The sequence below is a fragment of the Terriglobales bacterium genome, assembly GCA_035487355.1.
Classification (GTDB): Bacteria; Acidobacteriota; Terriglobia; order Terriglobales; family Acidobacteriaceae; genus QIAW01.
Map to the genome: position 1 here is coordinate 1 of DATHMF010000003.1, position 56,157 is coordinate 56,157.

51 protein-coding genes and 1 pseudogene are annotated in these 56,157 nt (G+C 54.4%); 23 read left to right on the forward strand and 29 right to left on the reverse strand.

What is annotated here, in order from left to right; all coding sequences use genetic code 11:
* The first annotated feature begins 37 nt into the window (after positions 1 to 37).
* The 3 genes from VK738_00220 (at position 38) to VK738_00230 (ending at position 2,782) form a co-directional block, all read left to right on the forward strand.
* On the forward strand, positions 38 to 949 hold the full coding sequence (locus VK738_00220; GenBank protein HTD21057.1) for a BadF/BadG/BcrA/BcrD ATPase family protein: 912 nt from the start codon (positions 38 to 40) through the stop codon (positions 947 to 949).
* A gap of 189 nt (positions 950 to 1,138) precedes the next feature.
* Positions 1,139 to 1,900 (forward strand): hypothetical protein, encoded by a 762-nt coding sequence (locus VK738_00225; GenBank protein ID HTD21058.1) that lies wholly within the window; start codon positions 1,139 to 1,141, stop codon positions 1,898 to 1,900.
* 21 nt (positions 1,901 to 1,921) lie between these two features.
* On the forward strand, positions 1,922 to 2,782 hold the full coding sequence (locus VK738_00230; GenBank protein HTD21059.1) for a hypothetical protein: 861 nt from the start codon (positions 1,922 to 1,924) through the stop codon (positions 2,780 to 2,782).
* Between the two features lie 17 nt (positions 2,783 to 2,799).
* Here the strand turns inward: VK738_00230 and VK738_00235 are convergent, their stop codons facing one another.
* Both VK738_00235 and uvrC read right to left on the reverse strand, forming a co-directional pair.
* On the reverse strand, positions 2,800 to 3,384 hold the full coding sequence (locus VK738_00235; protein ID HTD21060.1) for a GNAT family N-acetyltransferase: 585 nt from the start codon (positions 3,382 to 3,384) through the stop codon (positions 2,800 to 2,802).
* A gap of 381 nt (positions 3,385 to 3,765) precedes the next feature.
* Positions 3,766 to 5,625: an excinuclease ABC subunit UvrC gene (uvrC, locus tag VK738_00240; GenBank protein ID HTD21061.1), complete on the reverse strand. Its 1,860-nt coding sequence runs from the start codon at positions 5,623 to 5,625 to the stop codon at positions 3,766 to 3,768.
* 230 nt (positions 5,626 to 5,855) lie between these two features.
* Here uvrC and VK738_00245 point away from each other — a divergent pair, with 230 nt between their 5' ends.
* The gene (locus VK738_00245; GenBank protein ID HTD21062.1) at positions 5,856 to 6,605 is read left to right on the forward strand and encodes an OmpA family protein; all 750 of its coding nucleotides are present in this window, start codon (positions 5,856 to 5,858) and stop codon (positions 6,603 to 6,605) included.
* 300 nt (positions 6,606 to 6,905) lie between these two features.
* On the opposite strand, the gene VK738_00250 is transcribed toward VK738_00245, so the two are convergent.
* The 5 genes from VK738_00250 to metG all read right to left on the reverse strand — a co-directional run bounded on the left by VK738_00250 (position 6,906) and on the right by metG (position 12,244).
* Positions 6,906 to 7,895 carry a polyprenyl synthetase family protein gene (locus VK738_00250; protein HTD21063.1) on the reverse strand — a complete coding sequence of 330 codons (990 nt, stop codon included), beginning with the start codon at positions 7,893 to 7,895 and terminating at the stop codon, positions 6,906 to 6,908.
* Positions 7,896 to 7,907: 12 nt separating this feature from the next.
* Positions 7,908 to 8,405 carry a YajQ family cyclic di-GMP-binding protein gene (locus tag VK738_00255; protein HTD21064.1) on the reverse strand — a complete coding sequence of 166 codons (498 nt, stop codon included), beginning with the start codon at positions 8,403 to 8,405 and terminating at the stop codon, positions 7,908 to 7,910.
* A 65-nt stretch (positions 8,406 to 8,470) separates the two neighbouring features.
* Positions 8,471 to 8,887, reverse strand: coding sequence for a hypothetical protein (locus VK738_00260; protein ID HTD21065.1), 417 nt, complete (start codon positions 8,885 to 8,887; stop codon positions 8,471 to 8,473).
* A gap of 357 nt (positions 8,888 to 9,244) precedes the next feature.
* Entirely contained in the window at positions 9,245 to 10,036 is a 792-nt protein-coding gene (locus tag VK738_00265) for a TatD family hydrolase (protein ID HTD21066.1), read from the reverse strand.
* Positions 10,037 to 10,180: 144 nt separating this feature from the next.
* Positions 10,181 to 12,244 carry a methionine--tRNA ligase gene (gene metG / locus VK738_00270; protein HTD21067.1) on the reverse strand — a complete coding sequence of 688 codons (2,064 nt, stop codon included), beginning with the start codon at positions 12,242 to 12,244 and terminating at the stop codon, positions 10,181 to 10,183.
* A gap of 424 nt (positions 12,245 to 12,668) precedes the next feature.
* Between metG and VK738_00275 the strand changes: the two genes are divergently transcribed.
* The 3 genes from VK738_00275 (at position 12,669) to VK738_00285 (ending at position 16,461) form a co-directional block, all read left to right on the forward strand.
* Entirely contained in the window at positions 12,669 to 14,609 is a 1,941-nt protein-coding gene (locus VK738_00275) for an arginine--tRNA ligase (GenBank protein ID HTD21068.1), read from the forward strand.
* A gap of 89 nt (positions 14,610 to 14,698) precedes the next feature.
* Positions 14,699 to 15,559, forward strand: coding sequence for a hypothetical protein (locus VK738_00280; GenBank protein ID HTD21069.1), 861 nt, complete (start codon positions 14,699 to 14,701; stop codon positions 15,557 to 15,559).
* A gap of 71 nt (positions 15,560 to 15,630) precedes the next feature.
* Positions 15,631 to 16,461 (forward strand): CocE/NonD family hydrolase, encoded by an 831-nt coding sequence (locus VK738_00285; GenBank protein ID HTD21070.1) that lies wholly within the window; start codon positions 15,631 to 15,633, stop codon positions 16,459 to 16,461.
* A 447-nt stretch (positions 16,462 to 16,908) separates the two neighbouring features.
* Here VK738_00285 and proC read toward each other — a convergent pair whose 3' ends face one another.
* Together proC and ribA are read right to left on the reverse strand one after the other, a co-directional pair.
* Entirely contained in the window at positions 16,909 to 17,745 is an 837-nt protein-coding gene (gene proC / locus VK738_00290; GenBank protein ID HTD21071.1) for a pyrroline-5-carboxylate reductase, read from the reverse strand.
* A 303-nt stretch (positions 17,746 to 18,048) separates the two neighbouring features.
* A complete protein-coding gene (gene ribA, locus VK738_00295) occupies positions 18,049 to 18,663 on the reverse strand; it encodes a GTP cyclohydrolase II (protein HTD21072.1) in 615 nt (204 codons plus the stop codon).
* 74 nt (positions 18,664 to 18,737) lie between these two features.
* Between ribA and VK738_00300 the strand changes: the two genes are divergently transcribed.
* Positions 18,738 to 20,132: a histidine kinase gene (locus VK738_00300; protein HTD21073.1), complete on the forward strand. Its 1,395-nt coding sequence runs from the start codon at positions 18,738 to 18,740 to the stop codon at positions 20,130 to 20,132.
* Here VK738_00300 and bshA read toward each other — a convergent pair.
* The 4 genes from bshA to VK738_00320 all read right to left on the reverse strand — a co-directional run bounded on the left by bshA (position 20,102) and on the right by VK738_00320 (position 23,096).
* Positions 20,102 to 21,250 (reverse strand): N-acetyl-alpha-D-glucosaminyl L-malate synthase BshA, encoded by a 1,149-nt coding sequence (gene bshA / locus VK738_00305; protein HTD21074.1) that lies wholly within the window; start codon positions 21,248 to 21,250, stop codon positions 20,102 to 20,104. The two genes, VK738_00300 and bshA, sit on opposite strands and share 31 nt — an antisense overlap.
* A 191-nt stretch (positions 21,251 to 21,441) precedes the next feature.
* The gene (locus VK738_00310; GenBank protein ID HTD21075.1) at positions 21,442 to 21,711 is read right to left on the reverse strand and encodes a hypothetical protein; all 270 of its coding nucleotides are present in this window, start codon (positions 21,709 to 21,711) and stop codon (positions 21,442 to 21,444) included.
* 2 nt (positions 21,712 to 21,713) lie between these two features.
* Positions 21,714 to 22,592, reverse strand: a complete 879-nt coding sequence (locus tag VK738_00315) for a ChbG/HpnK family deacetylase (GenBank protein HTD21076.1) — start codon at positions 22,590 to 22,592, stop codon at positions 21,714 to 21,716.
* Positions 22,593 to 22,643: 51 nt separating this feature from the next.
* On the reverse strand, positions 22,644 to 23,096 hold the full coding sequence (locus VK738_00320) for an SET domain-containing protein-lysine N-methyltransferase (GenBank protein HTD21077.1): 453 nt from the start codon (positions 23,094 to 23,096) through the stop codon (positions 22,644 to 22,646).
* Positions 23,097 to 23,497: 401 nt separating this feature from the next.
* Here VK738_00320 and VK738_00325 point away from each other — a divergent pair, with 401 nt between their 5' ends.
* Positions 23,498 to 24,061: a superoxide dismutase family protein gene (locus VK738_00325; protein ID HTD21078.1), complete on the forward strand. Its 564-nt coding sequence runs from the start codon at positions 23,498 to 23,500 to the stop codon at positions 24,059 to 24,061.
* A 10-nt stretch (positions 24,062 to 24,071) separates the two neighbouring features.
* Here the strand turns inward: VK738_00325 and VK738_00330 are convergent, their stop codons facing one another.
* Positions 24,072 to 25,100, reverse strand: a complete 1,029-nt coding sequence (locus tag VK738_00330) for a ThiF family adenylyltransferase (GenBank protein HTD21079.1) — start codon at positions 25,098 to 25,100, stop codon at positions 24,072 to 24,074.
* A 167-nt stretch (positions 25,101 to 25,267) separates the two neighbouring features.
* Here VK738_00330 and VK738_00335 point away from each other — a divergent pair.
* The 4 genes and pseudogenes from VK738_00335 (at position 25,268) to VK738_00350 (ending at position 28,118) form a co-directional block, all read left to right on the forward strand.
* A pseudogene (locus tag VK738_00335) lies at positions 25,268 to 25,570 on the forward strand (translocation/assembly module TamB domain-containing protein).
* 26 nt (positions 25,571 to 25,596) lie between these two features.
* A complete protein-coding gene (locus tag VK738_00340) occupies positions 25,597 to 26,259 on the forward strand; it encodes a protein-L-isoaspartate(D-aspartate) O-methyltransferase (protein ID HTD21080.1) in 663 nt (220 codons plus the stop codon).
* A gap of 65 nt (positions 26,260 to 26,324) precedes the next feature.
* On the forward strand, positions 26,325 to 27,122 hold the full coding sequence (locus VK738_00345; GenBank protein ID HTD21081.1) for a BON domain-containing protein: 798 nt from the start codon (positions 26,325 to 26,327) through the stop codon (positions 27,120 to 27,122).
* Between the two features lie 120 nt (positions 27,123 to 27,242).
* On the forward strand, positions 27,243 to 28,118 hold the full coding sequence (locus tag VK738_00350; protein ID HTD21082.1) for a UbiA-like polyprenyltransferase: 876 nt from the start codon (positions 27,243 to 27,245) through the stop codon (positions 28,116 to 28,118).
* A 43-nt stretch (positions 28,119 to 28,161) separates the two neighbouring features.
* Here the strand turns inward: VK738_00350 and VK738_00355 are convergent, their stop codons facing one another.
* Positions 28,162 to 28,800, reverse strand: coding sequence for a hypothetical protein (locus VK738_00355; protein HTD21083.1), 639 nt, complete (start codon positions 28,798 to 28,800; stop codon positions 28,162 to 28,164).
* Positions 28,801 to 29,201: 401 nt separating this feature from the next.
* Here VK738_00355 and mqnE point away from each other — a divergent pair, with 401 nt between their 5' ends.
* The 3 genes from mqnE (at position 29,202) to VK738_00370 (ending at position 32,985) form a co-directional block, all read left to right on the forward strand.
* On the forward strand, positions 29,202 to 30,341 hold the full coding sequence (gene mqnE / locus VK738_00360) for an aminofutalosine synthase MqnE (GenBank protein HTD21084.1): 1,140 nt from the start codon (positions 29,202 to 29,204) through the stop codon (positions 30,339 to 30,341).
* Between the two features lie 264 nt (positions 30,342 to 30,605).
* Positions 30,606 to 31,649 (forward strand): hypothetical protein, encoded by a 1,044-nt coding sequence (locus VK738_00365; GenBank protein ID HTD21085.1) that lies wholly within the window; start codon positions 30,606 to 30,608, stop codon positions 31,647 to 31,649.
* A gap of 82 nt (positions 31,650 to 31,731) precedes the next feature.
* Positions 31,732 to 32,985 carry a N(4)-(beta-N-acetylglucosaminyl)-L-asparaginase gene (locus VK738_00370; protein ID HTD21086.1) on the forward strand — a complete coding sequence of 418 codons (1,254 nt, stop codon included), beginning with the start codon at positions 31,732 to 31,734 and terminating at the stop codon, positions 32,983 to 32,985.
* Between the two features lie 20 nt (positions 32,986 to 33,005).
* Here the strand turns inward: VK738_00370 and VK738_00375 are convergent, their stop codons facing one another.
* The 3 genes from VK738_00375 to VK738_00385 all read right to left on the reverse strand — a co-directional run bounded on the left by VK738_00375 (position 33,006) and on the right by VK738_00385 (position 35,512).
* On the reverse strand, positions 33,006 to 33,977 hold the full coding sequence (locus tag VK738_00375) for a deoxyhypusine synthase family protein (GenBank protein ID HTD21087.1): 972 nt from the start codon (positions 33,975 to 33,977) through the stop codon (positions 33,006 to 33,008).
* 140 nt (positions 33,978 to 34,117) lie between these two features.
* Entirely contained in the window at positions 34,118 to 35,296 is a 1,179-nt protein-coding gene (locus VK738_00380; protein HTD21088.1) for an acyl-CoA dehydrogenase family protein, read from the reverse strand.
* 36 nt (positions 35,297 to 35,332) lie between these two features.
* Complete coding sequence (locus tag VK738_00385; GenBank protein HTD21089.1) at positions 35,333 to 35,512, reverse strand: hypothetical protein; 180 nt, start codon at positions 35,510 to 35,512, stop codon at positions 35,333 to 35,335.
* A 271-nt stretch (positions 35,513 to 35,783) separates the two neighbouring features.
* Here VK738_00385 and VK738_00390 point away from each other — a divergent pair, with 271 nt between their 5' ends.
* Entirely contained in the window at positions 35,784 to 36,161 is a 378-nt protein-coding gene (locus VK738_00390) for a hypothetical protein (protein ID HTD21090.1), read from the forward strand.
* Positions 36,162 to 36,199: 38 nt separating this feature from the next.
* On the opposite strand, the gene pyrF is transcribed toward VK738_00390, so the two are convergent.
* Both pyrF and VK738_00400 read right to left on the reverse strand, forming a co-directional pair.
* On the reverse strand, positions 36,200 to 36,940 hold the full coding sequence (gene pyrF, locus VK738_00395) for an orotidine-5'-phosphate decarboxylase (GenBank protein HTD21091.1): 741 nt from the start codon (positions 36,938 to 36,940) through the stop codon (positions 36,200 to 36,202).
* 53 nt (positions 36,941 to 36,993) lie between these two features.
* Positions 36,994 to 37,503, reverse strand: coding sequence for a septal ring lytic transglycosylase RlpA family protein (locus VK738_00400; GenBank protein HTD21092.1), 510 nt, complete (start codon positions 37,501 to 37,503; stop codon positions 36,994 to 36,996).
* 538 nt (positions 37,504 to 38,041) lie between these two features.
* Between VK738_00400 and thiD the strand changes: the two genes are divergently transcribed.
* On the forward strand, positions 38,042 to 38,911 hold the full coding sequence (gene thiD / locus VK738_00405; GenBank protein ID HTD21093.1) for a bifunctional hydroxymethylpyrimidine kinase/phosphomethylpyrimidine kinase: 870 nt from the start codon (positions 38,042 to 38,044) through the stop codon (positions 38,909 to 38,911).
* A gap of 141 nt (positions 38,912 to 39,052) precedes the next feature.
* Positions 39,053 to 41,539, forward strand: a complete 2,487-nt coding sequence (locus tag VK738_00410; GenBank protein HTD21094.1) for a TonB-dependent receptor — start codon at positions 39,053 to 39,055, stop codon at positions 41,537 to 41,539.
* 125 nt (positions 41,540 to 41,664) lie between these two features.
* Here VK738_00410 and VK738_00415 read toward each other — a convergent pair whose 3' ends face one another.
* Positions 41,665 to 42,135, reverse strand: coding sequence for a hypothetical protein (locus VK738_00415; protein HTD21095.1), 471 nt, complete (start codon positions 42,133 to 42,135; stop codon positions 41,665 to 41,667).
* 127 nt (positions 42,136 to 42,262) lie between these two features.
* Entirely contained in the window at positions 42,263 to 42,610 is a 348-nt protein-coding gene (locus VK738_00420) for a hypothetical protein (GenBank protein ID HTD21096.1), read from the reverse strand.
* Between VK738_00420 and VK738_00425 the strand changes: the two genes are divergently transcribed.
* The 4 genes from VK738_00425 to aroA all read left to right on the forward strand — a co-directional run bounded on the left by VK738_00425 (position 42,604) and on the right by aroA (position 46,577).
* Positions 42,604 to 43,851 carry a hypothetical protein gene (locus VK738_00425; protein HTD21097.1) on the forward strand — a complete coding sequence of 416 codons (1,248 nt, stop codon included), beginning with the start codon at positions 42,604 to 42,606 and terminating at the stop codon, positions 43,849 to 43,851. The genes VK738_00420 and VK738_00425 overlap by 7 nt on opposite strands.
* A gap of 121 nt (positions 43,852 to 43,972) precedes the next feature.
* A complete protein-coding gene (locus tag VK738_00430) occupies positions 43,973 to 44,266 on the forward strand; it encodes a PspC domain-containing protein (protein ID HTD21098.1) in 294 nt (97 codons plus the stop codon).
* A 39-nt stretch (positions 44,267 to 44,305) separates the two neighbouring features.
* Entirely contained in the window at positions 44,306 to 45,112 is an 807-nt protein-coding gene (locus VK738_00435; protein HTD21099.1) for an alpha/beta fold hydrolase, read from the forward strand.
* Positions 45,113 to 45,278: 166 nt separating this feature from the next.
* Positions 45,279 to 46,577 carry a 3-phosphoshikimate 1-carboxyvinyltransferase gene (gene aroA / locus VK738_00440; GenBank protein HTD21100.1) on the forward strand — a complete coding sequence of 433 codons (1,299 nt, stop codon included), beginning with the start codon at positions 45,279 to 45,281 and terminating at the stop codon, positions 46,575 to 46,577.
* Positions 46,578 to 46,674: 97 nt separating this feature from the next.
* Here the strand turns inward: aroA and VK738_00445 are convergent, their stop codons facing one another.
* From VK738_00445 to VK738_00475, 7 genes are all read right to left on the reverse strand, one after another.
* The gene (locus VK738_00445; GenBank protein ID HTD21101.1) at positions 46,675 to 47,733 is read right to left on the reverse strand and encodes a hypothetical protein; all 1,059 of its coding nucleotides are present in this window, start codon (positions 47,731 to 47,733) and stop codon (positions 46,675 to 46,677) included.
* Positions 47,734 to 47,796: 63 nt separating this feature from the next.
* On the reverse strand, positions 47,797 to 50,697 hold the full coding sequence (locus VK738_00450) for a discoidin domain-containing protein (GenBank protein HTD21102.1): 2,901 nt from the start codon (positions 50,695 to 50,697) through the stop codon (positions 47,797 to 47,799).
* Between the two features lie 672 nt (positions 50,698 to 51,369).
* Positions 51,370 to 51,939 (reverse strand): hypothetical protein, encoded by a 570-nt coding sequence (locus VK738_00455; GenBank protein ID HTD21103.1) that lies wholly within the window; start codon positions 51,937 to 51,939, stop codon positions 51,370 to 51,372.
* Positions 51,940 to 52,013: 74 nt separating this feature from the next.
* Positions 52,014 to 52,352: a P-II family nitrogen regulator gene (locus VK738_00460; protein ID HTD21104.1), complete on the reverse strand. Its 339-nt coding sequence runs from the start codon at positions 52,350 to 52,352 to the stop codon at positions 52,014 to 52,016.
* Between the two features lie 78 nt (positions 52,353 to 52,430).
* The gene (locus tag VK738_00465) at positions 52,431 to 54,059 is read right to left on the reverse strand and encodes an ammonium transporter (GenBank protein ID HTD21105.1); all 1,629 of its coding nucleotides are present in this window, start codon (positions 54,057 to 54,059) and stop codon (positions 52,431 to 52,433) included.
* Between the two features lie 455 nt (positions 54,060 to 54,514).
* Positions 54,515 to 55,261: a GAF domain-containing protein gene (locus tag VK738_00470; GenBank protein ID HTD21106.1), complete on the reverse strand. Its 747-nt coding sequence runs from the start codon at positions 55,259 to 55,261 to the stop codon at positions 54,515 to 54,517.
* Between the two features lie 106 nt (positions 55,262 to 55,367).
* The gene (locus tag VK738_00475) at positions 55,368 to 55,994 is read right to left on the reverse strand and encodes a response regulator (protein ID HTD21107.1); all 627 of its coding nucleotides are present in this window, start codon (positions 55,992 to 55,994) and stop codon (positions 55,368 to 55,370) included.
* Positions 55,995 to 56,157: the final 163 nt, after the last annotated feature.

Consider the following 56,157-nt stretch of genomic DNA (forward strand, 5'->3'; position numbering starts at 1 on the left):
CGAGGTATGGCAGACTAGAGTTTGATTTTCCAACCCAATGGCATTCTTTCTTGGTATTGATGCAGGCGGCAGCAAGACCCGTTGCGCGTTAGGTGACGAGGAGCGTGTTCTCGCCACCGCATTGACTTCGAGCTGCAAGATCCAACGCGTGGGAGAAGACGAGGCCCGGCGCGCCTTGCATAACGTTATCCAGGAGGTGTGCAAGATTGCGGGTGTGCCTCACGGCGGCCTCGAGCACGTGTGCATTGGCATTTCGGGAGTTTCCGACTCGGGTGTCGTGGAGCGTGTGCGCAGCATTCTTGGCGAGGTGATCTCCGCTCCGGCGGACGTCGTGGGCGACATGATCATCGCATTGGAAGCCGGCCTCGGCAGCAGCTCAGGATGTATTGTGGTTGCCGGCACAGGCTCAATTGCCGTAGGCCGTGACGAGCACGGCCACTTTGCTCGTGCAGGGGGCTGGGGGCCAACGGTCTCTGACGAAGGTTCAGGATATTGGATTGGACGCGCTGCCGTCGGCGCCGTCTTGCGTGCGCACGACTCGGGCAAGAGCCCCGCACTGGCGCGCGCCATTACGCAAGTGTGGGGATTGAGTACCTATGAAGATTTCGTGCGCGCCGCCAGTGCTGTGCCTCCGCCAGATTTTGCCCAGCTCTTTCCCACGGTGTTGGAAGAGGCCGGGCAGGGCGATCCTATGGCCGGCGAAATTCTCAAACGAGCGGGAGTTGAGCTTGCCGAACTGGCGTTGACCGTGATTCGCGGGCTTTGGCCGGGGCAGCACCAGGTGCGAGTTGTGGTCTCAGGAGGAGTTTTTGAAAATTCACAGGTCACCCGAGAGGTTTTCGCAAACACAGTGCGCAATGCTTTTCTTCAGGCCGCTGTTAGTTTGGGGAACCTGGAACCGGTGATGGGAGCCTTGTCGCTGGCGCGCAAGGCGGGAAAAAGCAAATAAGAATCAATCGCACCGTGGAGACGCGAGAAAAAAGCGAACCACAAAGGGCACAAAGAAAAAACCGAAGGACACGAAGGAAAACAAAAAAGAATTTTTGAGAGAGAAATAATGACCGATCGTAATACTAGTAATCCTAGATTGAGTTAGGTACGACGGACAGAATTGTCATAAACTTTTTGTAACTCCAGCATGGCTGGTCGTTCGCCAAACTCGCAAATCCCGATCGTACAATCGGTTGACCTCGCTACATTGGTTCACGAGCAATCTCCTGACGTGCTCCGCACGGCCGCTGGCGACAAGCGCCTGACTGAAGACCTGGCCCTGACGCTGCTGCAACGGCGTGACTTGCCCGCTGCCGCCATTGAAGTCATGGCCAAAAATGGTGCGGTGATGAAGCACCGCAGAGTGATCAATGCGATTGTTGTGCATCCGCATGCGCCGCGTCACGTTTCGCTGCCCATTATCCGCCGGCTTTTTGCCTTTGAACTGATGAACATTGCTCTTACGCCCGCAGTTTTTGCCGATATCAAGAAATTTGCCGAGGATGTTCTGATCTCCCGTTTGGAGAACACCACTCCAGGCGAGCGCATGAGTTTGGCCAAGCGCAGCTCGCAAGCCATTGCGGCTGCCTTATTGCTTGATCCTGAGAAGCGGGTGATGGAAGCTGCATTGTTCAATCCACGGATGACGGAAGCTGCCATCGTGAAGGCCCTGATGAAAGACGACGCCCCGCAACACCTGATTGACACGGTTTGCCACGATCCTAAGTGGAGCCTGCGCCGCGAGATACGCGTCGCCCTGTTGCGCAACGAAAAGACACCACTGGCGCCCGCGCTGGCGTTTGCAGACACCATGTCTTCGGTTGCGCTGCGGCAGGTGCTGAACAACTCGCGCTTGCGGGCCAATGTGAAGAGTTATTTGAATAAGATGCTGGAAGAGAGAAAGAAATAGTTGAGATTCTCTTGAGGAAAAATGAAGACCCTTTCGCTCGTGCTTAGTCTTACTTTGATGGCAGTTCTCCCCGCTCCTGAGGCTTTCTCGCAAAAGTCTGATCGAGAAGCATTACCGAATGCTGTGTTTGCTTTTGCGAATGACGGCGGCACTGAATTATTGGCTGACCTCTCAGAGGAGCCTTCCGAGAAAATCGCAGTGATCAAAACCTTCAACAAAGCCATCTGCGCTGATAACAAAATTCTCGACATCACATTCGTTAAACATCAGCCCCGTAGTGAAAAGGACAACGGGCGCCAGGCCAGCAGGAATTTCAAAAATCTTGCCGGAGACGTGTTTCACGTTGTCCATGGAAAGTTGAACGCTGATGACAATTGTCTGCTCGTGAGCCGGAATTATTTGCAGAGTAAGCGCCTTGTTCCGGTGAAAACCGGAGGGCTGACGCCTGAGGGATTTTCAGCAAGGCCGGCAAAATGTGATGGCAAGACGAAGAGTGGTCTTCCACACCAACAGAACCGCGCTCCTGCAGGTTGCTGGCAGCTTGCACAGATAGGTGACAATGACCGCCTGCTGGCGGTTACTTACGAACCACGCAAGAAGAATTTGTTGGCTGCCCTGGTTTTGCGGATTGGAGACAAATACATGGTCCACGAAATGCCGGCCACGGCAAATTCGGTTTCTGCGTGGCGAGAGGGCGATGGGGGAGAGTTCGATCCAGCGGTGTTCGCTCCGCTCTTTGCTCTGCAAAATAAAAAAGACGGCTCGTGGGAGATCGGTATTGTGTGGAGTGGCGAGGAGGGCGGCAATCTTTCGGTTTATCGCAGCCAGGGTTCGACCCTCGAAGAAGTTGTGAAGGGATACCGCTACTGGATGGCGGAGTAGGAAATGTCTGAGGCTTTTTACAAGTACGTCAAAAGGTCTTTCTCGTCGTCTTCCGCGCGGCGCTGCACGGACTCGCGTTTCCTCCGAAAAGTCTCAAACCACTCCGCCCGCGAAATTGAGTAGATCAGATGATTGAAGCCGTGCCAGAAAACGAGCCTACCCATCGTCATGTTATTGCGTTCGGCCACTCGCCTTGAGGGCCGATTCTCGGGCCGAATCATACAGATCACCTGCCTGGCACGCAGCTTGTAGAAGCCGTGGCGAATGCAGGCGCGGGCAGCTTCGGTGGCGTATCCGTTGTGCCAATGGTCCCGGCGTAAGTGGTAGCCGACCTCGATCTCCTTGCGGTCTTCGACATCCTGAAGCGCAAGGCCGCAGTCGCCGATAACTTCGCCCGTACTTTTAAGGATCACAGCCCACAGGCCGTGTCCGGTTTCGGCATAGCGCGTGATCTGCTTATCAATGAAACTCTCAACTTCGTCGCGAGAGAACGGGTGGGGATAATAAATCATGGCCTCGGGATCGCCGAGAACAGGCAGTAAACCGTCGGTATCTTTCAGGGTGAGTTGACGGAGGACTAGGCGCTGGGTTTCGAGAACCATGCCGGACGGTGACCCCTGGTTCAAGAATAGCTCGGATTTTTCGTTAGGGTGAACAGCAGGCTCATTTAATCGCAACAATATCAAGCCGCTGCTCCCGCTACCATGCTCACGCGGCAGAAACGGCAGGCCTATTGGCCAATCACATTCCAATGCTGCAGCGATCAGGTCCAACCAATCCATAAGGAAATTGTACTCTTGGTTAGGTCTCGCTCAAGTTACTCAGTAAAACGTTGGTATTTTGCGGGACAGCAGAAAAGCTTGCTGAATGGGCGTCTTTGGACGCTTCGCTGCAATGCGCGTCGGCCTACGGTAGTGAGGAAATGTTATTTTTATGCGACTTATGGCCCGACTGAAGTCGGGCCCTGATACACGTCTTCACGCCTATCCCACCGCTTCTTTTTTGAAGTAACTCAAAATCGCCTCGGCCTGCGGCTTGGTCACTACTGCTGAGAGAGCGGCTGAGTCGGCCTGTTGTACGGCGCGGATGCTGCCGAAGTGTTCGACCAGGCGCTGGCGGGTGCGGGCTCCGATGCCGGGGATTTGCAGCAGCTCAGAGTCGCGGTCGCGCATCTGGCGGCGCTTGCGATGAAAGGTAACGGCAAAGCGATGGGCTTCATCGCGGACTGTCTGAATCAGATGCAGAACCGGCGAGTGATGGTCGAGCGCCAGAGGATCGTTTTCCTGGCCATGAATGTAGATGATTTCTTCGCGCTTGGCAATTGCCGCCAGAGGCTGGCTGGTGATTTGCAATTCGGTGAGGGCATCGGCTGCGGCATGGAGCTGTCCCAGGCCGCCGTCAATGAGGATGAGGCTGGGCATATCCTGTTTTTCTGATTGGATACGTTTGTAGCGCCGGGTGACGACTTCGCGCATGGAGGCGAAGTCATCCACGCCTTCCACGGTGCGGATGATGAACTTGCGGTAATCGGACTTCTTCATCTTGCCATCTTCCCAAACCACCATGGAAGCGACGGTTTCCGCGCCTTGAATATGCGAAATATCGAAGCATTCAATGCGCTTGGGCAGGGCCGGCAGGTCGAGTGCATCTTGTAAAGCTTGTTGAATCTGCTTTGCTGCGGGCTTCAGCACGCGGAAGCGCTGATCGAAAGATTGTTTGGCGTTCCGGCCCACCAGATCAACCAGCGAGCGTTTATCGCCACGCTGGGGAACAATGATTTCCACTTTGCCTTCGCGGCGCTCGGAAAGGACCTCCTGCAATAAATCGCGATCGGCGAAATCTACCGGGATATAAATGTTTCGGGGCACATATTGCTGGTCAACGTAAATCTGGGGCAGAAGGCTGCTGAAGAATGCGCCGGCATCAAAGCCGGGACTCTTGCCACCTGCCGGTGGTTCGTCTTCGAAGGCAGGAGAGATTTGCGGCAGGTCTTCCCAGAAGAAATCGCGGCGGTCAAGCACCTTGCCTCCACGCATGTGGAACAAATTGACTGCGAGCATTTCATTTTCGTAGTGATAACCGAAGACGTCGGCGTCATCACCCTCGACATTGGCCATGCGCTGTTTTTCGTGCAACTGCTCCACCGTGGAGATCAGGTCGCGGTACTTGCCGGCCAGCTCATACTGTTGCTGCTCAGCGGCGAATTCCATGCGAGAGCGCAGCGATTTGGAGAGATCTCCATGCTTGCCCTCAAGAAACAGCTTCACGTCCTGCACCGCTTCCGCGTAAATCTGAGGCGTAGTCAGCTCTTTTACGCACGGTCCAAGGCAGCGCTTGATGTAGTACTGCAGGCACGGACGCAGGTGGTAACGTGTCAGATCTATCTTGCACGAGGGAACGAGAAAATTGCGGTGGATCAGATCTACGATCCGGTAGGCCAGATTTGCAGGGAAGTAAGGACCGTAGTAGAGGCTGCCATCTTTGCGTAGACGGCGGGTCACGTAAACCCGGGGGAAACGCTCCGCGGCGGTGAGCTTTACATATGGATAAGTCTTATCATCGCGCAGCAAAATGTTATAGCGCGGCTTCTTCTGCTTGATGAGGTTGTTTTCGAGCGCCAGTGCCTCTTTTTCATTGTCAACGACTATGTATTCAACGTCTACGGCATCGCGCAGCAGGGAATCGGTCTTGGGTTGGGCGTCGGCACCCTCGCCAAAATACGAGCGTACGCGCGAGCGCAGGTTCTTGGCTTTGCCGACGTAGATCACCTCGCCATCGGCGTTTTTATACAGGTAAACGCCCGGAGAGGTGGGTAAAGTCCGGATTTTCTCCTGAAGATCCATGGGGAAGGGCCGTCTATTTCGATGTTACAAGAGTTCGCAGGCTTCGTAAAAATTCTACGCTCAACAGCTTAGAGGGCGAATTCTTGCTTGCCTGAGATTGAGTTAACCATCTTATTTTCAATAGGATAATAGAAGCATATACGGTTATGGAAATGGCCCTTCTCGTGCTCATCATACTCTGAGATGTTGAGGACGAATTACCGTCCCCAGGTAAGGTTAAGGAGCCCAGTATGAATCGCACTTTCGTCGCTACATTTGCCGCCTTGATCATGATGTTTTCGGCGGGCTGCGCCACCAAGAATTACGTCTCAAAAGAGACTACCCCTCTCATCAACAAATCCAACGAGCTTGATGAGATCACGGCCCGGAACACGCGCGACATTCGCGATGTAGATACCCGGGCACAAAAAGGGATTTCGGATGTAAACGCCAAGTCCGATGCTGCCAACCAGAAGGCCCTGAGCGCAGGCTCATTGGCCGATCAGGCCCAGCAGACGGCCACCCAGGCAGTCACCGGCGTGAATGCGCTGACCAATACAGTCGCTAATCTCGATAACTATCATCCGGTAACAGAAGCGACCGTTCACTTTGGTTTCAATAAAGCCGATTTGACCAAGAAGGCGAAGGAAGCGCTGGATGAGTTGGCCAACGAAGTTCCTAACACACCGCATTTCATTCTGGAAGTCAGCGGGAACACGGATTCGGTTGGCGGCGCCGACTACAACTATGAACTCAGCCAGCGTCGTGCCTTTGCCGTGATCCAGTATATGGCGCAGGAGCACAATATCCCGGCGCACAAGTTCTACATTGTTGGATTAGGCAAAGATAAACCGGCTGCTCCTAACAGCTCAGCTTCAGGACGGCAGGAAAACCGGCGCGTGGATGTCCGGCTGATGACGAACACAACCGATACGCCCGCTGCAGCGCAAAACAGCACTCCTGCTCCTGAGCAAACGACAGAAGCTACGCAGCCGAAATAAATATTTTGTTGAGTGTCCTCTTTGTCCCCCTTGGAGGACCTTGTTCAGCCGCCTCGACGGAAACCGAGGCGGCTTTTTTGTTAGCAATCAGGAGTCAGCGGTCAGCACTCAGTTAAACAGATATGAACCGCGGAGACGCAGAGGCGCGGAGGAGCTGAGGTAATGGTAAGTGAGAAGTTCGAAGTAAGAAGTATGAGGTTCTTACTTCCAATTTTCCACTTCCTACAATGGTCCAATGAATCAATTTCCTCTGCGTCTCCGCGCCTCCGCGGTTAAATTTCTTTGGCTGAGTACTGACAGCTACTTTTCGCGTTCCACGACAAAATCCGGGGCCCAGAGCAGGGCGCGCTTGATTTCCGAATCGGGAAAACTGCAGATGGATTTGCGGGCGGCTTCGGAATATTCCTGGGCGCGGGCCATGGCGACCTCGACCGAGCCATAGCGCTGCAGCATGGCAAGAATCTGCTCGTGGCGCACAGTGATGAAAGCCCGCTCACGCAATACGGTTTCCACGAGTTTGCGCTCTTCCGGGGTGCAGCGCTCCAGGGCATGCACTACTGCCATGGTTACTTTACCTTCGCGCAAATCGCTGGCCACGGGCTTGCCCAGGACTTCCTCAGAGGCGGTCAGGTCCAGTACATCATCCACAATCTGGAAGGCCATGCCGAGGCTGCGTCCGTATTCGCCGACGCGGCGTTCCTCATCTTCTGTGGCGCCTGCCAGGATCGCGCCCATGCGCATGCAAACTGCGAACAGGCACGCCGTCTTGCGATAGATCAGGTCGAAGTGCTCTTCCTGGGTGATGCATTTTCCCAGCTTCTCAATCTGGAGCAGCTCGCCTTCCACCATCTGCTGGGTCAAGTCAATCAGCACATCGAGGATGCGGAAGTTGCGCTCCTGTACTGCGATCTTAAAGGCCTGCATGTAGAGCCAGTCGCCGGCGAGCACGCACTTGGAGTTCCCCCATTGCGTGTTTGCCGCTGGACGTCCGCGCCGCGTCTGGGCTTCATCAATGATGTCGTCGTGGACCAACGTGGCGGTGTGGATGATCTCCACCACCGCGCCCAGGCGAACGGCGCCGCGCCCGTTGTATCCGAAGAGCTTGGCAGCAAGCAGCAGCAGAGCCGGACGGATTCGCTTGCCTCCGCCTTCGCGCAGGTACTCGCCGATCTCGGTGATGGCGCCGACGTTCGAGACCGTGTCGCGTCCGAACTCGCGCTCAATGGCGGAAAGGTCTTCCCGCAACAGGTCAAAAAATTCCTTCTGCGAAATGGTTGCGGGAGTGCTCAAATTTTTGTCGCCTCAGTTTGACCTGTAATTGGTGAACTGCATATCAATGCCAAAATCAGCGCCGCGCAGCAGGGCCATGACCTCTTGCAGCGTGTCGCGGTCTTTGCCGCTCACCCGGACCGTGTCTCCCTGGATGGAGGCCTGTACTTTCTTCTTTGAGTCTTTAATGGTTTTGACGATCTCTCGCGCCTTTTCCACCGGAATGCCCTGCTGCATGGTGATCTTCTGCCGCACCGTGGCTCCCGCGGCCGGCTCCACGGCTCCATAACTCAGCGCCTTGATGGGCACGCCGCGCTTCACCAGCTTGGTTTGCAGGATGTCGTTCACAGCCTTGAGTTTGTAGTCATCCACCGAGCTGAGAATGATGGCGTCTTTGCCCTCCAGCACGATATCGGACTTGGAGTCCTTCAGGTCAAAACGCGTATGGATCTCCTTCATCGCGTTCTGGATCGCGTTCGAGACCTCTTGCAGGTCAACCTTGCTGACAATGTCAAATGAATTTTCGGCCATAGAACATTCAATTCTAAATCACAGGCAGGAAAAACAGCGAAATCTTGGGAAATACGGAGAAGTGTTCAAATTTTGACGTGCGGATAGGTTTTGGGCAATTGTGGGCGCGGCTTCGGATCTTCGCCTGCCATGGCGTTGACCGCGATTTTTAACCCTATAGCAATCCAGAGCAGCGATCCGACGATCCAGGTCAGATCAATGATCCAGCCAAAATCTTGAAACGAGAGAATTGCCTTGATCGCCCCTGCAACAGCGGGTATGAGTAGAAATCCCAACAGCATAAACAAGCCAAAAAGAGCCGCAAAAATCCGGTGGCTTTTGAAGGCATGAACGTTCCTGCTGGCAAGGTTGCGGTAAAAAGCCCCCTCATTTCTCACCGTATCAGGGAAAACAATGTTCCGCTGGCACAGGCGAAGCTCCCACACCAGGTTGTTATGCCTGGCGCGGCGAAACTCATCGGAAAGAGCTTGCTGTCTGGACATGAATTAGATAATTCTTTGATACCACGGAAATGGTCGTTTTCAAAAAAAGATTTTAACTACTGTCATCCCGAGCGCAGCCGCGCTTCGCGGCGGAGTCGAGGGACCCCGAGAATATTTCTGCCGTCCATGCCGCATCAAGGCATTCTCTGAATGCTTCGTTTGTATCCTGTCGTCCTGAGCGCTGTTTGGGTGAGCGAAAAGTGAGCGCCGGGCTGCGATCGCTTTTCGCGAGGGCGCAGCAGCCATGTTTTGGCTGCGTAGCCTTTAGATTAATGGCGCGAAGGATCTTACGTTTTCTTGTCTGGACGATGCTGTTTACGTACGGACCTCATAAGAAGAAAACTGACACCGTTGAAATCACAGCTTAAAAAATTTCCGAAAATTCTTCGCCGTAACCTCTCCGATTTCCGCCGCCGCCAATCCCCGCAATTCCCCAATCTGCTGCGCCACTTCTTTTACAAATGCCGGTTCGTTGCGTTTGCCCCGGTGGGGAATGGGCGCAAGAAAAGGCGAATCCGTTTCAATGAACATGCGATCAAGCGGGACCTGTTTGGCGGCCTCGCGGATGTTCTGTGCCTTCGCAAAAGTTACGTTGCCGGCAAAGGAGATCATGAATCCAATTTCGAGCGCGGTCTGCATGTGAGCAAGTGAACCGGTGAAGCAGTGCAAGATGCCGCCCAGTCCGCTGCTGGTCCAGTGCTCGCGGAGCAGTCGCAGGCAGTCATCCCAGGCGTTCTCACTGTTGTCTGAAGGACGGCAGTGAATGATGATGGGCAGCTTGGCGGCGCGGGCCAACTCCATCTGCTTTATGAAAACCGTCTCCTGCACCTCGCGCGGAGAGTGGTCATAGTAATAGTCCAGCCCAATTTCGCCCCAGGCAATGACTTTGGGGTTCTTCGCAAGCTGCGCCAGCTCTGCGAAATCATTGTCAGTGGCAAGCTTGGCTTCATGCGGATGAATGCCGATGCTGGCATAAAGAAAATCATGTTGTTCGGCTAATTTAATGGCGCAATCGAGCGAACCTGGCCCGGTGCCACTGCCGATGGCAAGAATTGTTTCCACGCCGGCAGTCTGCGCCCGCACCAGCATGGCCTCGCGGTCAGCATCGAATTGCGGCATCTCGAGGTGGGCATGGCTGTCTATGAACATAAGAAATCAATTTACCGCGGAGGCGCGGAGACGCGGAGGTAATAAAGATTCAAGATTTAGTTTCAACAGGAATGAAGACTGAAACCAGCGAATCCTTTTAGAAATTGGTTTATTACAGATTTCTCCGCGCCTCCGCGGTAAAAACTATTTCAGCCGGGCCCCAATGGGTACATCTTCCAGAAAGCCCGCCAGCACGGGCTTGCCTTGTTCTCCGATAGAAGCCGCCACGAGCATGCCGTTGGATTCGATACCGCGCAATTTGCGCGGGGCTAGATTGGCGACGATTACGACTTTGCGTCCGATCAGGGTTTCAGGAGCGTAGGCTTCAGCGATGCCGGCTACGATCTGGCGGATTTCTGTGCCTATATCAACTTCAAGACGCAGCAGCTTGTCGGCGCCTTTGACTTTTTCGGCGGTCTTTACCTGGCCCACGCGTAGCTCGATCTTGGCGAAGTCTTCAATGCCAATCTTATTGTTACCAGTCACGGGTGTCGCTGGTGGTACAGGCGCTGTTGCTGCCGGTGTCTTCGCTGCCTGCGCTGCCGCACCGGCAGGTTCTGCTGCCGGAAGTTTGTCTTCGGAATGGGATTGGGATGAACCGGCGTTATTTTGCTCTTCCATGTTCTTCATCCTTTCGATGGCAGATTTGTCGGCACGGGGGAATACTGGCTCTATCGTTCCCAATTTGGTGCCTAGTTGGAGTTGCCCCCACTTGAGATCGTCGAGCTTCAGCTTGCTGATCTCTCCTAACCCGAGCTGTGACCATATCCGTGCTGTCGCCTGCGGCATGATAGGATGCGCCAGCGCCGTGACAATACGCAGCGCCTCCGCCGCCGTGTAGAGGATCGTTGCCAGCCGGGCACGGCTGGCCTCGCCTTCTTTTTCCGCTACCGTCCAGGGCTCAGCTTCCACCAGGTATTTGTTGACCGCGCTGATCAGGTTCCAGGCAGCTTCGATCGCCCGCGAGAATTGGTAGTCGTCAAAAAGCGTGTTGAAGTCAGCGATGGTTTTGGTGGCCAGTGTGGCGATGGAATCCTCCGCGGGTGTGCGGCCCTCGGTAGGCGAAGGATAGGGGACCTCGCCGCGAAAATACCTGCCAATCATGGTCAAGGTGCGGCTGGAGAGATTTCCCAGATCGTTGGCCAGGTCGGCGTTATAACGCTGCACCAGCGCATCAAAGGAAAAAGCCCCATCCTGTCCAAAGACAATTTCCCGCAGCAGGAAATAGCGCAGCGCGTCATTTCCCAGGACATCCAGAATAGTTTCAGCGCGCACGATATTGCCGCGCGACTTCGACATTTTGTCCTGTTCAAAGAGCAGCCAGCCGTGCGCGATCAGCGATTTCGGCAGCGGCAGCTCGGCAGCCATCAGGAACGCCGGCCAATAGACGCAATGGAAGCGCACGATCTCTTTGCCGATCATATGTACATCAGCCGGCCAGCAATGGGCGAAATGCTTCTTGTCTGCTTCCGCGTCCGATCCAAAACCCACGGCGGTGATGTAATTGCACAACGCATCGAACCAGACGTAGATCACATGCTTGGGGTCGTCGGGCACAGGGATGCCCCACTTAATCGAAGTGCGGCTGATGGATTGGTCATGCAATCCCGAGCGAATAAAGGCCATCACCTCGTTACGGCGCGTCTCGGGGCGGATCATCGCCGGATTTTCTGTATAGAGCTTCAGCAGCGGCTCCGCGAACGCGGAAAGCTTGAAGTAATAATTTTCTTCGCTCACGGTCTCTGTCGGACGGCCGCACACCGGGCAGGGCGCACCCGGGCCGACCGAATCCACGTAGAGTTCATCGGAGACGCAGTATTGGCCGGTGTAGCTTCCCTTGTAGATGAAGCCGTTTTTCTTCAGCAGGCGAAACATCTCCTGCACACCGCGCTGGTGGCGCTCGTCAGTGGTGCGGATGAAGTCGTCATTGCTGATCTCCATGCGCTTCCACAAGGCTTTGTACTCGGCGGAAACCTGGTCCACCAGCTTTTTAGGGGTCAAGCCCCTGTCTGCGGCCGAGCGCTCGATCTTCTGTCCATGCTCATCGGTGCCGGTGAGGAACCATGTATCAATTCCGAGCAGGCGCTTGCGGCGCGCAATGGCGTCGCACACGATAGTGGTGTAGGCGTGGCCCAGGTGTGGGCGCGCGTTTACGTAGTAAATCGGCGTCGTAATGTAAAACTTGCTGGCGTCGGCTGCGTCTGTCATCGGTTAGTTAGCTTCCAGAATGCGAAAGCCGCCTGTGTGCATTCCCGCGCGGAAAGTATGATGCTCACGAAACACACAGCGGCAGTCTGTAAACCTTTAATCATAGGTTCGCGCGCGGCATAGCGTCAAACGGGGCGAGAAAAAGCCCACTGCGGATTTCACGGATCACGCGGATCAATTCATCACGGAAGTGCAGAAAATTGAGTCATCGGATCATTGTGTCATTTTTCCAATTCGGTGAATGTAACCCTCGAAAATGTCATTCTGAGCGAAGCGAAGAATCTGAGAAGAATGCCTGTACTGCTATGTAGGTGGCTTCATTTCATACAGCCTGGACCGGTGTGCTCGCCTCATGACGCTCCGTTAGTAAAACTGCAACCGAGAACTGAGAACCGAGAACTGCCTTTGCTATGATGGATTCACTTTGTACCAGGAACTTCAAAATCAACTTATCGAGCACGTGCGCGCCTATTTGCGGCGGCAATATCAGCTTGATGCTGAAAACATTGTAATTGCCCAGCCTCCCAGCGTGGCCCTGGGAGAGTACGCCTTGCCGCTCGCCTTCGAGCTGGCCAAACAACTGCGTAAAGCACCGCGCAAGATCGCCGAAGAAATTGTTGCCGGAATCGGCGAGGTACCAGGCATCGAAAAATTCGAGGTTGCCGGCGCGGGCTATATCAACGTTCGCATCGGGCGCGGGGCTTTTGCTCAAGGGCTTGTCGCCGAGAAATCCCGGCAAAAGGGAAGCGGGCAGAAGGTCCTGGTCGAGCACACCAGCATCAATCCCAATAAAGCCGCCCATGTCGGCCATCTGCGCAACGCCATTCTGGGAGATACTTTCGTCCGCCTCTTGCGCTCTGCCGGCACTCACGTTGACGTGCAGAACTACATTGATAACACCGGCGTGCAGGTGGCCGATGTGGTGGTGGGATTCACCCGCCTGGAAAAGAAATCGAAGACCGAGATTGAGAAGCTTACGCAGCAACCGCGCTTTGATTACCACTGTTGGGATGTCTACACGCATGTCTCGCAATGGTACGAAGAAGACAAAGCTAATTTGCTAATCCGGCTCGATACCTTGCACGCTATCGAGCAGGGTGGAAACGAGACCGCTGAGATTGCCGAGCTGATCTCAACCGCCGTGCTCAGGCGGCACCTGGAGACCATGCTGCGCCTCGACATCGAATACGACTTTCTGCCGCGCGAGAGCGAGATTCTTCACCTCCACTTTTGGGATGCAGCGTTTACTCTGCTGAAGCAAAAAGGCGTACTCGCGCTAGTGGAAGAAGGCAAGAACAAAGGCTGCTGGGTGATGAAGCGCAGTTCGAATTCAGAAGCGGCCGACGATGAAGAGAACCAGAAGGTAATTGTCCGCTCGAATGGAACTGTGACCTATGTCGGCAAAGATATCGCTTATCATCTCTGGAAGTTCGGCTTGCTGGGAAAGGACTTCGGTTACCAGCGATTTTTCAAATATCCCAATAACCACGAGGTCTGGATTTCAGCGGAGCAGGGCGAAGCCCAGCATCCACATTTCGGCGGGGTGAGTGCGATCTACAACGTGATTGATTCCCGCCAGGCCGATCCCCAAAACAACGTGATCGAGGCCATCCGCGCATTGGGATACACCCAGCAGGCGGAGCATTACCACCATTTTTCCTACGAGATGGTTGCGCTCACGCCGCGCTGCGCCGCTGATCTGGGATACCGGCTCTCTCCCGAAGATGAGCAGAAGTCTTACATTGAAGTTTCCGGACGCAAGGGCTTCGGAGTCAAAGCCGACGATTTAATCGACACGTTAATCGCCGCGAGTCAAAAAGAAGTCGAATCGCGGCATCCTGAGCTGAGCCCGGCCGAGTGCAGCGCCATTGCCTCCGCGATTGCCATTGGTGCGCTGCGTTATTTCATGCTCAAGTACACCAAGGCGTCGGTTATCGCCTTTGACGTGAAAGACGCGCTCAGCTTCGAAGGTGAGACCGGCCCTTATGTGCAGTACGCGTGTGTGCGCGCGTTGAATATCTTCCGCAAAGCCGGCATTGATCCCGAGAAAGCGCTGGTGGAAGAAGTTGACTATAGCCACTTTCTCCCTGGCGAAGAAGGCAATGAAATCTGGGAGCTGTGGCTCGCAGCTTCCAAGCTCGGCTACACGGTAGAGCAATGCATTGCTACCACCGAGCCTGCATATTTAGCTAAGTATGCCTTTCAGTTGGCGCAGCTTTTCAACAACTTCTACCACAAGCACCACATTCTGACCGAGACCAATGAGACCAGAAAGAAATTTCTCTTAGCCACGGCGGCTATAGTCCGCCGCGAACTGATTCGTGCTCTGGCCTTGATGGGCATCAGTGTTCCGACCGTGATGTAGCGATGTCTTTAACCGACATACGTTAGCTCCAAAAGGTTGTGGATGAGCCTGAGCTATGGATGGTGTCCTAGTGTTACAGTATTGCGGAGATGAAACGCGTCGTTATTCTCTTCATTCTGCTGGTTTTGTTGATGTGTATGCCATGCGCGCCGCTGCTGCAGGAAAATGCTGCTACGTCCTCCGATCATCAGCAACACTCCAACGCTCCACAAAACGATTCTGGAGCCAGAATGGAAACAGCAGAACAGAAAGAAGCCCATATTCAAACTCAGGAGAACCAGGGGGCAAGCAAAACCAGCCAAGCCAAGCATGATGATCCGGATTACACATTTTTGGCACTCATTGTAAATATCGTTTTGACTGCTATCACTCTTGCTATTGCTGTTGCTGGTATTCTTCAAGCATGGGCCGCAAAAGAGGCCGCCGATATTGCGATAAATTCCCAACGGTCTTGGATTGTCGAAAATGGCGTCGAAGGGCCGGAAATGAAGCATGACTGGGTCAAGAATGCTAAATGTCATTTCAAGATAATCGGTAGTAGTCCTGCGAGGATCGTAGAGTCAAATTTCCGCTTTCATCTGGTTGGGGCTAGGCCTAAGAATGAAATCACCGAGCCCGACCTACCACCACAACCTGATTATAAGAAGGTTTACGATCTCGAGAGTGTTCCAGAAATGGGAGGGATACTGCCGCCTGAAAAGGAATTTACTATCAATGTGACACTTGAAGGAATGTTTCTCAACCCAGAGGATGTTGAGGCAATTAACAAATGGGAGAAGTTTGCCTGTGTCTACGGATTCATCCGATACAAGGATGCTTTCTCTAAATCCAGAGTTAGAGAAACGCGGTTTTGCTACATCTATAGTGTGTGGCGTAGTCCTCTTGGCAAGGCTGAGCATCCGAGCCATTTCGTTGTTGGCGGTCCACCCGCATACAACGAAGTAACCTAAAAACTAATTTAAGGCTCCCAAGTTGAGGATGCCAAGACGAACGACTGGAGCCTGTGTCAAACTATGGCTCTATGCGTCCTAGAGTCCTAGCGCTTCTACTGTGTTCAGTCTTCTTCATCACGCGGCCTGCCTCCGCTGCCGGCTCCGACAAACCGCACGAAGTCACGATTCCAGCGGGGAAGTATCAGCTTCACGGTTGCTACTGGCCTCCCGATGGGCCGGGACCGTATCCGGTCATGATCTTCAACCACGGCAGCGAAAAGAACCCAGCGCCCTGCGGGCCTCCCGACCTGGGGTACTTCTACCAGAAGAAGGGTTACGCCTTCTTCACCTTTCAGCGCCACGGGCACGGTGCCTCACCCGGTGACTACATCATGGACTTGCAGAAGCAGGCGTATCTGGCCCACCCGTTCAACCGCAGCGCTGCGGAAAGCGAGGCGGTCGGTCTGCAGGAGCTGTACAACAAAGACGTGGAAGCGGCCGTGGCCTGGCTCAAGGAGCAGAAGTGGGCAGACACGCAACACATTGCGATGACGGGCATCTCGTTTGGAGGCACCCAGACCCTCTTGACCGCGGAAAAGGGGCTTGGGATCAAGACCTTTCTTCCCTTCGCGCCGGCAGCGCAGAGCTGGAATCCGGTGCTGGCTGACCGGCTGAAGCGAGCGGTACGCCAGGCCAGCGCGCCCATTTTCATTATCCAGGCGCAAAACGACTACAGCCTGGAGCCGAGCAAGGTGCTAGGTAAGGAGCTGGAAAAGAAAGGCTCTCCGAATCAGGCAAAGATCTATCCCCCGTTCGGAACCACGACACAAGACGGTCATTGGGGGTTCGGCTCCCGCAAGGACGGCATTGCCGTCTGGGCGCCGGATGTTAACGCCTTTCTTGATGCGACGATGCGATAAAGTGAAGCGGACTTGCGCCGCTCATTTTGGTTGGTCTTTGGGACCGCCCAAGCTGGCCCCATTGTGGTATCAAAACCTTAGCTTCCCGAGCAACCTGGATTATCATCGTCCTCAGAAGCCTGCCCCGGCGAGCCGTGGTGTATCTAGCGTTCTCAGGAACGCGGGGACGTGGTCCTCATAGGTTCTTTGAAAATTCCCAAAGCAATACTCAGTCCAAGAAATCCGTACGCGCGAATGTTAACTATTAAGTTAACCACGAGAATCCTCAGCAAGTACCCCGCCTTGACGGCGACTTTCTCCAGTAAATACAAGGCAATCATGCTGTTTCAGGAGGTCCCAGACACTTGCTGCAAGTGGGGTGTGGGAAATCGCCAGTCAGGTCAAAATCCAGAGGCAAAAGATAACTAAAAGGTAACGAGCGAGGTTTCCCTTATGGATTTCTGCGAACTACGCACCAACCGCCCCGTCCTTAAACAGCAGCTCTCGTGCCCGTTGCGCGGCTTTGACTACGGCTTTGATTAGGGTCACGCGCAGCTTGCCCTCTTCCAGCTCCATGATTCCATCAATCGTGCAGCCGGCGGGGGTGGTGACCTCGTCTTTCAGCAAGGCCGGGTGGTGTCCGGTCTCCAGCACAACTTTAGCTGCACCGAGCGTGGTTTGCGCTGCCAGCAGGGTCGCCAGGTCGCGGGGCAATCCGACTTTGACGCCGCCCTCGGCCAGGGCCTCAAGAATGATGTAGATGTATGCCGGGCCGCTGGCCGAAAGTCCGGTGATCGCGTCCATATGTTTTTCATCCACCGTGACCGTTCTTCCCACCGAGGAGAAGAGGCGGCTGGCGGTTTCCAAGTGCTTCTCGTGGACAAATTTTCCTTTGCAGATGGCGGTGATCCCGCAGCCTACGATAGCTGGTGTATTCGGCATGGTGCGGATGACTGGAATTGAAGCTGCCAGTCTTTTTTCCACGTATTCGGTGGGCACCGAGGCAGCGATGGAGATGATGAGCTGATTGGGTTTGAGCTCCGGGCCGATTTCATCGAGCACCGCTCCCATGGCGGAGGGCTTAAGGCCCAGCAGAATGATGTCGGCCTTGCGAACCGCGGCGCGGTTATCGGTGCCGACCCGTACTCCCAACTCCACCGAAAGCGCGGAGGCCTTTTCACGATGCTGAACGGTGGCGGCTATGTCCCTGGCTGAAAACAGTTTCTGCTTCATGAATGCGCGCAGCAGAATGCTGCCCATTTTTCCCGAACCGAGGACTGCTATTTTCCCCAACTTGTGCTCCATCTGAGATGTCTCCTTCGTTAAACTCTTGCAGCCATTCCGTTTGCATCTTGTCATCCTGAGCGCCAGTTTGGGTGAGCGAAAAGCGAGCGCCGTGCTGCGCGAACTTTTCGCGAGGGCGCAGCAGCCTTGTTTTGGCTGCGTAGCCCTTGGATGAACGGGCGCGAAGGACCTTGCGTTTTCTTGTCTGGGCGACGTCGTTTTTCACCCATAGAAAACTAAACAGATGGCAGGTCTAAACTTTACTGGAAGTTGTTAAAACAGGCTACATTTTAAACTTGCTGTCCCTGTTGTGGCGCTCGCCATCTATCCTGTGGTGAATAGATGGCCAAGCTTTTCTTTCTTGGTCTTCAGGTAATTTTCAGAGTGGGAATGCGGTTCTACCTCGCAGGGGACGCGTTCGACCACGCGGACCCCGGCCCGCTCCAGGGCCGCGACTTTAGCAGGATTGTTCGAGAGCAGCCGCACCTGCTTGATCCCCAGCGATTTCAGGATCTCAGCCGGCAAGCCAAACTCGCGATGGTCGGCCTTGAAGCCCAGCTTCTCGTTGGCCTCCACGGTATCAAGACCCTTGTCTTGCAGCTCGTAGGCCTGCAATTTGGCCATCAATCCGATCCCGCGCCCTTCCTGTTGCTCGTAAACCAGCACACCGGTCCCGGCCTCGGCGATCATGGCAAGGGCCATTTCAAGCTGTTGCCGGCAATCGCAACGCAGCGATCCGAAGACGTCTCCGGTAAGGCACTGCGAGTGCACGCGCACCAGCGGGAGTGCATTGGCATAGTCGCCTAATACCAGGGCGACTGCGGTTTCCGGCTTGCCGCTTGCATCGTTTCCACCTTCAAAGCCAAGAATACGGAAGTGTCCCCAGCGCGTGGGAAAATCGGCCTCAGCTACCTTGCGTATTTTGGGAGAGCTGGACATCTGTATTCATTATATATACCCATAGGACAGCCGCAGGATGGTCAGAAATTGTGTAAGAATAAGCATGACCCACCATGGATCAGCGCCTCATACTGCTTACGCAACTGATCAAGCTGGGCGTGGCGGCCGCCATCGCCGGCGCATGGGTGCGCTCACGTGATTTCAAACGCCTGCTTTTTGCAGAACCCCCGTCTCTACAGAAGAAAATCTCTCTGGTGATGCTCTTCTCCATTCCCTATGCGCTGGGGGTGTGGGTGCGGCAGATTGTCGGCAATTTTCTCGCCGCTGATCTTTCGTTTGAAGCCTCATTGCTGATGGGAGTGCTTGCCGGTCCCATCGCCGGTGCAATTGGCGGAGGATTGGTCTCCGTTCCAGCGGTTTTGCACCAGGAATATCTCACACTGCCTTTCAACGTGGGCGTGGGGATTCTGGCCGGCATCCTGCGCGATCTTGCCCGTGACCCGGAAGAGATATGGTCTTTTTCTCCGTTCATTGATCTCAGCGTGTATCGCTGGGTCCGCAAGATGGTACGCCGGCCGCACCTGGACTGGCAGATGGGCTTTTTCTTTCTCATTGTGTCCTTGCAATTTACTCGAATGGAACTGGGAAAGCACTTTCCCGGACGGATTTTCTATCTCCAACTTCCTCCGGGGCTTTCCTTTCAGGCAAAATTCTGGATTTCGGCTGCAATCTACGCCACCACCATCGCCGTGATTGCGATTCCGCTGAAGATCTTCAATGCCGTGCGCCTGGAGTTAAAGCTGCGCGAGCACGAGCGTCTTCTCCTGCAGGCCCGCATGGAGGCCCTGCAGAGCCAGATCAATCCGCATTTTCTGTTTAATACCTTGAATTCGGTTTCTTCTCTCGTGAGGGTGGACCCCGACACGGCCCGCGAACTCATCGTGAAGCTGGCCAATATTCTGCGGCGGCTGCTGCGCCAGACCGAGACTTTTGTTCCATTGCGGGAAGAGCTGGAGTTTGTTGACAACTACCTGGATATCGAGGTCGTGCGTTTCGGGCAGGACAAGCTACAGGTGGAAAAAGATATCCAGCCGGAATCGCTTTCTGCCATGGTTCCCAGCATGTTGTTGCAGCCGCTGGTGGAAAATGCCATCAAGCATGGCTTGGAGCCGAAGCTTGATGGAGGGAAGATCCTGTTGCGCAGCCGCCTCACGGAAGACCGATTGATTTTGTACATCGCCGACGACGGGATCGGCATGGATAAATCCCAGCCACCCGGCAGCACTCGTCCTGATAGCACCGGCATTGGCATGAGCAACGTCGCTGAGCGGCTCAAGGTCCTCTACGGCGATGTTGCTGAGATGGCCATCAACAGCGAGTATGGCATCGGAACACTGATTACGCTGGAGCTGCCTTTGATTGATGACCTCGCTGCCAGCGAACTCAGCCCACAATCTATACAGGCGCCGGGCAGCCTTTATCCTGCGCGCTCCAGTACCTTGCGGTAAAAGTTTTCATACAGCGGGATTATCTTGGTTGAACAGAAGCGTGACTGCGCCTCAAAGCGCGCTGTCTGGCGCATGGCCTTCAGCTTCGATTCATCGGAAAGCACTTCGATGGCGTATTTCGCCATGGTCTCTACGTCTCCCACATCGGCGAGAAAGCCGCTGTGCCCATGTTCAATGACTTCAGGCACTCCGCCAACGCGCGTAGCTACACAAGGAACTTCACACGCCATGGCTTCCAGCGCGGCCAGGCCAAAACTTTCCAGCTGACTGGGCATCAGCATCAGATCGGCGACGCCAAGCTTTTCCTGCACCCGATCCTGTTTGCCTAAAAAGATTACCCGGTCGAGTATGCCTTTTTGCGTTGCCATCCACTCTGCGACAGAACGGTCGGGCCCATCCCCGATCATCAGCAGCCGGGAGGGAACTTTTTTCTGTACCCGGTCAAAAATCTCTACCACATCCTGCAGCCGCTTCACCGGACGAAAATTGGAAAGATGCACGAGAAGACGCTCATCAGGTTTGGCAAATTGGGCGCGGTTTTCTGCCGCTTTGGGATCGCGACGGTAGAGGTCGCAGTTCACGAAGTTGGGAATCACTTCGATGGGATTGTGGATGTCGAATTCCAATATCGTCCGGTCACGCAGGTAGCGCGAGATGGAAGTCACCCCGTCGCTCTCCTCGATGGCGTAGCGGGTGATGGGAAGATAAGACCTGTCAGCTCCGACCACTGTAATATCCGTACCGTGCAAGGTAGTAACAAACGGCAATTTTTTGCGTACCAAGGTGGTCGGCGAAGCCAACAACTGCCGCGCGAGCAGAGCGCTCACCGAGTGGGGAATGGCATAGTGGACGTGCAGGATATCAAGATCGTAGATTTGTGCCACTTCAGCCATGCGCGTGGCCAGCGCCAGATCATAGGGCGGATACTCAAACAGCGGATAGCGCGATACCTCAACTTCGTGGTAGTGGATTTGGGGGTGGCCCGTGCTCAGACGAATGGGTTGAGAGTAAGTAATGAAGTGAACATCATGGCCGCGGTCTGCCAGTTCCATGCCCAGTTCGGTGCCTACAACTCCGCTCCCACCGTAGGTGGGGTAGCAGGTAATTCCGATCTTCATGCGGCTCGCTGTCCTCGCTCATGATTTTGATGATCAAAAAGCAGTCAGGCAAGTATAGATGGTTTGAGATGGGGAAGGATTCAGAAATCCAGTACTCAGAATTGCAGTGCTCAGTACTCGGTACTCAGATCGTTCACACATCCATCGGAGTGTTAAGGATATGAAAGTTCAAGACCTTCGCGCCAACGGGTCTAGCCTATGCGCTTAGCACCCTTGTCAGTAATCTTCAGCTTCATGTTTTCCAATTCGTTCATTACAACTCCATTGACAAATAGCTCTCGCCATCGCCATTTTGGCACTTCGGCCTCGTCAATTGTGAGAAGACGAACGTCACCGTTTGACAGCAGGCCGAAGGTTCCCTGCATGAATGCTTGGGCATTTGGATAAAGCTCGCGGATGAGCGTTAGGGGCAGATCTCCGCCGAGCAATTGGTCCAGTGTCTCAAGTTCTAGTGACAACATCGTCATAGCTCTCTGTACGAAATCAATTCAATCCCATGCCGTTGCAAGGTAGCGCGCGACGCCTCGGATGTAAGTATCTGCATCTCTACATCGCGAGAGCTACGCAGACGTGTGCTGATTTTTTCCAAATCGGCGTCGTGGTAGCCCGGGTGGCAAACGAACTCCCAGGTTCCTTCCGGGATGCATCCAATCACGGCGTCAAACAGCTCTTGGGTGAGCGCACCGGTCACCACAACGCCAAAGCTGCCATCGGGTGTAATCATGCCGTGTGCCTTGACCTGTTTTTTGAATTGTTCAGCATAATGGCGGAGAATGCCGACCTCGGTGTAACGCGTCCACAGTTTAGGACGGCGCATCAAATGCGCGTAAGCCAGGGTCTTAATAGGGCCGAAAGGGTTGCGCACGGCGCGCACTCCACACTCTCGTGCTACTGCAAGTAATGGTTTAAAGATTGCGGGAAAGATATGGGTGTGCTTGTGGCTATCCACATGAGAAACAGAGATGCCAGCGGCCTGCACTTTACGGATCTGCGCCGCTATTTCGGCGGCGATCTCCTCTTCTTGCAGACGCCCTCGCCAGGCTGCGGTTACGAAAGATATGAGGCTTTCACGAAACTGATTCGTGTTCCCATTTGGTAAAAGCAGAGTAGGAACTTTCTCGGGCGGAGATACGGGAGGGCCATCCACCAGAACTACATGGCATCCGACACTGAGATTTGGGTTCTCTCCAGCCATCCTGGCTGCCTCGGCGAAGGCCTGCGAGTTCGCCATCAGCGTGGATGAAGTCACAATGCCTCTCCGGTGAGAGTCGGCGATGGCGCGGTTCACGCCTGAGGTCAGGCCGAAGTCATCGGCATTGATAATGAGGCGTCGCACTGCCATGGCTGGCAGTTTAGCAAAAGAAGGCAGCTCGCGTGGCAGTGACGGGAATTCTTAAGCGCTCTGCCCGACTTTTTCCTGCAAGTTTTTCAGTCGCTCAATTTCTTCTGGAGAAAACATGCTTCCCCGGCAGCTTCCTGCGCCGCAAGAACAGGGTGCCGGATCATCCTCTTCGCCGTCGTAAAGATTGTAGTCGTAGGTGATCTCTTCGCCGGGAGCGATGTCGCGGATGGAAATGATCCATACGCGCCCGTCAATTTCATCAGTCTCGCAGTTCGGATCGCAGGAGTGATTGATGAAAGCAGCCATGCCGTGGCCATCAATCACGGTCTTGCCATCTTCCATGCCAAACAGGTAGGTGACCTCACGGTGCTCGTAGCGGTTGTCACCCTCTTCCGGGGAGATGCGCTCGCCGGTATACTCCACCACTTTGGTTTTGGCGGGAATTGGGGCAGTGGCATAGCAGCCAACAGCATGGATGTCTGAGGATCGAAGTATGAGGCCCATGGTTTTGAACTTTCGATTATTCACATTGATGTTGGATCAGGTGTTGTGAAATTTTTCCGGAGAGGGCTGAAATCTTGTTTTTAAGAAAAGGTTCGAAATCAGAGCGGACACCTCGACCGAGACTTTTATTCTCCCGGGCGTGCGCTCGGGCTTTTCCACGCTTCTCCCGAAGGAGCTTGAAAAGCTCGTGCGCCTCTTGCCGCATCTTTTCCAATTCTGAGCAAGCCATAGGATGAGTATACCTGCAAGCCTGCAGAACTTCGTGCCTCTTGTTGTTTGGTACTGGTCTACCGTTTGGGCTGAAACGGCGAGGAATTCGGAGCGCGCTTCCTCCCCGATTGGTAAAATCTTCGCTGGTCCACGTTTTACCAGGACCACGTTAGAAAACAGGAGATCGGAATATGCAAGCTGAACTGGAAAATCGCGAAGAAGTACGGATGTCTCTGTGGAAGCCAGTGTTCTTTATCAGCATAGTGCTGCTCGTACTGGCGCCAGCCTATGCAAAAGGCAAAGCTCCAAAACCGGTAACTGTGAATCTGCAAAATGCCCAAGGTCAGAGCGTTGGCACAGCCACGCTCTCCCAAGCTACTAACGGAGTAAAAATCAAACTTAATTTGCGTGGACTGCCTCCCGGTGAACACGGCATCCACGTCCATCAAAATGCCAAGTGCGAAGGGCCGGATTTCAAATCAGCCGGCGGACACTTCAATCCCGACGGAAAGCATCACGGCTTGCAGAACCCTGATGGGCCGCACGCCGGCGATATTCCTAACTTCACTGTGGACGCCAAGGGCAAGTCGAAGGCTACCGTGATTGCTCCGAATGTGACGCTGGGGGATGACGCTCATTCCGTTTTCACCGGTGGTGGCACGGCGCTCGTGATCCATGCTAAGGCCGATGATGGGAAGACTGATCCTTCAGGAAACTCAGGTGACCGAATCGCCTGCGGCGTGATCACAAAATAGAAGCTGGGTCTTACGATCCTACGAACCGCGCGTACAAGCTGCGGGCGACACCGGTATCGGTTGTTCCTTTGATAATGGCGCGGCCATCGGGGAAGAGAGTCATCTCGTAGGGGTCGCGCCAGAATTTCAGTACAAACTCATTGTGCTTCACCGTGCCGTGAGGCGTCAGCTTGCGGCTCATCTCGGTGAAGTCCACGGGGCGGTGCTGCTCGTGGATCTGCACAGAGTTACGTCCGCATAGAGTAATATGCGGCCGGCCCTCTCCCGCCAGATAAACAAACTCGCGCTGCTGGCAGACCGTGCACTGCTCGCGAGGACGCTCAGCGTTGATCTCCGCGCGTTCATTCGTCCAAGCATCCCAGGAGAGCAGGGTGCGGCGCAGCTTGTCTTTCGCTCCGAGCAGGATTTTGATGGCTTCGGTCGCCTCTATGGACGCCGCCAGATTGACTGCAGAATTTAAAATGCCTGCTGTGTCGCAGGTTTCTACCATTCCAGCAGGCGCCTGGGGGAACATGCACGCCAGGCAAGCGGTCTCGCCGGGAATAATATTCATGGTGAGGCAATAACTGCCCACAGCGGCGGCGTAGATCCAGGGTTTACTTTTGCTCACGGCAAAATCGTTGATCAGATAACGAGTTTCGAAGTTGTCGGTAGCATCGAGCAGCAAATCGGATGCGTCTAACAGAGGTCCGATGTTTTCCGGAGTCAGGTCGGCTACCTCTGGGTACACCTGAATTGCAGAATTGAAGCTGGCTATCTTGCGGGCGGCGGCCAGGGCCTTGGGCAGTGATTCCCGTGCATCGGCCTCGTCAAACAGGCATTGGCGTTGCAGGTTGCTGGACTCAACATAATCGCGGTCAATAATCCGCATTTCACCAATACCGGCGCGCGCCAGCAGGGAAGCAACTGCGGAGCCGGTCGCACCGCATCCAATCACAGCGATTTTCGCGGATGCCAACTTCTGCTGCCCCTCCCGGCCAATGGGGGGGAAGAGCACCTGGCGTGAATAGCGCTCATCAAAGTTATGGTCATGAGACATATTGGTTATGAGACATGTGGCAGCTTCGCGAGTAGACCCGCTAACAATTTATTATAGAAGGTTGGCCTGAAGAGTAACTCCGTCAAAGGTGAAGGAAATATTTAGTTTTTGCGGATAAGTAACAGGGCACGACTCGAGAGTTTTGAAAAGAAGAGGCTTCAGCCGCCAATGCAATCCTGGGGCAGGCCTTGAACTACGAGCTCAGCAACCGGGTGCAACGGCTGTTTGGCGCAAGCCGCATTAAGATAGATCCGCAGGTTGGAGAGCCGGGGACCCCAAATGCGCGGCTTACGGTCGAGCAGGAAGTTTCTGACAAAGTCACGCTCACGTATATCACGAACCTTTCTCAATCGGCGCAGCAGGTGATACAGGTCGAAATTCAAATCAACAAAAACCTTTCGCTGGTCGGACTGCGCGATCAGTATGGAGTCGTAGGATTTGATTTCAGAATTCGCCAGCGTAAACGATAATCAACATAGGCATAGATGGAGGTACGATGGCAGGTGAGACCAATGCCGATCCGTGGCAACTCCCGCGCCTGACCATGGTTGCAACGCAACTGCGGAATCGCGGCATCCGTGATGAACGGGTGCTGGCTGCCATGGAGCGCGTGCCACGCCATCTGTTTGTCCCTGCGGACAAGCTGCGGCAAGCTTACGACGATCAGCCTGTCCCTATCGAAGCTGAGCAAACCATCTCCCAGCCCTACATTGTGGCTGCAATGCTGGAAGCGGTGCACCTGAGTCCTGAAGATATCGTTCTCGAAGTCGGTACCGGCTCGGGATATCAAACTGCACTGTTGGCCGAGTTGGTGGCGCGTGTCTACTCCGTCGAGCGCTACGCACTGCTGGCGAATTCAGCAGAACAACGGTTAAGGGATCTTGGCTACAGCAATGTTGAAATCGCGGTGGGTGACGGCACGCTCGGGCTACCGCAACACGCGCCTTATGATGTCATCGTTGTTGCTGCGGCCGCTCCCCACGTTCCGCAGCCGTTGTTGCAGCAGCTCAAAGAAGGCGGACGGCTTATTGTTCCCGTAGGTAGCCCTGAAAATCAGCAGCTCCAGCTCTTACGCAAGCAGGCAGGCGGATTGCTAACCACGTTGCTCGACGGTTGCCGTTTCGTGCCTCTTATCGGAGCAGAGGGTTACAAAACTTAACAAATTAAAGTGGCATATCTTCATCTAAATAAGTAAGTAAATGCTTACTTCAAGGAAGGTGAACTATGTTTAACCGTAAGACGAGATTTTCTATTGCGTTGCTGATTTTGGCTTTGATTCTTCCCGTGTTCGCGTTGGCCCAGCCAACCGGCGCTGCGAGCGCAGCGGACGCCAGGGACGCGAAGGTACTGCAGAATGTTGAGAAGATGCTGGCTGATCATCCCAGTTTCAAGGATGTGCATCCCTCCGTTGAGGACAGTATTGTTACGCTGCAGGGCTCGGTGGAGAGTTATTACAACAAAGTGCGGCTGCACGACAAGGTGAAAGGCGTGCACGGCGTTGAAGGGGTGCGCAACCAGGTGCAGGTCAACACTGAAGCAATTTCTGATGACAAGCTCCTGAATACGCTGGCCAGTAAGCTCCGTTACGACCGGATAGGGCGCGGCATCATGTTTAACAATCTCACGCTGCAGGTCAACGACGGGCATGTGACCCTCGGCGGAAATGTGCTGAATTACCCCGATCGCGACTCTGCAATTTCTATCGTGGAAAATGCCAGGGGCGTGACTGACGTCACCGACAACATTGAGGTGGCCCCTGTGTCTTTTTTCGACGATGAGCTTCGCATTCGCCTCGCACGCGCGATTTATGGCAGCCCGGTGCTGCAAAGATATGCGCTTGATCCGCAAGCACCTATCCGCATCGTCGTGGAGCAAGGGCATGTGACTTTGTACGGTGCAGTGGATAACAAGCTGGACAGGCAAGTTGCATACATGCAGGCGCGGTCAGTACCAGGCGCGTTCAGCGTGGACAACAAAATTGCGATACCCGGCGACCGAACCAATATGGACCAGGCCCGCTGAATAACGGGGAGTCCTCAGAAAGCACAGCATTTTTGCTGTGCTTTTCTGTTGTAGACCAACCTAGGGTTCAAAGAGCGTTCAATTTTTGTTGACCGCGCAGACTCCAGCTACAATATTGTTGTGCCTCTGCTTCGCGACATTCGCACCACTCTGGAGATGATCAAGTGGGAGCACTCCGTTTTCGCGCTTCCGTTTGCTCTTTGCGGCGCTATGCTTGCGGCTCGAGGATGGCCGGCGGCGTGGCAGCTCTTCTGGATTGTTGTCGCCATGGTGGGCGCGCGCTCGGCTGCCATGGCCTTCAATCGTCTGATAGATGCTGAAATTGACGCTGCCAATCCGCGCACGAGCATGCGCGCCATACCTGCCGGCGCCCTTTCGCGAAAGTTCGTTGCCGTCTTTGTCGTGATCTCAGCCGCTGTTCTCATGCTGGCTGCGTGGCGGCTGAATCGTCTGGCTTTTTACCTTTCTCCTGTGGCGCTGGCTGTAGTTCTCTTGTATTCATTTACCAAACGGTTTACGAGCTGGTCGCATCTGGTGTTGGGTTTCGCTTTGGGAATCGCTCCTGCCGCAGCCTGGATCGCAGTTCGCGGATCACTCGATCCGCGTATCCTGCTGCTTACAGCGGCTGTGACCTTTTGGGTGAGCGGATTTGATGTGCTCTACGCCTGCCAGGATTACGAGTTTGACCGCCAGCGGGGACTGTATTCGATTCCGCGCTTTGCCGGTATCAGCAATGCGCTCTGGATCGCCCGCGTCCTGCATTTCATCATGCTCGGCCTGTTGGCGGCGTTGGTGATGGTCTTTGGATTAGGGAAGTTTTCGCTCGCCGGGGTCCTGGTGGTGGCCGTGTTGCTGATCTACGAGCATTCGCTGGTGCGTGCCAATGATCTCAGCAAACTCAACGCCGCATTTTTCACGATGAACGGCGTTATCTCAGTCGTGTTTTTCCTTTTTATCGCCGCAGATCTGCTCTTGCCTAACCTGGGCGGGCGTTAAGAAGTCGAATATTTAAACCGCAGGTGTTTCTGAGATGTCGCCGTTAGCGCGCCCCGCCGATTGGCTTTTGCTCAAAACTGAGTGATTCCATGCTGCGAATCAAGGTATCCATGTCATCGGAGTTCACAGCCATGAAAGTGAATGTGACTGCGTAATTCGATGACAACATGAAAACCTGGGTTTGATAGAAGACAGGACTGCCAGGCGTGGACTTCGATACCAGATCAACCCGATAGAACTGCTTGCCTGCAAACGTGTACTGCTTATCGGTGTGCAGCACATCAAAGCCGCCCGACGGCCCGGCAAATGTTTTCAGAGCGCCTTCGATAAAAGTCTTCGGGGTGGTGTTCTTCGGCAAAGGGTCGGCGTTAATCGCGATGTAGCGCATATCCGTTCCATCCGATGACGCAGGATTGCCGGTAAACAATGCGTATTGGCTCGCCCCGGAGCTGGAAGACTGGACCGCGGTGCCCTTCCAACCTTCCGGATAACGATAGGAGAATCCGAAATAGCTGTTTACGTAATGCTTCCCGTCAATAACTCCGAAATCGGGGTGAGGTTCAGTCACTTGCGGACCGAGTTCAGCCCGCGGACCGGAGCCCTGAGGCTGGCCGATCAGGGACGAGGCCATTAGTATGATGGCGCAAAATAAAGCAATGACAGAAACACGTTGTACGGACATGAAGAAACCTCATAACTTAATATATGTATGGGTTTTTGATTGCATACTCGCCACCATGTTGGGCGAGATGGGTCGTTTTCAAAGTAGCTCTTACACCCCAGCTATTGAGGTGCTAACTGCTTAAGTACATTCCACTTTCTCATCATTGGACAGTAACGCGAAAGTTACTCTAGTACCATATACTGGTACCAAAGTAACATACGTACCATTATGTGGTACGATGTCGCGAGTTATGAAATTCCTGAAATGAAACGCTTGCGCCTTTTCAGGGGCCGGAAAGCATGCCAGTTTTTGAACGCTGGAATGGGTTTGCCGGTTAAGAGTTGAACACCATGTGCTGATTACTAAATAATTGCTAAATACTTTTTTCACGCGTTATCATCAATAATAGTTAACAGTTCATGATGCACACACGCCAGACCCACGCTTTTCAGACCGACGACATACGCCTGCGTCCTATTGCCGATAAGGTAGTTGCCGGCGAACGGCTCACGCCAGCGGATGCACTCGCGCTCTTTCAATCGTCCGATATTTTGGCCATTGGCTGGATGGCCAACCAGGTGCGCGAACGCATGCACGGTGATGTGACCTACTTCAACGTGAACCGTCACATTAATCCGACGAACGTCTGCGTGGCTGCCTGCCGTCTGTGCGCCTTCGGACGAAAAAAAGATACGCACGGTTCCTACACCATGGCGCTGGAAGAAGCCTGGCAAACGGCGGCATCGGGCTATTCGGAAGCTGTGACGGAGTTCCACATCGTCGGAGGATTGCATCCTGACCTGCCATTCTCGTATTTTCTGGACCTGATTGCCGGACTCAAACAGCGCTTTCCCAAAGTGCATCTCAAGGCGTTCACCATGGTAGAAGTTGCGTATCTGGCCAAGCGAGCGAAGCTTTCAATCCGTGAGACGCTGGAACAATTGAAGATGGCGGGCGTGGATTCGCTGCCTGGCGGCGGCGCAGAGATTTTTGCCCCGCGGGTACGGTCCATCATCTGCGACCATAAGATTGACGGTTCCGAGTGGCTGGAAACCGCGCGCCTCGCGCACCAGATCGGGCTGCGCTCCAACGCGACCATGCTCTACGGCCACGTGGAAAACGATGAAGACCGCGTAGATCATTTGCTCAAGCTGCGTCAGTTGCAGGATGAAACCAGCGGCTTTCAGACTTACATTCCGCTGGCGTTCCATCCTGATAACACACCTTTGCAACACCTGCCAAAAACCACCGGCATGCTGGACATCAAGAACATCGCATTAGGCCGCCTGGTGCTCGATAATTTTCCGCACATCAAGGCCTACTGGCAGATGATGACACCTAAAATCGCGCAGATTGCCTTGCGCTTCGGCGCCGATGACATTGACGGCACCGTGATCGAGGAAAAAATCTACCACGACGCCGGCGCGACGACTCCGCAGGGAATGCGCCGCGAAGAGTTGACCCGGCTTATCCGCGAGGCCGGCCGCGAGCCGGTTGAGCGCGACACCATGTACCACCCTGTTACCCGCACCGAGACGTCGTTTACGGTTGCGGTGTAAGCGTAACCATCTAAATCGGCGTTGACCGCGTTCATCGTTCATTGTTCATCTGCGGCGAAAGGAAATCCTCGTTCTGCACAGCACAAGATTTCAAATTGCAAGAAATTTATCTACCTAGAACCCACTCATAGGTAGATTATTTCTGCTCCCGCTGTTTCTTGCGGGTGTAGAATCACGGCAGATAAGAGGTTCCAGGCACAAATCTCATCCTGCACTGGAAAAACGTTAACGTTCCCAGCGACTTCGATTCCCAACGAGGTTCTAATGAACGTGCATATCAGTTATAAAACCGCTAAGGCCCCCGATGTTGAGCGGGAATTTGCACACCATATCCAAAAATTAGACCGGCGGCTGCTGGTCTTTCGTCCTGACCTGGTGCATCTGCACGGGATTGTAGACCAGGGCAGCTCTTTGCGTGGCGAGACTTCCATCTCGCTCAATTTGCGTTTGCCTTCAGGGCAGCTCGCCTCGCAGCAATCGGGTCCGACGGCGGTGAGGGCCATGAAGGCCGCGTTCAGCGAACTGTTGAAACAACTGACCAAGCACAAAGACCTGCTGCGCGGATTTCACCGCCGCGCGCGCCGAAAAGCAGGGAATGGCCTGGCGAAGCAGATCCCGTTCGAGCAGACGTTTGCTGCAGTGCATCCCCCGCTGGCTTCGGTGGAGGACATCTATTCATTTGTTAACGCGAATTTAGTGAAGATCGAACGGTTTATCGTGCGCGAGATGCGCTATCGCACCAACCAGGCACAGGTGGATTCGGAGGCCGTAGATCCGAAAGAAGTTCTCGATGAAGTCGTGGCTACGGCTTTGGGCGAAGAGGAGAACAAGCCCGAACTTCTTACCCTGGAACGCTGGATGTATCGCCTGGCCATACAAGCAATCAACCGCCTGACGAGCAACGATCCCGAACAGGAGAATGCAGTTCCCCTGGAACGCTCGGAGCGCAAACGCAACGTGACCGGCAGCGACGAGGCCGAAATGCAGTTCCATCAGCCCGACGAAACCCTGCTGGCAGAAAGTGTAATTGCCGACCGCCGCCAGGCCACGCCGGAAGAAATCACGTATTCCGACGAGATGATCAACTTAGTAGAGGTTGCGTTGCTCCGGGCAAAAAAAGAAGACCGGGAAGCGTTCATTCTGTATGCGGTTGAAGGCTTCACACTTGATGAAATTGCTACCACCACGGAACGCAACGGCGAACAAGTGCGCAAATCCATTCACAATGCGCGTACGTATTTGAAGAAGACACTTCATATTCCCAATCCCTTTAAAGACAGGCTGCTGCAACATTCCCGAATTGCGTAATTTGAAGATGATCACTGATGTGTTAGCGGCATCGTGAAAATGGCATAATGTCCCTCTGAATCCTGCAAGGGGGGTTAGTGCCATGAAATTTTCTCGCCGTGATTTTCTTGCTACCGCCGCGTTAACTTCTGCCTCATTGGCGGCGGGCATAGAAAGCGATGCCCAGGAAACCACCACCCACGATCACAAACCGCGTCAGACGATGACCATGGCGGAGCCGGTTGCTTACAAGCGTCCGGTCATTATCTGCAAGCCCACGGGAACGCAGGGGATTGACGCTGCTTACGACATGCTGCGCAACGGACAGGATACGCTTGATGCCGTCCTGCACGTCTGCAAGGTGCAGGAGGATGATCCGAATGACGACTCGGTCGGTCTGGGCGGATTGCCGAATGAAGAGGGTGTGGTGGAGCTTGACGCCTGTTGCATGCACGGTCCTACACGGCGCGCCGGATCGGTGGGCGGTGTACGCAACATCAAAAATGTTTGCCTCGTCGCCAAAGCCGTGATGGAGCACACGGGACACGTCATGCTCGTCGGCGAAGGCGCCGAGCGCTTTGCTGTTGACATGGGCTTTCCCAGAGAAAACCTTCTCACCGAGCACTCGCGCAAGATCTGGTTGCTGTGGAAAGAGACCCACTCTGATAAAGACTGGTGGGGACCAGGCGTGGCCGATCCAAGCTGGAAGCCTCCGATTCAAACTCCACGGTCAAGATATGTTCCCCGATCGGGAAAAGATGTGGAAGCAGCTATCCACGAGCTGGAGCCTCTGGCCGCCGCCATTGGCATTGAGCCGGAATTTCGCCGCGGCGCCATCGAGCGCGTGCTCTTTCCGCCAACCGGCACGATTCACGTCTCCGCGGTGAACGAAAAGGGAGAGATGTCGGGTGCGACCACCACCAGCGGTCTGGCATGGAAGCTTGCTGGACGCCTGGGCGACTCACCCATCATCGGCGCGGGATGCTACACCGATCAGGATGTGGGCTCCGCGGGCGCTACTGGCAGCGGCGAGGAGAACATCAAGGTCGCAGGTGCGCATACTATCGTGGAAAACATGCGCAAGGGAATGTCGCCACAGGAGGCGGGCATGGAGACGCTCCGCCGCATCGCCCGCAACCACAATAACGATATGAACCGCTTGCGTTACCTCGACATGGTCTATTACATTCTGCGCAAAGATGGGGCTTATGCCGGCGTTGCTCTGTGGAGCGGACCGCCAGATCATCCGCGCAGCTTCGCGGTGCACGATGGAACCAAGCGCATCGAGAAGTGCGCATATCTGTTTGAAGGTGCTTCCATTGATTGGCCGCCGATTCCCAAGCTGCCTGAAAATTGATGTGGCGCTTCAACGCCGGCTCACCATCCCAGGACGTAGGCAAAAATCAACGGCGCAACAATGGTGGCGTCTGACTCGATGATGAACTTCGGCGTGTCTATTCCCAACTTGCCCCACGTGATTTTTTCGTTGGGGACCGCGCCGGAATATGAGCCATAACTGGTGGTGGAGTCGCTGATCTGGCAGAAATATGCCCATAGCGGAACATTGTTGCGTTGCAAATCCTGATGCAGCATGGGAACGACGCAAATAGGGAAGTCGCCGGCGATTCCGCCGCCAATCTGGAAGAAGCCCAGCGGGGTTTTGGCTGTGGTCTCGGTGTACCATTCGGCAAGTTCCATCATGTACTCGATTCCTGTCCTGACCGTGTGGACTTTTTTTACATCGCCGCTGATGCAGTGGCCGGCGTACATATTTCCGAGGGTAGCGTCCTCCCATCCGGGGACGAACATAGGCAGATTTTTTTCTGCTGCCGCCATCAGCCAACTGTTCTTAGGATCAATCTGGTAGGAATCCTTGAGCTTGCAGGCCCGCAAGATCTTATACATAAACTCGTGAGGGAAGTAGCGTTCGTTCTTCTTATCTGCCGCCACCCACTCTTCCAGTACCACGCTTTCGATGCGGCGCATGGCCTCCATCTCTGGGATGCACGTATCTGTTACACGGTTCATGTGCCGGGCGAGCAGTGCGGCTTCGTCCTTCGGGGTCAGATCACGGTAATGGGGGACGCGCTCGTAGAAATTGTGGGCCACGAGATTGAAGACGTCCTCCTCGAGGTTGGCGCCGGTACAACAGATGCCGTGGACTTTATCCTGGCGGATCATCTCGGCCAAAGATATCCCCAACTCGGCCGTGCTCATGGCCCCGGCAATGGTTACAAACATCTTGCCGCCCTTTTCCAGGAGCTGGATATAGCCTTTGGCGGCATCCATCATCGCCGCCGCGTTGAAGTGCCGGTAGTGCCGTTGCATGAACTCGGTGATAGGACCCATTACAGCTCCGTTCAGATGAAGTTGTTAAACCTCACAAGATATCATGAATGAAAAAAACTCTCACCTAGAGACGAACAATATGGAGACGGTTCTCTGAGTGAAAGCTCGAACTTGCCGAGAATTACATTGCGAAATTGGGTTCAGAACGCGTCAGAGCCGGTGATGTTCGCACCGATGATCAACGCGTGGATGTCATGCGTACCCTCATAGGTCTTGACCGATTCCAGGTTCATCATGTGGCGCATCACAGGGTAGTCATCGGTGATGCCATTGGCCCCGAGGATGTCGCGGGCCATGCGGGCGCACTCCAGGGCCATCCAGACGTTGTTGCGCTTGGCCATGGAGATATGTTGGTGCTGGACCTTTTCTGCGTCTTTCAAACGGCCAACCTGTAACGCCAGAAGCTGGGCCTTGGTGATCTCGCTGATCATCCAGACTAATTTTTCCTGGACCAACTGGTGCGAGGCGATGGGCTGATCGCGGAACTGCTTACGGACCTGGGAATATTGCAATGCGGCGTCATAGCAGGCCATGGCTGCGCCGATTGCGCCCCAGGAGATTCCGTAACGCGCCTGGTTGAGGCACATAAGCGGCGACTTCAGCCCGCCCGAGCCGAGTAAAAGATTGGACGCGGGTATGTGCACATCCTGCAGCGCCAGTCCTGAGGTCACCGACGCGCGCAGCGACCACTTGCCGTGGACATCGGTGGCTTTGAATCCGGGCCGGTCGGTCTCGACGAGAAAGCCGCGGACTTTGTCTCCCTCATCTTCGACTTTGGCCCAGATGACGGCAACATCGGCGATGCTGCCGGAGGTGATCCACATCTTCTCGCCGTTCAGGGTGTACTCGTTGCCCGATTTTTTGGCGCGGGTGAGCATGCCACCGGGGTTGGAGCCGAAGCCGGGCTCGGTCAACCCGAAGCATCCGATCTTTTCGCCCTTTTGCAGAGCTGGCAGCCACTTCTGTTTTTGTTCTTCGCTGCCAAACGCGTAGATGGGATACATCACCAGCGCCGACTGCACGCTCACGAATGAGCGTACGCCGCTGTCGCCGCGCTCCAGCTCCTGCATCACCAGGCCGTATTCGACGTTGCTCATGCCGGCGCAGCCGTAGCCCTTAAGGCTGGCGCCAAAGAATCCCAACTCGCCGAAGGGTTTCACCAGCTCGCGCGGGAAGCGGCCTTCACGGTTGCACGGTTCGATGATCGGGATGAGGTTCTCTTCGATGAACTTGCGGGTCGTGTCGCGCACCAAGCGCTCGTCGTCGTTGAGCAGGGAGTCGAACTCGATGAAGTCCACTCCCTTGAATTTCACGGGCATAGTCCGTCCTTACGGTTGGGCATCCAGGGGAAGTGCTTACAGTTTTTCGAAAAATTCGCAGCCGGAGCAGGAAATATAGATTCCACCTGAGATGCTACGCTCACGGTCCTTCATGCGTTTTACGATGCGGGTGGGCTTGCCGCACTTGGGACAATCGGTGCTCTTGCTGGTATCCATGACCTTTTTGCGGTCGGCTGTCTTGGCAATCTTTGCCATGTGTCAATCTCCTAAAATAATTTCGGATTTGCGGCAGCGGTGCTTGGGCGCGAATGCAACCGTGGATGGCCCGCTGGGAGGGATTCTGGAAAAAATCTCTGCTCACCTCGCCGCAGATCCAGTTTACATGAGAAGAGCAGGGATTGTCGTGGGCTTGCGTAGGTGTGACTTATTTCCGCTTCGAGCGTCAGTTGTCATGAGGCCTGAGTTTCCGGTAGTGTAGAAGCAATCCCTCAAAGAAGGTCATATTCAATATTCAGGAGAAAAGGTAATGAAAAAGATCATGGGCATGATGCTGTTAATGGCGCTGGTGGGGGGCTTGGCCTTCGCCGGGGATCCCGATAAAGCAAAAACTCAGACCATCACAGGCTATCTGGTGGATGTGGCTTGCGCTGCCGATAATGCGTCCCATCCGGAGCCGGGCTTTGCGGCCAAGCACGATAAAGGCTGCTTGCAGATGGCAGAGTGCGTACAAAGCGGCTATGCCATTTTGACCGACGATAACAAAGTCATTAAATTGGACAAACAATCCAACGAAACCGCCAAGAAGCTCATCGCTGATACCGACAAAAAAGACAACTGGAAGATCAGCGCCACCGGCACATTGAATGGAAACCTCTTCGCTGCACAATCGCTTAAATTGCAGTAAGGGAATTACGGTACGTGGGCGCAAAATGCCCACACCGGCTACTGGGGCGCCAGTTCGGGCGCCCTTTGACTTTTTAGCGCGGACTCGATTTCATGAACGATCTCCCGGGCAGCCTGGGCCGGGTTTTTGGCCTCGGTAATGGGTCTCCCAACGACGATATAGCTGGCGCCGGAGTTAATCGCGGCTGAGGGCGTAGCTACTCGTGCCTGGTCGTCGTCGGCCGAGCCTGCTGGGCGAATCCCAGGGGTGACGATAGCAAATCCTGCTCCCAGCTCCTGGCGTAACGCTTTGACTTCGGCGACGGAGCTTACTACGCCTCCGCAGCCGGCGGCCAGCGCCAGAGAGGCCAGCCGTAAGACGTTATCGGTGGTTTTCCCAGAAAAACCGACTTCCTGGACGTCCTGATCTGTGAAGCTAGTGAGCACAGTAACGGCCAACACCAAGGGCGGGTGGGTGGCCGAAGTGGCGGCTTTGACGGCCGCGTTTAGCATCCTGCTTCCCCCGGAGGCATGGATAGTGAGCATACTTACACCCAAGGCTGAAGCCGAGCTAACGGCTGCGGCCACGGTGTGGGGGATGTCATGAAATTTGAGGTCGAGGAAGACCTTTTTGCCGGAAGCGACCAGATCGCGGACAATTTCAGGTCCAACGGCGGTAAACAGTTGTTTGCCGACCTTGAACAGACCGGCTGATTCCCCGACTGACTGGACAATTTTTGTGGCCTCGGATGTTGTTGAGACATCCAAGGCCACAATTAACCGTTCGCGCGGGAGGGACATTAGTTTTCAAAACCCTTGGGTTTCAGTCTAACCCAGCCCAGAAGGGAATGGAATCAGTTTAGTTGGTTCAGATTAAGGGCGTAAGCCACGGCTTCCGGCTTAAGCAGGTCCAGACGGACCTTTTCTACCCCTCGGGCCCGTAAATCCAGGAGGGTGGCAGCCTCAAAGGAGAGGTCAATGATGCGGGATTCAGGTACCGGTCCGCGGTCGTTGATTCTTACGATCACCGACCTGCTATTGCGGACGTTCGTAACCTTAACCCAGGTTCCCAGCGGCAGGTGGCGATGAGCGGCAGTCAGGGTAAACATATCAAAGGGTTCGCCGCTGGCTGTAGTTCTTCCGTGGAACTGGCGGCCATACCAGGATGCTTTGCCGATCTCATAGGCTTTTGCCGGTTTTAAATTGGGTTTGTATGGTAAACGGGGCGTTGTTGGCCCGGTTTCTATGGAAGTGGCCTTCACATTTGCAATCTTTGGTTGTGACTCAGAACTGGCCGGTGATGCTGCTTCCACGGTGGCGATCAATAGAACGACCGTCATCATGTAGGTCAGTAGTTGTCTCATTCAAATATACCTCATCGATAGTTAGTTATCCTCCCCAGGAACTAAGTTGCCTTAATTATAAGAAAGAAAAGGAGATCTGGTCAATTGGGGTTACCAATTGTGTAACACAGGAAGTTGCGTTTTTGACACAGTGGTGAGTTGGAGCGTTACCAATGGACATGAACCTCAAGTGCGGCTGCAAGAAAGCACTGCTTACCGCGGATTTCACGGATTTGCGCGGATTTAGAAGATCTCAAGGGGACTTTGGCCTAACATGAGCTCTCGAGCCAGAAAATTTGGCAAAAAGCAAAACCCGACTGCAGATTGATGTAGATGAGCTCCGCTTCATTCTTGCTCCCAAAGAATTAGCTACTGCCACAGGGGCGTAAGGGGAAGCAACTGGGCACCTGCGGCTTCTTTAGCCCGGAGCCGGTTCTGCCCTCTTCCGCTTTCGGATCCTCGTATCCGCGACGCCTGGCACAGCCGGACGGCTGTGCCACACCAGCCTTGCCCCAATTTTGTGCTTGCATTCTGGTGGCGTTGCGTTAGATTGAAAAAAATGGCCAACTCCCAGCCTGTTGTACTCAGCATCGCCGGCTACGATCCATCCTCGGGTGCAGGCGTAACGGCCGATATTAAGACTCTGGCTGCTCACGGCTGCTATGGCGTGAGCTGCATAACTGCCCTTACAGTGCAATCAACGACCGGTGTGACCCAAGTGCAAGCGGTCTCGGGCAAGCTGGTAGCGGATACCCTGTACGAGTTGGCCAAGGACTTCCAGATTTCAGCAGTCCGCATAGGCATGCTGGGCTCAGCCGAGGTCGTGGAAGCGGTAGCTGAGGGGCTTAAGAAAGCCAACTTTCCGAATATTGTGCTCGACCCGATCTTCAAGTCGTCATCGGGGGCAACCCTGCTGGATAAGAAAGGGATAGATGTGCTTCGGCAAAAGCTGGTGTCTCTTTCGACGGTCATTACGCCTAATGCTGATGAAGCCATCGCCCTGACCGGCCTTCCGGTGAGCAATCTGCCGGAAATGAAGGCCGCCGCCTCCAAACTGCACGAATTAGGGGCAAAAAACGTGGTGGTGACCGGGGGCGATATGTCCAGCGCAACCAGGGAGAAGGCCATTGACCTGCTCAGCATGCAGACCGAAGCCGGCTGTGTGCAGGAAGAGTTTTCGTCGGAGCGGGTAAAGTCAAAATCTACCCATGGGACAGGCTGTGCTTTTGCCACAGCGCTGGCGGCCAACCTTGCCTTGGGGAGGCAGTTGAGCGATGCGGTGGTATTGGCCAAGGCTTTTGTAAAGAAAGCGATTTCCCAAGCGCATCCTTTAGGTAGGGGGGTTGGACCGCTGAATCACCTCTACCGACTGGAAGAGACCCCCAGAGTACAGCAAGAAAGCCTGCACCATGCGCTGAAAGACCATTGATCGGGTATTAACCACTTGGTAAGACATAAAAGTGGTCAATACAGGACAGACGCTGAGAGCATTGATCGAATATGACTCCTGCAACAGGGTTAGGTTGAGGTTAAAAAAAGGGTCATGCGCAACTCTAGCGACAGGCCGGTTATGTTCCGACGCGCTTGCATTATTGTCCTAAGCCTAATTGCTTCCCACTATTGCATTGCCCGCGACCTTTCTTCTGCCAGCTTGCGTATTACCGCTTTTGACGAATCGAATGCGGCTGTTACGAAGGCGCAAATCCAACTCTGGTTTCAAGGTAAGAGCGTCAACACTACGACAACCAATACCCAAGGTGAGGCCGAATTCCTGAACCTGCCGCCCGGCAGCTACAAAGTAGTTATATCCAGGCAGGGGTTTGAAACCATCATCCGGCAGGACATCATGGTCAATGCGGGACAGACGATGAAGTTAACTCTGGTCCTGAAGGTTGCGACCGTAAAGCAAGAAGTCAACGTTGCCGGGACTACAGACTCTCCTGTGGCGCAAAGCTCATCGGTGGGAACCCAACTTCCGCGCGATCAAGTGAAGGAAATACCGGGCAGACCGGTCACGATCATAGACGCGCTGCCGCTGGTCCCAGGCGTGGTGCGTGCGCCGAACGGGACGGTCCTCATTTACGGCAGCAATGAACATCACAGCGGGTTTGTGGTGAATTCAGCAAACGTGACCGATCCTGTGACAGGCCAGTTCCAACCCACAGTGCCCATCGATAGCGTGGATACGGTCACCGTATATAAAACACCCTATCTAGCCCAGTACGGCGGTTTTACATCGGGAATTGTCTCCGTGGATACGCGCCGCGGCGGTGATAAGTGGCATTACGAGCTTAACGATCCTTTCCCGGAGTTTCGCGTCCGCAGTGCGCATATAGTAGGACTGCGAGAAATAACCCCGCGGGTCAACTTCAACGGTCCTCTGATTGCGAACCGGCTGTACTTCGCCGATGCCGGGGAGTACGTGCTGCGAAAGCAAGCGGTAAGGAGCCTGCAGTATCCATTCAACGAGATGAAAGAACAATCGTTTAACTCGTTCACTCAGCTTGATTACCTGGTTTCTCCCAAGCACATTTTGACCGGGACTTTTCATCTAGCGCCCGTGAAGAGACAATTCGTCAATCTGGATTTTTTCAACCCGCAACCGGTAACACCAGATTTTGTTTTCCAGGGCGATACCACGAGCTTGTTAGACCGTCTCACAGTAAATGGCGGCGTGCTGCAGAGCACACTATCCCTGAACCGCGTTGATGCCAGCGTGCTGCCGCGGGGAGAAGCGGCGATGAACCTTGCCCCTATAGGAAATTCAGGCAACTACTTCAATGAACAACACCGGCGTGCATCCAGAGTGGAGTGGAGAGAGAACTTTTTTCTATCGCCGATGCAATGGGCAGGCACGCACAATTTCCAGTTTGGGACTACGTTGAGCCATACCCAGTTCCGCGCTTCGATCGAAGACAAGCCAGTCAATATTTTGAACACAAGTGGACAACGATTGAGACAGATCGAATTCACGAATACTCAGCCTATACGGCGGCAAGATGACGAAGTCGCAGCCTTTGGACAGGACCATTGGCAGGTTGGGCGAAAGCTAGCCTTGGATGCAGGGATCCGCATGGAGCGTCAAGATCTCAGCCGAACGCTTCGGCTCGCACCGCGTGTGGGGTTCGCATTTAAACCCTGGGCCAGTGATTCCACAGTCGTACGAGGGGGCTATGGCATCTTCTATGACACGGTTCCATTGAATATCTTCTCATTTAATCAGTTTCCCGAAGAGATCATCACCACGTATGACCTGAACTCCCCGGCCAACAGTCAACGCCGCCGTTATGGGCGCCTCACCCGGCCAGTACGTGGGCACAGCAAGACCTCTGTTCTCAGGGTACTTAACGATGCCGGGGGCAGATTCTCTCCGTCGAGTGCTGCGTGGAACATTGAAATCGAACATGCTATTTCGAATTCATTCCATATTCGAGCCAACTATCTGCAGAGCGAATCGGATGGACTATTTGTTATCAATCGAGAGGTCATTCAAGGAGGAGACTTCCTTGTACTTCGCGACACTGGCAAGTCGTTCTATCACCAACTGGAGTTGGGTGCGCATTTTACCTGGAAGCAGGGTGACATATCCGGTTCCTATGTCCGAAGCCACACGGCGGGCGATCTGAATGAGTTCGACAACTTCCTGGGCAATTTCCCGCTGCCTATCGTGTCGGCAAATAGATTCTCGGCGCTGCCAGGGGACATACCAAATCGCATACTGGTGTGGAGCCAGTTCAAGCTCCCCTTGAAAATGCATATTACTCCGCTGGTGGAGTACCGTAGCGGCTTCCCCTACCAGGTACGAGACGTGATGCAAAATTACGTTGCCCAGACCCATGAGACGCGTTTTCCCAGTTACTTTTCATTGGACGCGAGAATTGCCAAAGAGTTTAAGGTGATGAAGAACCATGCCCTGGAAGGCTCGGTCAGCATCACCAATATCACCAATCACTTCAATCCACTCGCGGTGCATTCGAACACGGCTGACCCACAGTTCGGGAGATTCTTTGCCTATTACGACCGCCGAGCGCGGATAGACCTCAATGTAAAGTTTTAAAAAAAGCAGTTTGGAGCTTCAATCCAATCAACCACAAAAATGCTTCAAGGGAAATCCTGAGACCGATGGAAAGAAAAAGCGCTGACTCTCAAAGAGTCAGCGCTTTTTGATGTCAGCCTTCAGGTTTAGGAGTTTGGGCTTTTCTTAAGCAAGATGCCGGCAACGAAAGCGGCCACTGCAGCCATGAGCCACTCGATGCGCCAGAGCTGGATCGCCTGCCAATCGGAGAAAGTTTTAACATCCGAGTAAATAATGGCAACGAGAAGAGTTGCCAGAATGCAAAGCACTCCTGCGCTAAAGGCCACAAAAGAAGCGGTGTTCAAGTTCAGGGACTGCCTCATACGATCAAGTGACTGCCGCATATGAGCAAAATCGAGAGCCCGGGAAGCTTTTTGTGACCAACTCGCATGGCTGGCCTGCACTTTGGGGTTGCGGTCTGTTCCGCAGCTATGGCAATAGCGCGCACCCATCACGAACTCTGAATTACAGCGAGTACATATTTCTGTTGTGGTATCAGCAGCGCTCTTATGCAATTGATCCACCGGCGGACGCCAGAATTCCGCACGGACTGCCGGATTTCTCATGACCTGTGACATTTAGAATTTCTCCCGTTGCCCTCATATAAAGGCAAATGAGAGGCCAAACTGCACCGTTTCTAAGTCATGTGTTACCAGTAACTTATGACAGCCACTGCGATTCTGAATTTCGGATTGCGAGAAATAATTACCTGGGTCGCCGGGGCATGCAAACTACCTTGGGATTGGGGGGCAGGTTGCTCCAAAACTGAAGCAGCACCATATCAGAAGGCTGCAACAAAACATTGAGCGGACGAGGCGCGCCATCGTTGAAGACGTTTTCATCCAGTATCATGTGTAAACGGAGAAGCGAGATACCGAGAGCTTTGGCCGCCTCTTCTTCCGTATAATTTTTTTTAAACGGTTGATTGGAATTTTTCATAAAGTGGCGATTGCTGAATTGCTGTATAAAATCCTCCGGATGGAAAGCAGGTTTTATCTTTTCGGGCTCTACCGCGACATCGGGTAAACTGCCCAGAGAATCTCCCCATGACACCTTACATGTTAGCCGGGCGGTATCGTAGCAGTTACTCCGTATTTCTACTGTTTTTTCTGATTTTGGCTTCTATTACTCCTGCGGAAGGCCAAAAAGATGAGGAAAAACCAGCAACCACGCACGTCACCGAGCAGAATGACGCGCTTACACGAAGCGGCTTCGATCATCGCTACCAGCTCGATTACGACACCGCTATCCATGACTTTGAATTGGCCGAGCAGGCGCACCCGGATGATCCTTTTGCAGTGAACCATCTGTTGGCCGCAATTTTTTTCCGCGAACTTTACCGCGGTGGAGCGCTGGATACCGGTCTTTATTCCAATAACAGCTTCCTGAACAAAAAGCGGATTCATCCTGATCCCCAGAATACCGCCCGGATCCAGGAGCTTACGCAAAAAGCGCTGAAGCTGGCCGATGCAAGCATCAAAGCGAATCCTAACGATGCCGATGCTTACTACGCCCGGGGAGTGACGCATGGCTTGCAATCCACGTACATCGCGCTGGTGGATAAATCCTGGTTCGCGGCGCTGGGCAGCGCCAAAGATGCGCGCCACGATCACGAAAAAGTCCTGGAGCTGAACCCGAACTACAATGACGCCAAGCTTATTGTCGGCATGCATTCTTATATCGTAGGCAGCTTGCCCTGGGCGGCGCGTATTCTGGCCCACATGGTGGGGGAAAGCGGAAACAAAATCACGGGCATCAAGCAACTTTATGCCGCCGCCGATGGAGGCGGAGAGGCGACGATAGACGCCAAGACCATACTCTCGTTGTTTTTGCGCCGCGAGCAGCGCTTTGATGAGGCACTCAAGGTACAGCGCTCGCTGGCGAAGGCGTATCCGGGGAATTTTTTGTTTGCGCTGGAGGAAGCCAATATCCTCAAAGATGCCGGCCGTGGCGCCGAGTCAATTGCTACCTACCAGCGCGTTTTGGAAAATGCGAAGAAGAATCAATACCACGAACCCCACCTGGAGTTTTTGTATTACGGCTTGGGGGAGGCCTTGCGCGGCCAGCATCAGGTTGATGCTGCGGCTGAGGCGTATGAAGGCGTTTTAAGCCTGCCGCATCCTGATCCCGATTTGCGCGCGCGCGCGGCACTGAGTGCGGGAGAAATGTACGACCTGCTGCAAAAGCGCGATCTGGCGCTGCAGAAATATCAAGACGTCATCGCTCAAAATGGGGATTCGGAGATGGCCAACACAGCCCGCAAGTATCTGAAAAACCCCTATCGCGTCGAATAAAAAAAATGCCAAGTGTGAAACCTTTTCCAGGGTGAAAACGTATTACTCATGAAAGGGGGCAAACAAAGACATGTACTGTAACTATTGCGGTAAGGTGATACCGGAAGATGCAACTATCTGCGTGCATTGCAACAAAAGTGTGGGCACAGCTCCGGCGCGTAAACACTTGATCCGCCCGCGCACAGGACGCAAAATTGCCGGGGTTGCGCTGGCGTTTGCCGAATACTTCGACCTGGATGTCTCGCTTATACGGGTGATTTGGCTGTTGGTGGCGATCTTCGGAGGAACCGGGATCGTGGCATATCTGGTGTGTTGGATCGTGATTCCATCCGAACCCGAAATACAAACTTCTGAGGCACAGGCTGCTGCTACAACCAGTTCTCCGGTGGGCAGTTCTTCTATCACAGCGACGTAAGTTCGAGCATGGCATAGAATATCTGCTTCGGAAACGACTATGCCCGAGCAGATTCATTCTGAAGACGCCAAGATTTTCTATGACACGCTGGGAGAAGGGCCGCCGCTGGTTTTGCTGCATCCTTTTCCTACAAACCATGATTTCTGGAGTCCGGTAGCGCCACAGCTTGCTGCGCGCTACCGGTTAATTCTGCCTGATCTGCGCTGCCATGGCGACTCCGAGCCTGGCACAGGTCCGGCGACGATGGAAAAACACGTAGCCGACCTGCAACGCATTCTGGATGCTGAACATATTCAGCGCGCCTACTTTGCCGGTGTTTCTATCGGGGGATACATCACTTTTGAATTTTGGCGGCGGCATCGGGAACGGATGCAGGCGTTGATTTTATGCGACACCCGCGCCCAGGCGGATACCGATGAAGGCCGTCAGACCAGGCTAAAAGCGGCTGAAGAAGTTGAGCACTCGGGGCCGGATGGCTACATTGAAGGCATGGTTCCAAAACTATTGGGAGAGACCACGCGCCGCAACCGGCTGGACCGGGTGAGTGAAGCTCGACGAATGATGGGGCGTATGACCGGGGCCGGTATCACTGCTGCCTTGCGGGGCATGGCCGCGAGGCCGGATTCGATTCCTACGCTGAAGACCATTAACGTTCCAACTTTGGTCATGGTGGGTAATGAAGATACGCTCACGCCCCCGGCTGATGCGGAATTAATGCATCGCGAAATTCGCGGCAGCGAGCTTGCCACGGTTCCTGCTGCTGGTCACTACGCTCCTTTTGAGCAGCCTGAGGCCGCGGTCCAGATCATGCGTGGATTTCTAGATAAGTTTTTTCGCCGCGGATAAACGCGGATTAACGAGGATCAGGAGATTGGCGGCAATGGTGCGTATTTTGCTTAGTACACCTGCAGAACACCACAAAGATCAAAAAGAAAAGTATGATAGATAGAGAAGCATAAAAGCCAAAGGCAATACTTTATCCGTATCTCTCGACATGACAAAAAACATAACCATGATTGACCAAAATAACGTGGTGGTCCGGCCAGCCAGAAATGTTCAAGGCATGGTGCGGCTGCCCGGTGACAAATCTATTTCGCACCGCTATGCCATGCTTGCAGGGCTGGCCAAGGGAAAAACCATCCTGGAAAATTTTTCCACCGGCGCGGATTGCGCCAGCACGCTGGGCTGCATGCAGGCGCTGGGATGCAAAGTCGTAAAAACAGGGAACACGGTGGAGATTGAAGGGCTGGGGGCGGAGTTGCAAGCCCCGCAAGTCCCGCTGGACTGTGGAAACTCAGGCTCTACTATACGCATGCTGTCAGGCATTCTGGCGGGGCAGAATTTTACCGCGGAGATGCAGGGCGATGAATCGCTCTCGCGGCGACCGATGGCGCGTGTCATCCGCCCGTTGACCATGATGGGGGCGAAATTCTCTTCTGCGGAAGGTGAGCGCCCGCCGTTGCGTATTATGGGTGCGAACGGCGCTTTGCGCGCGATTGATTACAAGACGCCGGTGGCCAGTGCGCAGGTCAAATCGTGCGTCCTGTTTGCCGGTCTTCTCGCCCAGGGCACAACGTCGGTTGAAGAATCAGTGCGCACGCGTGATCATGGCGAGCTGGCGTTGCGGGCTTTTGGCGCCGAGGTGCAACAAGAAAAGAACCGCAGCAGCATTCGCGGCCGGCAGGAGTTGCATGCCATCAAAGCCAACGTTCCAGGAGATATTTCTTCCGCATCATTTTTTATGTGCGCCGCCGCATTGTTTCCAGAGTCGAACCTGGTGCTGGAGAACGTTGGCCTGAATCCGACCCGCTCCTCGTTGCTCGATGTGCTGACCGCTTTGGGGGCGCGCGTGCGAATGCTCGATTTGAACGAAGCGAACTACGAGGTAACGGGTTCAGTCAAGGTGGAAGCAGGCCTGCTGAAAGGGACAACCGTCTCCGGCGGGCAATCAGCCGCCCTGATTGACGAGCTGCCTGTGCTGGCGGCCATAGCTCCTTATACGCAAGAGGGGGTTGAGATCCGCGATGCCGGCGAGTTGCGGGTGAAAGAGTCAGACCGTATTGCCACGGTGGCGCAAGGTCTGCGCGCCATGGGGGCCAAAGTGGAAGAGCTGTCTGATGGTTTGCGTGTGCCCGGAAAACAAAAACTGCATGGAGCGGAAATTGATTCGCACGGCGACCATCGCATTGCCATGGCTTTTAGCATCGCTGCTCTGCGCGCGGAGGGCGAAACCCACATCTTGGGAGCCGACGCGGCGCGCATCTCATTCCCTGAATTTTTCAATATGTTGAGCGCGATTACTGAATCGTAATAAGGTTGAGTATTCGCTTCTGACAAAGGGAAGCATGAGCCATACAAAAAGGCGGTCTGCCAAGGGCGCCTTTTAGCGCAACATTTTATGCTTTGAGTTACTTCAATGAAGCATGGAAAATCGCTAGATTACTCTTATCTGATCCGATAAATAAAAACTGATTTGGAGTGTGGCAGGCAAGCACAGTGCCTGGTTCGGCTTCAACGCTGTAACGTCCTATCACAGCGCCGGTGGAAGCATTCACTGTAACGATCGCCATATTATGGTGCTCCATTCCGCGAAAAATCTCGCGAAACGAGATGGCGAGCCGGTCTTTGGCAAGACCCATAGATGAAAAACTCATTCGTGGTTCCGGAGGATTGACCGGGAACGAGCGAACAGTTTGGCCAGAAGGGTCAAGTACATAGATGACAACCGGATTGGAACGCAAAGCTAGATAGACATAGCCGTTTACGTCGGTTTGGGCATCGCCTTCGAGCACAGGAAGAAAGGGCATCTCTTTTGTCGGGTCATTTTTTGCGGTGTAGTTCTTCTGTGCCGGCGCCGGGTTCGATGGATCGTCGCTCTGCAAGCTAATGCGACGAACCATGTGACCATGGTCGTCAAACAGAGCCAAGAATAGCCGGGGTGGCTGGCGCTCCTGACGCTGGCTGGGTGTTTGCGGTTCGGTTCCACTGACGAGAAAAGATTTGTCACTCAGCGCGGTCAGATGGGCGACCCAGAATTGCTGGTCCAGCTTCGCTTTCCATCGGATATTGCTGTCCCTGGAGAACGCGACAATGAACACATCCTCTTTTACCTGGACCGGCTGATACAAATTCCCATTCGGCAGAAGAGAGAAGTCGTAGGAAGCACCCTGCGACAGAGTTGGGTCGGAGTCGAGGCTGTACTTCAGCGTCCCGCCCTTGCCGTCAACCCGGGTGATCGGAACTCTGCGGTCGTCGGATTGATAGCCCCTGAAATAAACATTGCCATCAGCATCGCAGCGCGCAGGTTGATAGATGGGGCGATTGGATTCGGTAGGGATGACAACTTTTTCTTCAGGATGTAGGACCGTCATGTTATCGGCGTGCATGCCCATGTGATCGGGAGCGTCCTGGGGAAATAAGGGACACGCAAGAAAGACCAGAGCGAGTGTGATGAAGTTTGTTTTCATTTCTAATTGGGGCACAGCCGAGGCCGTGCCCCTTCAAAACACCGCACAGAAATTATCCCGACGTTACGGTGCCAGCGTAATGGCCAACACAACCACGTTGCGATTGCCGGGCAATGTGATGCTGCTTACAGTCTTGCTGTTGTTGAGACCCAAGGAATAGCCGTACAGCAGGAAGGTTCGGTTATCTTTTTTACCCTTACTGGTATCGCGATAAGCCATGGTGACTGCCTTCGATTCACCGGGGAAGTTCTGCGGCCTGAACCAATCACTCAGACTCTGGCTGATAGTCGAGGTCGTGCCATCGGTATAAGTAACGACAAAGACCTGTGACGCCTGATTTCCGTTGACGCCCGCCGCCAGCATCTTCAGGGTAGAGAATTGGCCAGCCGGCAAAGCAATAGTCTTGCTATTTACAACGTCGAGTGCACTAGCAGGTCCAAGGTTGAATTTGGTGCCATTAATGGTCTGGGTAGCACCAAGCAACTTGCCTGAGTAGGCGAAGCCGCTTCCATCCAGACCACCGGTGGAGAAAGATTTGCCGTCGGTAGCGATGCCGGTGGATATGTTGAACACAGGAGAAAGGTTAACCTGCACCGGTACTGCATTCGGCGACTTTACCGTGAGTGCAATCGTGGTCGTATGCGTCAAGCTGCCGGATACGCCGGTGATGGTTATTGTGGAAGTTCCGGTGGCGGTGGTGCTGGTGGTTGAAAGGGTCAGCGTGCTGGCTCCGCTTGTGCTGGCAGGATTGAACGACGCCGTAACACCATTGGGCACGCCCGATGCAGACAAGCTGACACTCCCGCTGAAACCGTTCAGCGGATTGACGGTAATCGTGCTGCTGCCACTTGCGCCCTGGGTAACGCTCAGGCTGTTGGGCGAAGCTGAAAGCAAGTAGTCTGGCGCAGAAGAAGCGCCGGCAGGGCCGAAGACTTGAAACTCGTAGATGCGCGATGCCGTGTCGCTGGTCCGGGTGGGTGTAGTGATGTTCAAACGAACAAAGCGGGCAGCAGTCGGCGTGATGCTGTGGGTGGAGATGCTCTGAATGTTGCCGGTCACATCCGCGGCTGTAGTAAAGTTCGTGCCGTCAGTGCTGACCTGGATATTGTAGGCTTGCGAGTTCAGATCGAATGTCGGTTCGCTGTTCGAATTCAGCGATCCACCTTCGCCTCCAGCACCGGCATGCAGCACGACGAACTGATTGACGACGAAGTTGGCCCCCAGATCAACCTGCAGGAAACTGGGCGTAACCAGCGAACACCATTTGTCGCTGTTGCCTCCGGAGTAGCTGCCGTTGAAGGCCTTGTCAGGCGTTTCACTCGAGCTGCACGAAGCGCTGCCGGTTGCCGCCTTGTTCAGCGCAAGATTCTGCGAAGCCGGAGGAGGCGTGGTAAGACCGTAGACCGAGACAACGTCTGAGAACGACGCGAGATACAGCTTTCCATTGGCAACGATGGGAGGAGAGCCCTTGGAGAAGTTAAAGGTATCGTCGCCGGGTGTTGTTCCTGAGGTCCAGAGAGTGGCCAGCGTTTCCGCGTTGTAAGCTGTGAGCACTCCAGGCACAACCTTCTGATTAGCATTGCCCAGACGCGGCGTGGCAGACCAGAGAACGCCGGTTCCGGATTGCACACCATTCGCAGAAAGACTCATCACGCTACCCGGCATGCCCCGCGGGAGCAGGAAGCTGCCCGCCGCGAAGGCCGGCGTAGCAAATGTTTGCGTAGAAGTGTTGAAGCGGTAGGCGCGAACATCGTCATTCTCACCAGAAATATACAAGTTAATTCCTTGTGGTCCGCCCCAGGCGACAGCGCCGTTGTGAATGTGATGGCTTTGACCGGAAACAATTGTGGGATCAACAGCCTGAAAGCTTTGGAGAATCTGCGTATCGCCCATGACCACGCCTCCCAGATTGCTGCTGTTGAGCACGAAGATCTTGCCTTCTTTACCGCCGGCAACGACCACGTTGGTGCCGGGTAAAAAGAGTGCGCCTCCCGATCCGAAATCGGTATCGCCAATATTCAACGTATTCCAGTTGCTGGGGGTGAAGAAGTCGAGGCGGTTCAAGGTTTGCGGAGCGAGCTTCAGCAGACTTTCACCGAAATTGCTGCTTCCGTCGAAGGAGCCGTTGCCGGTAGAGAAGTACAAGTTGCCGGTTGCATCAAAAGCCGGCGCGGAGCCGCTCATCCAGATGCCGCCTTCGGTCCCGTTTGGAGTTGTATTAAAAGTCCCAAGTTGGGAAAGGGACGCTGGGTCATAGGTCATCAACCAACCATGATAAGAGCCGGTATCGCAAAACGACGCCCATCCGATATAAATCACGCCTTGGGAAAGAGCCAGAGACATGCGCTGGTTCTGAATAACGGGATCGAATCCGTTGGCCTGGATGACCTGTTGAGGATTCAGGGCCCGATCATTACCCGTGGTGACGTCAATTGCGCGCAAAGTCTGCACGGTCGAGCCGTTCTGGACGGTGCGGGTGACGAGATACATGGTATTGGTAGCGGGATCAATCACCGGTGTGCCGATGATGCCGATGTTTCCGCTGAAATCCAAATAGGGGTTACAGTTCGACCCCACCTCTGAATTTGTGGTCGGGCGGCCGCCGTTATTAAAATTCCGCTGCCAGAGCGGAGCGCCGGCGCTGTCGGCGTCGAAGGCATAAACGGTATTGTTGACCGTAGCCGCATAAATTACGTTATGCGTGGCCCCATTGACGGTGAGTGCCGGCACGTAGAGCATGCCGGCATAGACCTGATCATCCACCTGGAGCTGAAAAAGTTTTCCGAACTGAGTCGAGTTGACATTCGAGGCGTTGAGCGTCGTTTCAGAAAGATTGGCGCCGGTGCGCTGGTTGTCATAGCTCCTGGTCAAGATGCTAACTTGAGAAAAGGCGGGCAGAGCGGCGAGCGACAACAGAAGGACAGCTACGGCAAAGCAGCGAGAGAGATATATAGTGCGGTTCATTTTCTGATTCCACCTTTTTCTTTGGCGTTCCGGGCGTGCAGGGTTTGTGAAAAGGAAAGAGCCGATCTACCAGAGAACTTTGGGGGGATATTCTTCTTATCTTTGAGACAGATAATTATCTGGAGTTATAGGACCGGTGTCAATCACCGCCAGCAACAAAATTTCAAAGAGCTAGAGGCACAAGTCCCGCATTCTGGAATGCTGTTTCTTCTTTTTTCCAAGGGCTCCGCGGTAAACCGCTCCGCCCTCGCGCTACGCTGGCGCGATCCGGCACTCGCTTCATGTTTTACCCGGCGCTCGCATCTGGGGTTTACCCGATCCTCGAACTCCAGGCGTACTTCAAGCGAAATGACAGGCGACAAGCACTCGAAGACCGAAGGTTAATACCACGTTGATACTTCACACTTTTAGCTCACCCGGTTTCTTGAAGGTTTCCTACGACTCTTTCATTGGGTTCAGGCTGTTGCTGTTGTGAGATTTGAGATGAGGCCGAAGATGGCTGGCTTCGTGGGAGTTGAGCAGGGAAACGTTCCCCCTCTGGCAGGTTTTCCGGCTCAAATAGGACCATGAAGAGCCGGTAGGCGGTAATGGGGATCACGGAGGAGACGCAACCTATGACTCCGATGACGAACAGCACTTCCAGCAAGCGAATGAGGAATGTGATGAGTGTGTTCACGAGTTAGAAATTGCATATTCTTCCGGCTGTAAAGTTTCGAGAGTGCCCTCAGCCAACCAGAAGTGAAAGCCGCATAGTTTTGCGCGCATTGCCAGAGAAAGAACTCTCAGGTTCGGCTCTTCGCGGGTCACCTCGCCGGTAATGATCAGCTCGGCTGCTTCTGCTGTTGACTGGCGATAGACGCGAAATACGGCGCTCTCAACACCGGGCAGCAGGTAGAACAGCAACTGGCGTACTGCCATGGCATCTTCCAGAGCCTGCAGCGATGCGTTGTGTTCACCCACAGCGCGAGGCAGGTCGGCATCCCATGGATCTGGAGGGCGCGCCACCCACTCGCACTCGGCGACAACACCTTTTAATTCGAGCCGCAACAGACAGAGAGGCGCGCGAGACAGTGCACCGAAGCGCAATTGAGTTCGCAGCCTGCGAACAAAGTCACCGACTTTGCACAATTGCGTTACCACCTCGCTCACTTCTCCTTTATTGAGACGTGTGGGCAGGATGCCCCACGGCTCGCCGGGGCAGGCCCCACACGATAGCCGGGCGAGACGCCGGCGCTGCTGCACAGCCGGGATGTCTCCCCTTCATCACGCCCAAAGAGCGGCATAGACTGGGAACCCGGCTGTGCCAAACAAAGCACTCAGAGTGCGGCAACTCCGCGCTCCTGGCTTCGGATGCGAATGGCCTCTTCCACTTTGTACAGGAAGATTTTTCCGTCGCCGATTTTGCCGGTGGCCGCTGTCTTGATGATGGCGTCAACAGCGTCGTCCACAAGCTTATCGTCTAACACCAGTTCGAGCTTGATCTTGGGTATGAGATCAACCTTGTATTCATTGCCGCGATAGGCTTCGGTATGACCCTTCTGCCGTCCATGTCCCCGGACTTCCGATACCGTCATCCCCTCAACACCGAGCGCAATCAGAGCTTCTTTGACCAGGTCAAACTTAGTCGGCTTAATAATCGCTTCAACTTTAGTCATCTTTTTTCTCCACGTGGGTTGTAGATCAAATTGCCGGAGGCAGAGACATCCCCTGCCTCCGAGCCCTGAGTCAGGACGTCATCTGTGTGCGGCACTGCCCGATAAGGCGCCGGTCGTTACCGCCTGCTTTTCAGCCATGGCGTGTTGTTCAACCATGCCCTGCGGCATAGCCAATGAAGAGATGACATATTCCGGATAAGCCGAAATTCCGTGCTCGTGCAGATCGAGGCCGTACAACTCGCCCTCTTCGGACACACGCAACGTACCGGTTGCATTGACGGCATACATGACCGCCAAGGAAACCGCGAAGGTGGCCAGCGTTATGCATGCGCTGCCAATCGCCTGGGCCTTGAGTACTTGCAGTCCGCCGCCGTAGAAAAGACCTTTCAGCGGCGCGGAGTTGTCGGGTGAAATCGGTCCGGTTGCGCCATACTTGCCACAGGCAAACAGCCCGAGCGACAACGTTCCCCAGATGCCGGCAAAGCCATGGACCGGAACGGCGCCGATGGGATCATCAATGCGCAACCATTCCAGCAACTCGACGCCGAGAACTACCACGACTCCAGCAACACCACCAAGAAGGATGGCGCCCGTGGGACTGACCCAGTAGCAAGGGCAGGTGATGGCAACCAATCCAGCGAGGAAGCCGTTGGTGGTAAAGCCAGCATCCCATTTCTTGGACGACATGTATGCCCAGAACATTGCGGTCAATCCTGCCGCGCATGCTGCCAGAGTGGTGTTGGTTGCGACCCGGCCGATGCCTTCAAAATCCATGGCAGAGAGTGTGCTGCCAGGGTTGAAGCCATACCAGCCGAACCAGAGAATGAGACCGCCGCTGACAGCAATGGTGAGATCGTGGGGCAGCATGGGAGCGCCGCCATCGCGCTTGAATTTGCGGCCCAGGCGCGGACCAAGAACGATAGAACCCGCAAGCGCGATGAAACCGCCGATGGTGTGCACAACCGTTGAACCAGCAAAGTCATGGAAGCCCATTCCCAAAGAGGGAAAGAAGTTGCCATCGCTGCCCATGTTGGCCAGCCAGCCATCCGGTCCCCAGGCCCAGTGGCCGATGATGGGATAAATGAAACCGGAGACAGCGACGCTGTAAAGCAGGTCACCGACAAAGCCAGTGCGTCCAATCATCGCGCCCGAGGTGATGGTGGAACAGGTATCGGCAAAGGCAAACTGGAAGATCCAGACCGCGAGGAATGCCACGCCCGTGGTTTCATAGGTAGCCGGCGCATTCTGGAGGAAGAACCAGTGATAGCCGATGAAACCGTTGCCATGGCTGAACATGAAGGCAAAGCCAATTGCATAAAACAGAACGCCGCAAAGACATGTATCTACGACGCATTCCATGAGAACGTTAACCGTCTCACGTGAGCGGCAGAAGCCGGCTTCCAGCATGGTGAATCCGACTTGCATGCCGAAGACCAGAAAGGCAGCAACCAGAGTCCAGGCGGTGTTGACCGGATTGACCACGTCAGCAGCTTTGACTTCTGGGGCAGCCGTATCAGCATAAACGTGGGCAAAAAAGAGACCCGAGACCGCCGCCATGATCAGCAGCACCAGGGCCAAGCCTATCGCCTTGCCGGCAAAGACAGTCTTGGCGTAGCGCCGCCACTCCGGGTCGCGCATGCGGACGCGAAACCGCGAGAACTTCTCCGAGAAAGATAGTTTCTTCCCTCCCTGCACAATTGCAGACATAAGTAACTCCTTTTAGAAAATTTTTATTTTGAACACACGCTCAGCACGGCTGCGTAGAAGGCCCGGTTTCGGCCAGTGGCCAAAAACACTGAGGCACAACGGTCCGCTTACCGATACGGATCAACTTGCCGGCTCGTCATTGAGCACTATGTAGCTATGAGATGGGCACTGCGTCGTGCCCGAGAAGCGCCTCCCCTGAAAATCCAAGAGAGGGCAATACTCTGCAGTCTTCGTAACAACTGTGGTAAAAGATTGTGCAGGGATTGAATCGTAAAGTCCAATTGAAATTTTTGATAGCGGGAATTAGATTTCCTGATTTAGGAAAATCAGAAACAATTGAGAGAACTAAAAAAACCGGGTCCGCTAAAAGCCCAGCGACCCGGTCCGGCGTTTATGGAGGGGGCCTCCAGCCGAAAATCCCGTTGGACGGGACTGCTCCCTCCTTTTTATCCGACTTACTGCGAATTGTGCTTTACGGCATCGCTCAGAACAATGGCGTCAGCGATTTCTTTCATCGTCTTGCGCCTCTGCTGGCTCTGACGCTGCAGAATGACGTAAGCCTCACCTTCGCTGATCTTCAGATCGCGCTGGAGAATGCCCTTGGCACGCTCTACCAGCTTGCGCGTCTCCAATTGTTCTGAGAGCTGCGTTTTTTCGCTCTCCAATCGCGCCATTTCAATCTCGGCGCCCACAAGAAAACCAATAGTAGAAACCAGCCGGATCTCGCGATGGCTGTAAGGATGCGGCGCCCGGTTTTGCAGGTTGATCACGCCCACGAGACGTCCCCGACTTAGTACTGGAACTGACAGGAAGGCCTCAAAGCCGTCTTCCGGCAGTTCATTGAAAATCTGAAAACGAGAGTCCGCCGAGGCGTTGTGTGGCACTGCAACCGGCTGCCGATGTTCGGCCACCCAGCCGGTAATGCCTTGTCCTACTTTCAGCTTCAGGCGATCCACAGCTTCAGGATGGGGATTCTTGGAGGCGCGCAGAACCAGCTCATCGCCCTCGAGTACATAGATAAAACAGGAGTCACATTTCACTACCGAGGTCACGAATTCGACGACCTCGACGAGAACATCGTGCAAAGGAGCTGCCGGCGTACGACTTGCGATACGGTGCAGGAAAGCAGCTTCAAAGTCTTCGCCCAGTAAGTGGGCTGACTTGCCATTCGATATAGAAAGGTTGTCGGTTGTTGATCCCAAGTAATGCTCCCCAAGCAAACAGTTAAGAATTGATAGATCTACACTAGCGGGAGTGAGACAACAGAACAACCATCCTTTGGTATAGGTTTTTGCAGGTGAAAGAGTACTATCGGCGGCGAGCACCGGCATTCAGCTTCTCAGACATTCTCACCAAGTCGGCCAGAGACGCAGCCTGCATTTTATCCATGACATGACGGCGATGAAATTTAACAGTGACTTCGCTGAGGTCGAGTTTGTCGGCAATTTGTTTGTTCAGCAGGCCGGCAACAACCAGATCCATGATTTCGCGTTCGCGCGGCGTAAGCTTTTCAAACTTGGAGCGCAGTTCGAAATCTGCGGCTTGCAGGTCTCGCCTTACGCGGTCGCGATCCAGGGCCTGATGAATTGCAGCCAGTAGCTCCTCTTTCTGAAAAGGTTTGGTCAGAAACTCTATCGCTCCCGCCTTCATCGCCCGCCGGGTCATGGGGATATCGCCATGAGCGGTGATGATGATAATGGGAATTGGTATCCCGGCCTTCTCGAGTTGCTCTTGAAAATCGAGCCCACTCACTCCGGGGAGTTTTATGTCGAGCACGAGGCAACTGGTAGCTTCAGGCCGCATGGCATCCAGAAATTCCTCTGTGGAGCTAAATGCTTCTGCGCGGTGGCCAGCCGATGCCAGGAGGTTGCTGACTGCGTCCCGGACGGAGACGTCATCATCCACGACGTAAATTACAGGAGTGAGGTTAGCCATCGGAAGCCTGCGAGCGGATTGGAATGGTGAACTGAAAAACGGCGCCACCAGAGGGACGCGGCGTGGCCCAAAGCCTGCCGCGGTGGGATTCAACGATGGAACGGCTGATGGTCAGACCCATCCCAATACCCTGGGGCTTGGTGGTGAAGAACGGGTCGAAGAT

Bases quoted from the DNA above. Each gene is read 5' to 3' on its own strand.
- VK738_00220 (HTD21057.1), top strand. From the start codon at position 38: ATGGCATTCTTTCTTGGTATTGATGCAGGCGGCAGCAAGACCCGTTGC.
- VK738_00225 (HTD21058.1), top strand. From the start codon at position 1,139: ATGGCTGGTCGTTCGCCAAACTCGCAAATCCCGATCGTACAATCGGTT.
- VK738_00230 (HTD21059.1), top strand. From the start codon at position 1,922: ATGAAGACCCTTTCGCTCGTGCTTAGTCTTACTTTGATGGCAGTTCTC.
- VK738_00235 (HTD21060.1), bottom strand. From the start codon at position 3,384: ATGGTTCTCGAAACCCAGCGCCTAGTCCTCCGTCAACTCACCCTGAAA.
- uvrC (HTD21061.1), bottom strand. From the start codon at position 5,625: ATGGATCTTCAGGAGAAAATCCGGACTTTACCCACCTCTCCGGGCGTT.
- VK738_00245 (HTD21062.1), top strand. From the start codon at position 5,856: ATGAATCGCACTTTCGTCGCTACATTTGCCGCCTTGATCATGATGTTT.
- VK738_00255 (HTD21064.1), bottom strand. From the start codon at position 8,405: ATGGCCGAAAATTCATTTGACATTGTCAGCAAGGTTGACCTGCAAGAG.
- VK738_00260 (HTD21065.1), bottom strand. From the start codon at position 8,887: ATGTCCAGACAGCAAGCTCTTTCCGATGAGTTTCGCCGCGCCAGGCAT.
- VK738_00265 (HTD21066.1), bottom strand. From the start codon at position 10,036: ATGTTCATAGACAGCCATGCCCACCTCGAGATGCCGCAATTCGATGCT.
- metG (HTD21067.1), bottom strand. From the start codon at position 12,244: ATGACAGACGCAGCCGACGCCAGCAAGTTTTACATTACGACGCCGATT.
- VK738_00280 (HTD21069.1), top strand. From the start codon at position 14,699: ATGAAACGCGTCGTTATTCTCTTCATTCTGCTGGTTTTGTTGATGTGT.
- VK738_00285 (HTD21070.1), top strand. From the start codon at position 15,631: ATGCGTCCTAGAGTCCTAGCGCTTCTACTGTGTTCAGTCTTCTTCATC.
- proC (HTD21071.1), bottom strand. From the start codon at position 17,745: ATGGAGCACAAGTTGGGGAAAATAGCAGTCCTCGGTTCGGGAAAAATG.
- ribA (HTD21072.1), bottom strand. From the start codon at position 18,663: ATGTCCAGCTCTCCCAAAATACGCAAGGTAGCTGAGGCCGATTTTCCC.
- VK738_00300 (HTD21073.1), top strand. From the start codon at position 18,738: ATGGATCAGCGCCTCATACTGCTTACGCAACTGATCAAGCTGGGCGTG.
- bshA (HTD21074.1), bottom strand. From the start codon at position 21,250: ATGAAGATCGGAATTACCTGCTACCCCACCTACGGTGGGAGCGGAGTT.
- VK738_00310 (HTD21075.1), bottom strand. From the start codon at position 21,711: ATGTTGTCACTAGAACTTGAGACACTGGACCAATTGCTCGGCGGAGAT.
- VK738_00315 (HTD21076.1), bottom strand. From the start codon at position 22,592: ATGGCAGTGCGACGCCTCATTATCAATGCCGATGACTTCGGCCTGACC.
- VK738_00320 (HTD21077.1), bottom strand. From the start codon at position 23,096: ATGGGCCTCATACTTCGATCCTCAGACATCCATGCTGTTGGCTGCTAT.
- VK738_00325 (HTD21078.1), top strand. From the start codon at position 23,498: ATGCAAGCTGAACTGGAAAATCGCGAAGAAGTACGGATGTCTCTGTGG.
- VK738_00330 (HTD21079.1), bottom strand. From the start codon at position 25,100: ATGTCTCATGACCATAACTTTGATGAGCGCTATTCACGCCAGGTGCTC.
- VK738_00340 (HTD21080.1), top strand. From the start codon at position 25,597: ATGGCAGGTGAGACCAATGCCGATCCGTGGCAACTCCCGCGCCTGACC.
- VK738_00345 (HTD21081.1), top strand. From the start codon at position 26,325: ATGTTTAACCGTAAGACGAGATTTTCTATTGCGTTGCTGATTTTGGCT.
- VK738_00355 (HTD21083.1), bottom strand. From the start codon at position 28,800: ATGTCCGTACAACGTGTTTCTGTCATTGCTTTATTTTGCGCCATCATA.
- mqnE (HTD21084.1), top strand. From the start codon at position 29,202: ATGATGCACACACGCCAGACCCACGCTTTTCAGACCGACGACATACGC.
- VK738_00365 (HTD21085.1), top strand. From the start codon at position 30,606: ATGAACGTGCATATCAGTTATAAAACCGCTAAGGCCCCCGATGTTGAG.
- VK738_00370 (HTD21086.1), top strand. From the start codon at position 31,732: ATGAAATTTTCTCGCCGTGATTTTCTTGCTACCGCCGCGTTAACTTCT.
- VK738_00375 (HTD21087.1), bottom strand. From the start codon at position 33,977: ATGGGTCCTATCACCGAGTTCATGCAACGGCACTACCGGCACTTCAAC.
- VK738_00380 (HTD21088.1), bottom strand. From the start codon at position 35,296: ATGCCCGTGAAATTCAAGGGAGTGGACTTCATCGAGTTCGACTCCCTG.
- VK738_00385 (HTD21089.1), bottom strand. From the start codon at position 35,512: ATGGCAAAGATTGCCAAGACAGCCGACCGCAAAAAGGTCATGGATACC.
- VK738_00390 (HTD21090.1), top strand. From the start codon at position 35,784: ATGAAAAAGATCATGGGCATGATGCTGTTAATGGCGCTGGTGGGGGGC.
- pyrF (HTD21091.1), bottom strand. From the start codon at position 36,940: ATGTCCCTCCCGCGCGAACGGTTAATTGTGGCCTTGGATGTCTCAACA.
- VK738_00400 (HTD21092.1), bottom strand. From the start codon at position 37,503: ATGAGACAACTACTGACCTACATGATGACGGTCGTTCTATTGATCGCC.
- thiD (HTD21093.1), top strand. From the start codon at position 38,042: ATGGCCAACTCCCAGCCTGTTGTACTCAGCATCGCCGGCTACGATCCA.
- VK738_00410 (HTD21094.1), top strand. From the start codon at position 39,053: ATGTTCCGACGCGCTTGCATTATTGTCCTAAGCCTAATTGCTTCCCAC.
- VK738_00415 (HTD21095.1), bottom strand. From the start codon at position 42,135: ATGTCACAGGTCATGAGAAATCCGGCAGTCCGTGCGGAATTCTGGCGT.
- VK738_00425 (HTD21097.1), top strand. From the start codon at position 42,604: ATGACACCTTACATGTTAGCCGGGCGGTATCGTAGCAGTTACTCCGTA.
- VK738_00435 (HTD21099.1), top strand. From the start codon at position 44,306: ATGCCCGAGCAGATTCATTCTGAAGACGCCAAGATTTTCTATGACACG.
- aroA (HTD21100.1), top strand. From the start codon at position 45,279: ATGATTGACCAAAATAACGTGGTGGTCCGGCCAGCCAGAAATGTTCAA.
- VK738_00445 (HTD21101.1), bottom strand. From the start codon at position 47,733: ATGAAAACAAACTTCATCACACTCGCTCTGGTCTTTCTTGCGTGTCCC.
- VK738_00450 (HTD21102.1), bottom strand. From the start codon at position 50,697: ATGAACCGCACTATATATCTCTCTCGCTGCTTTGCCGTAGCTGTCCTT.
- VK738_00460 (HTD21104.1), bottom strand. From the start codon at position 52,352: ATGACTAAAGTTGAAGCGATTATTAAGCCGACTAAGTTTGACCTGGTC.
- VK738_00465 (HTD21105.1), bottom strand. From the start codon at position 54,059: ATGTCTGCAATTGTGCAGGGAGGGAAGAAACTATCTTTCTCGGAGAAG.
- VK738_00475 (HTD21107.1), bottom strand. From the start codon at position 55,994: ATGGCTAACCTCACTCCTGTAATTTACGTCGTGGATGATGACGTCTCC.